Annotated in this window: 52 protein-coding genes and 1 pseudogene (2 of these 53 only partly in view); 13 read left to right on the top strand and 40 right to left on the bottom strand. The window is 61.9% G+C overall.

Annotated elements, in window-relative coordinates:
- The 4 genes in view from dksA to K1X80_RS00750 are tightly spaced (at most 45 nt apart) and all read left to right on the top strand, a layout consistent with a single transcriptional unit that may run on beyond the window.
- A protein-coding gene (gene dksA / locus K1X80_RS00765) for an RNA polymerase-binding protein DksA (protein WP_186625698.1) crosses the window boundary here: on the top strand, positions 1 to 146 show its 3' portion. 259 nt of this gene lie to the left of the window's left edge; only the last 146 of its 405 coding nucleotides appear in the window; its start codon lies off the left edge, out of view; its stop codon occupies positions 144 to 146.
- Between the two features lie 26 nt (positions 147 to 172).
- Positions 173 to 1,381: a zinc metallochaperone GTPase ZigA gene (gene zigA, locus K1X80_RS00760; RefSeq protein WP_186625693.1), complete on the top strand. Its 1,209-nt coding sequence runs from the start codon at positions 173 to 175 to the stop codon at positions 1,379 to 1,381.
- On the top strand, positions 1,381 to 2,025 hold the full coding sequence (locus K1X80_RS00755; RefSeq protein WP_057440577.1) for a DUF1826 domain-containing protein: 645 nt from the start codon (positions 1,381 to 1,383) through the stop codon (positions 2,023 to 2,025). The genes zigA and K1X80_RS00755 overlap by 1 nt, the downstream gene beginning before the upstream one ends.
- Positions 2,026 to 2,070: 45 nt before the next feature.
- Positions 2,071 to 3,033, top strand: coding sequence for a GTP-binding protein (locus K1X80_RS00750; protein WP_186625705.1), 963 nt, complete (start codon positions 2,071 to 2,073; stop codon positions 3,031 to 3,033).
- On the opposite strand, the gene K1X80_RS00745 is transcribed toward K1X80_RS00750, so the two are convergent.
- Positions 3,027 to 3,419 carry a DUF3301 domain-containing protein gene (locus K1X80_RS00745; RefSeq protein ID WP_057440575.1) on the bottom strand — a complete coding sequence of 131 codons (393 nt, stop codon included), beginning with the start codon at positions 3,417 to 3,419 and terminating at the stop codon, positions 3,027 to 3,029. The two genes, K1X80_RS00750 and K1X80_RS00745, sit on opposite strands and share 7 nt — an antisense overlap.
- A 116-nt stretch (positions 3,420 to 3,535) precedes the next feature.
- Between K1X80_RS00745 and pdxY the strand changes: the two genes are divergently transcribed.
- Positions 3,536 to 4,408: a pyridoxal kinase PdxY gene (gene pdxY / locus K1X80_RS00740; RefSeq protein WP_057440574.1), complete on the top strand. Its 873-nt coding sequence runs from the start codon at positions 3,536 to 3,538 to the stop codon at positions 4,406 to 4,408.
- A gap of 56 nt (positions 4,409 to 4,464) precedes the next feature.
- Here pdxY and K1X80_RS00735 read toward each other — a convergent pair whose 3' ends face one another.
- Positions 4,465 to 4,950, bottom strand: coding sequence for an acyl-CoA thioesterase (locus K1X80_RS00735; RefSeq protein WP_057961210.1), 486 nt, complete (start codon positions 4,948 to 4,950; stop codon positions 4,465 to 4,467).
- Positions 4,951 to 5,244: 294 nt separating this feature from the next.
- Between K1X80_RS00735 and K1X80_RS00730 the strand changes: the two genes are divergently transcribed.
- On the top strand, positions 5,245 to 7,008 hold the full coding sequence (locus tag K1X80_RS00730; RefSeq protein WP_057961209.1) for a cation:proton antiporter: 1,764 nt from the start codon (positions 5,245 to 5,247) through the stop codon (positions 7,006 to 7,008).
- 52 nt (positions 7,009 to 7,060) lie between these two features.
- Here K1X80_RS00730 and K1X80_RS00725 read toward each other — a convergent pair whose 3' ends face one another.
- From K1X80_RS00725 to uvrD, 9 genes are all read right to left on the bottom strand, one after another.
- Positions 7,061 to 7,468 carry an SMI1/KNR4 family protein gene (locus K1X80_RS00725; RefSeq protein ID WP_029290059.1) on the bottom strand — a complete coding sequence of 136 codons (408 nt, stop codon included), beginning with the start codon at positions 7,466 to 7,468 and terminating at the stop codon, positions 7,061 to 7,063.
- 99 nt (positions 7,469 to 7,567) lie between these two features.
- Entirely contained in the window at positions 7,568 to 9,067 is a 1,500-nt protein-coding gene (locus K1X80_RS00720) for a surface lipoprotein assembly modifier (protein WP_120734371.1), read from the bottom strand.
- 93 nt (positions 9,068 to 9,160) lie between these two features.
- Positions 9,161 to 9,922: a Slam-dependent surface lipoprotein gene (locus tag K1X80_RS00715; protein WP_233093208.1), complete on the bottom strand. Its 762-nt coding sequence runs from the start codon at positions 9,920 to 9,922 to the stop codon at positions 9,161 to 9,163.
- A 129-nt stretch (positions 9,923 to 10,051) separates the two neighbouring features.
- The gene (locus K1X80_RS28010; protein ID WP_258571537.1) at positions 10,052 to 10,174 is read right to left on the bottom strand and encodes a hypothetical protein; all 123 of its coding nucleotides are present in this window, start codon (positions 10,172 to 10,174) and stop codon (positions 10,052 to 10,054) included.
- Between the two features lie 43 nt (positions 10,175 to 10,217).
- On the bottom strand, positions 10,218 to 13,334 hold the full coding sequence (locus tag K1X80_RS00710; protein ID WP_120734369.1) for a TonB-dependent receptor domain-containing protein: 3,117 nt from the start codon (positions 13,332 to 13,334) through the stop codon (positions 10,218 to 10,220).
- A gap of 135 nt (positions 13,335 to 13,469) precedes the next feature.
- Positions 13,470 to 14,450 (bottom strand): FecR domain-containing protein, encoded by a 981-nt coding sequence (locus K1X80_RS00705; RefSeq protein WP_240435954.1) that lies wholly within the window; start codon positions 14,448 to 14,450, stop codon positions 13,470 to 13,472.
- Positions 14,451 to 14,493: 43 nt separating this feature from the next.
- Positions 14,494 to 14,991 (bottom strand): RNA polymerase sigma factor, encoded by a 498-nt coding sequence (locus K1X80_RS00700; RefSeq protein WP_057440570.1) that lies wholly within the window; start codon positions 14,989 to 14,991, stop codon positions 14,494 to 14,496.
- Positions 14,992 to 15,176: 185 nt separating this feature from the next.
- Positions 15,177 to 16,052 carry a Tim44 domain-containing protein gene (locus tag K1X80_RS00695; protein WP_029290048.1) on the bottom strand — a complete coding sequence of 292 codons (876 nt, stop codon included), beginning with the start codon at positions 16,050 to 16,052 and terminating at the stop codon, positions 15,177 to 15,179.
- A gap of 224 nt (positions 16,053 to 16,276) precedes the next feature.
- Positions 16,277 to 18,460 (bottom strand): DNA helicase II, encoded by a 2,184-nt coding sequence (gene uvrD / locus K1X80_RS00690; RefSeq protein ID WP_057961208.1) that lies wholly within the window; start codon positions 18,458 to 18,460, stop codon positions 16,277 to 16,279.
- A 280-nt stretch (positions 18,461 to 18,740) separates the two neighbouring features.
- Between uvrD and K1X80_RS00685 the strand changes: the two genes are divergently transcribed.
- The 3 genes from K1X80_RS00685 to K1X80_RS28005 all read left to right on the top strand — a co-directional run bounded on the left by K1X80_RS00685 (position 18,741) and on the right by K1X80_RS28005 (position 23,004).
- On the top strand, positions 18,741 to 21,620 hold the full coding sequence (locus K1X80_RS00685; RefSeq protein ID WP_057961207.1) for a GGDEF domain-containing phosphodiesterase: 2,880 nt from the start codon (positions 18,741 to 18,743) through the stop codon (positions 21,618 to 21,620).
- Positions 21,621 to 21,776: 156 nt separating this feature from the next.
- Entirely contained in the window at positions 21,777 to 22,643 is an 867-nt protein-coding gene (gene hexR, locus K1X80_RS00680) for a transcriptional regulator HexR (protein ID WP_029290040.1), read from the top strand.
- 163 nt (positions 22,644 to 22,806) lie between these two features.
- Positions 22,807 to 23,004, top strand: a complete 198-nt coding sequence (locus K1X80_RS28005; RefSeq protein WP_057444237.1) for a PA3496 family putative envelope integrity protein — start codon at positions 22,807 to 22,809, stop codon at positions 23,002 to 23,004.
- On the opposite strand, the gene K1X80_RS00675 is transcribed toward K1X80_RS28005, so the two are convergent.
- Positions 22,934 to 23,908 carry a LysR family transcriptional regulator gene (locus K1X80_RS00675; protein WP_057440568.1) on the bottom strand — a complete coding sequence of 325 codons (975 nt, stop codon included), beginning with the start codon at positions 23,906 to 23,908 and terminating at the stop codon, positions 22,934 to 22,936. The two genes, K1X80_RS28005 and K1X80_RS00675, sit on opposite strands and share 71 nt — an antisense overlap.
- A 195-nt stretch (positions 23,909 to 24,103) precedes the next feature.
- Here K1X80_RS00675 and K1X80_RS00670 point away from each other — a divergent pair, with 195 nt between their 5' ends.
- Entirely contained in the window at positions 24,104 to 25,519 is a 1,416-nt protein-coding gene (locus K1X80_RS00670) for an acetyl-CoA carboxylase biotin carboxylase subunit (protein ID WP_029290035.1), read from the top strand.
- 11 nt (positions 25,520 to 25,530) lie between these two features.
- Entirely contained in the window at positions 25,531 to 27,339 is a 1,809-nt protein-coding gene (gene oadA / locus K1X80_RS00665) for a sodium-extruding oxaloacetate decarboxylase subunit alpha (protein ID WP_115129316.1), read from the top strand.
- Positions 27,340 to 27,417: 78 nt separating this feature from the next.
- On the opposite strand, the gene K1X80_RS00660 is transcribed toward oadA, so the two are convergent.
- Positions 27,418 to 28,674 (bottom strand): autotransporter domain-containing protein, encoded by a 1,257-nt coding sequence (locus K1X80_RS00660; protein ID WP_220172613.1) that lies wholly within the window; start codon positions 28,672 to 28,674, stop codon positions 27,418 to 27,420.
- A gap of 138 nt (positions 28,675 to 28,812) precedes the next feature.
- Here K1X80_RS00660 and K1X80_RS00655 point away from each other — a divergent pair, with 138 nt between their 5' ends.
- Positions 28,813 to 29,091: a helix-turn-helix transcriptional regulator gene (locus K1X80_RS00655; protein WP_169989921.1), complete on the top strand. Its 279-nt coding sequence runs from the start codon at positions 28,813 to 28,815 to the stop codon at positions 29,089 to 29,091.
- 3 nt (positions 29,092 to 29,094) lie between these two features.
- Here the strand turns inward: K1X80_RS00655 and K1X80_RS00650 are convergent, their stop codons facing one another.
- From K1X80_RS00650 to K1X80_RS00640, 3 genes are read right to left on the bottom strand one after another with little or no spacing between them, the layout of a single operon-like run.
- The gene (locus K1X80_RS00650) at positions 29,095 to 29,766 is read right to left on the bottom strand and encodes a GNAT family N-acetyltransferase (RefSeq protein ID WP_057961202.1); all 672 of its coding nucleotides are present in this window, start codon (positions 29,764 to 29,766) and stop codon (positions 29,095 to 29,097) included.
- A 10-nt stretch (positions 29,767 to 29,776) separates the two neighbouring features.
- Positions 29,777 to 30,223 (bottom strand): GNAT family N-acetyltransferase, encoded by a 447-nt coding sequence (locus K1X80_RS00645; RefSeq protein WP_186625689.1) that lies wholly within the window; start codon positions 30,221 to 30,223, stop codon positions 29,777 to 29,779.
- Complete coding sequence (locus tag K1X80_RS00640) at positions 30,220 to 30,855, bottom strand: FMN-binding negative transcriptional regulator (protein ID WP_186625686.1); 636 nt, start codon at positions 30,853 to 30,855, stop codon at positions 30,220 to 30,222. Before K1X80_RS00640 ends, K1X80_RS00645 begins: the two co-directional genes overlap by 4 nt.
- 87 nt (positions 30,856 to 30,942) lie before the next feature.
- Between K1X80_RS00640 and K1X80_RS00635 the strand changes: the two genes are divergently transcribed.
- A complete protein-coding gene (locus K1X80_RS00635) occupies positions 30,943 to 32,484 on the top strand; it encodes a PLP-dependent aminotransferase family protein (protein WP_120734361.1) in 1,542 nt (513 codons plus the stop codon).
- Positions 32,485 to 32,553: 69 nt separating this feature from the next.
- Here the strand turns inward: K1X80_RS00635 and K1X80_RS00630 are convergent, their stop codons facing one another.
- The 24 genes and pseudogenes from K1X80_RS00630 to K1X80_RS00515 form a co-directional block, all read right to left on the bottom strand.
- Positions 32,554 to 33,645, bottom strand: a complete 1,092-nt coding sequence (locus tag K1X80_RS00630) for a polyamine ABC transporter substrate-binding protein (protein WP_057440563.1) — start codon at positions 33,643 to 33,645, stop codon at positions 32,554 to 32,556.
- A complete protein-coding gene (locus K1X80_RS00625) occupies positions 33,642 to 34,676 on the bottom strand; it encodes a histone deacetylase family protein (protein ID WP_220172612.1) in 1,035 nt (344 codons plus the stop codon). Before K1X80_RS00625 ends, K1X80_RS00630 begins: the two co-directional genes overlap by 4 nt.
- 136 nt (positions 34,677 to 34,812) lie before the next feature.
- Positions 34,813 to 35,805 carry an AraC family transcriptional regulator gene (locus K1X80_RS00620; RefSeq protein WP_057440561.1) on the bottom strand — a complete coding sequence of 331 codons (993 nt, stop codon included), beginning with the start codon at positions 35,803 to 35,805 and terminating at the stop codon, positions 34,813 to 34,815.
- A gap of 50 nt (positions 35,806 to 35,855) precedes the next feature.
- A complete protein-coding gene (locus tag K1X80_RS00615) occupies positions 35,856 to 36,833 on the bottom strand; it encodes an asparaginase (protein WP_220172611.1) in 978 nt (325 codons plus the stop codon).
- Positions 36,834 to 36,910: 77 nt separating this feature from the next.
- The gene (locus K1X80_RS00610) at positions 36,911 to 38,362 is read right to left on the bottom strand and encodes a sodium:alanine symporter family protein (protein ID WP_216312011.1); all 1,452 of its coding nucleotides are present in this window, start codon (positions 38,360 to 38,362) and stop codon (positions 36,911 to 36,913) included.
- Between the two features lie 1,196 nt (positions 38,363 to 39,558).
- Positions 39,559 to 40,785, bottom strand: coding sequence for a hypothetical protein (locus tag K1X80_RS00605; RefSeq protein WP_057440559.1), 1,227 nt, complete (start codon positions 40,783 to 40,785; stop codon positions 39,559 to 39,561).
- 447 nt (positions 40,786 to 41,232) lie between these two features.
- On the bottom strand, positions 41,233 to 42,192 hold the full coding sequence (locus tag K1X80_RS00600) for a PDR/VanB family oxidoreductase (RefSeq protein WP_057440558.1): 960 nt from the start codon (positions 42,190 to 42,192) through the stop codon (positions 41,233 to 41,235).
- A complete protein-coding gene (locus tag K1X80_RS00595) occupies positions 42,185 to 42,592 on the bottom strand; it encodes a Rid family hydrolase (RefSeq protein ID WP_057961195.1) in 408 nt (135 codons plus the stop codon). Before K1X80_RS00595 ends, K1X80_RS00600 begins: the two co-directional genes overlap by 8 nt.
- Positions 42,589 to 43,623: an aromatic ring-hydroxylating dioxygenase subunit alpha gene (locus tag K1X80_RS00590; protein WP_057440556.1), complete on the bottom strand. Its 1,035-nt coding sequence runs from the start codon at positions 43,621 to 43,623 to the stop codon at positions 42,589 to 42,591. The genes K1X80_RS00595 and K1X80_RS00590 overlap by 4 nt, the downstream gene beginning before the upstream one ends.
- Positions 43,624 to 43,644: 21 nt before the next feature.
- Positions 43,645 to 43,872, bottom strand: coding sequence for a recombinase-like helix-turn-helix domain-containing protein (locus K1X80_RS00585; protein WP_034116488.1), 228 nt, complete (start codon positions 43,870 to 43,872; stop codon positions 43,645 to 43,647).
- A gap of 1 nt (position 43,873) precedes the next feature.
- The gene (locus tag K1X80_RS00580; RefSeq protein WP_057440555.1) at positions 43,874 to 44,191 is read right to left on the bottom strand and encodes a hypothetical protein; all 318 of its coding nucleotides are present in this window, start codon (positions 44,189 to 44,191) and stop codon (positions 43,874 to 43,876) included.
- 2 nt (positions 44,192 to 44,193) lie between these two features.
- Positions 44,194 to 45,336, bottom strand: a complete 1,143-nt coding sequence (locus K1X80_RS00575) for an FAD-dependent monooxygenase (RefSeq protein WP_057440554.1) — start codon at positions 45,334 to 45,336, stop codon at positions 44,194 to 44,196.
- 13 nt (positions 45,337 to 45,349) lie between these two features.
- Positions 45,350 to 46,315 carry a VOC family protein gene (locus K1X80_RS00570; protein ID WP_057440553.1) on the bottom strand — a complete coding sequence of 322 codons (966 nt, stop codon included), beginning with the start codon at positions 46,313 to 46,315 and terminating at the stop codon, positions 45,350 to 45,352.
- A complete protein-coding gene (locus K1X80_RS00565) occupies positions 46,315 to 47,808 on the bottom strand; it encodes an aldehyde dehydrogenase (RefSeq protein WP_220172610.1) in 1,494 nt (497 codons plus the stop codon). The genes K1X80_RS00570 and K1X80_RS00565 overlap by 1 nt, the downstream gene beginning before the upstream one ends.
- Positions 47,809 to 47,818: 10 nt before the next feature.
- Entirely contained in the window at positions 47,819 to 48,622 is an 804-nt protein-coding gene (locus K1X80_RS00560) for an aspartate dehydrogenase (RefSeq protein WP_057444232.1), read from the bottom strand.
- 10 nt (positions 48,623 to 48,632) lie between these two features.
- Positions 48,633 to 50,315 (bottom strand): thiamine pyrophosphate-binding protein, encoded by a 1,683-nt coding sequence (locus K1X80_RS00555; protein WP_057440551.1) that lies wholly within the window; start codon positions 50,313 to 50,315, stop codon positions 48,633 to 48,635.
- Complete coding sequence (locus K1X80_RS00550) at positions 50,308 to 51,105, bottom strand: SDR family oxidoreductase (protein ID WP_057961192.1); 798 nt, start codon at positions 51,103 to 51,105, stop codon at positions 50,308 to 50,310. Before K1X80_RS00550 ends, K1X80_RS00555 begins: the two co-directional genes overlap by 8 nt.
- Position 51,106: 1 nt before the next feature.
- A complete protein-coding gene (locus K1X80_RS00545; protein WP_057440549.1) occupies positions 51,107 to 51,940 on the bottom strand; it encodes an IclR family transcriptional regulator in 834 nt (277 codons plus the stop codon).
- A pseudogene (locus tag K1X80_RS00540) lies at positions 51,937 to 52,814 on the bottom strand (alpha/beta fold hydrolase). Before K1X80_RS00540 ends, K1X80_RS00545 begins: the two are co-directional and overlap by 4 nt.
- 4 nt (positions 52,815 to 52,818) lie before the next feature.
- A complete protein-coding gene (locus tag K1X80_RS00535) occupies positions 52,819 to 53,358 on the bottom strand; it encodes a cupin domain-containing protein (RefSeq protein ID WP_029289969.1) in 540 nt (179 codons plus the stop codon).
- A 13-nt stretch (positions 53,359 to 53,371) separates the two neighbouring features.
- Positions 53,372 to 54,136 (bottom strand): SDR family oxidoreductase, encoded by a 765-nt coding sequence (locus K1X80_RS00530; protein ID WP_120734475.1) that lies wholly within the window; start codon positions 54,134 to 54,136, stop codon positions 53,372 to 53,374.
- Entirely contained in the window at positions 54,136 to 54,909 is a 774-nt protein-coding gene (locus tag K1X80_RS00525; protein ID WP_057440547.1) for an ABC transporter permease, read from the bottom strand. Before K1X80_RS00525 ends, K1X80_RS00530 begins: the two co-directional genes overlap by 1 nt.
- A 28-nt stretch (positions 54,910 to 54,937) precedes the next feature.
- Positions 54,938 to 55,930, bottom strand: coding sequence for an ABC transporter substrate-binding protein (locus K1X80_RS00520; protein ID WP_057961189.1), 993 nt, complete (start codon positions 55,928 to 55,930; stop codon positions 54,938 to 54,940).
- Positions 55,931 to 55,969: 39 nt separating this feature from the next.
- Positions 55,970 to 56,647, bottom strand: the 3' portion of a protein-coding gene (locus K1X80_RS00515; RefSeq protein ID WP_057440627.1) for an ABC transporter ATP-binding protein. It continues 159 nt past the right edge of the window; the window shows 678 of its 837 coding nt (coding positions 160-837); the start codon falls outside the window, past its right edge; it ends in the stop codon at positions 55,970 to 55,972.

Here is a 56,647-nt window from a genome sequence, read left to right as displayed (position 1 = left end):
ACCTCGCCCGTGGTGAGTACGGCTGGTGCCGTGAGACAGGCGAGCCGATTGGCCTCAAGCGTCTGTTGCTGCGGCCCACGGCCACCCTGTGTATTGAAGCCAAAGAACGTGAAGAGCTGCGCGAACGCCATCAACGGGCGATTTGACCGGCCAACCTGATGAGGAACACCCGATGACCGACCGTCTACCCGTAACCGTGCTGTCCGGCTTTCTCGGCGCCGGTAAAAGCACGCTGCTCAATTACGTCCTGCGCAACCGCGAAAACCTGCGAGTGGCGGTGATCGTCAACGATATGAGCGAAATCAACATTGATGGCGCTGCGGTGCAGCGCGACGTCAGCCTCAATCGCGCCGAAGAAAAACTGGTGGAAATGAGCAACGGCTGCATCTGCTGCACTTTGCGCGAAGACTTGCTCGTTGAGGTCGGAAAGCTCGCCAGGGAGGGTCGGTTCGACTACCTGCTGATCGAATCCACTGGCATTTCCGAACCGCTGCCCGTGGCAGAAACCTTCACCTTTCGCGATGAAAACGGTCAGAGCCTGGCCGACATTGCGCGTCTGGACACCATGGTCACCGTGGTCGACGGCATGAACTTCCTGCTCGACTACCAAGCCGCCGACAGCCTGGCGTCACGGGGCGAAACCCTGGGTGAAGATGATGAGCGTTCCATCACCGACCTGTTGATCGAGCAGATCGAGTTTGCCGACGTCATCCTTATCAGCAAGATCGACCTGATCAGCAGCCACGAACGTGAAGAACTGGTGGCCATCCTTGAACGCCTGAATGCCCAGGCGCGCATCATTCCCATGGTCATGGGCGAAGTGCCGCTGGCCGAGATCCTCAATACCGGGCGTTTTGACTTCGAGCGCGCGGCCCAGGCGCCGGGCTGGCTGCAGGAACTGCGTGGCGAACATGTGCCGGAGACTGAAGAATACGGCATCGCCTCCACGGCCTATCGGGCGCGCCGGCCATTCCATCCCCAGCGTTTTTTCGACTTTATCGACCGCCCGTGGGTCAACGGCAGGCTGCTGCGCTCCAAGGGATTTTTCTGGCTGGCCAGCAAACATCGCGACGCCGGCAGTTGGTCCCAGGCCGGTGGCTTGATGCGCCATGGTTTTGCTGGTCGCTGGTGGCGCTTTGTGCCCAAGAGCCAATGGCCCGAGGACCAGCAAAGCGTCGCGGCGATCATGGAGAACTGGCAACTGAGCACCGGCGATTGCCGCCAGGAACTGGTGTTTATCGGGCAGAACATCGACTTCGTGCGCCTGCGCGCGGAGTTGGACGCGTGCCTGCTGACCGACGATGAAATGGCCCAGGGCGTCGAAGGTTGGCGCCTGCTGGTCGATCCTTTTGGCCCTTGGTATGAGGAGGCAGCCGCCTGATGTTGGCCCCTGTGATTCAACTGCGCCCGGTGATTCGCCAGACCCGTGGTGAAACCCCGTTGGCGCTCGCCGATATCCTCGATAACGGGGTGAACCTGGCGCTGTGGCAGCGTCAGTTGCCGCTGCATATCGCCGAGTTTGGTGCGTTGCTGGTCTCGCTGAACGAGCCGCTGGCAGAATCGCTGGTGGTTGAGTTGGACAGTGAAGATGCTGAGCCCAACTTGCAGGGCTTGGCCGCAGGTTGTCGTGACCTTGAGGGCTACGACGGGTTTATCGCCGATGTGGCATGGCTGGTCAGCGCCTTTGCCTGCCTGCTGGGCGCCAAGCGTATTGGCGTGCGGTTAAGGCTGTTGGACAAGGCCATGTGCCCGCGTTTTCACGTCGATCATGTGCCCGTGCGCTTGATCACCACCTATGCCGGTATCGGCAGCCAATGGTTGCGCGAAGGGGTGATGGACCGACGTCAGTTGAGTCAGGCGGACGCGGAGCCCACCGAGCGCATCGAACAAATCCACTGCGGTGAAGTCGCCCTGCTCAAAGGCGAAAAGTGGCGTGGCAATGAAGGCTACGGCTTGATTCATCGTTCGCCGGCGCTGGCCGCCAATGAACGACGGCTGATTCTGACGCTGGATTGGCTGGCATAACCGGGTAGGATCAATCGTCTCTACACGGCCTGAATAATGTCCACGATGCTGCAGAATATTCCCACGCATGTGATTGCCGGCCCCTTGGGGGCTGGCAAGACCAGCTTGATCAAGCACCTGTTCACCCAGCGCCCGGCCAATGAGCGTTGGGCGGTGTTGATCAATGAGTTCGGGCAGATTGGCCTGGATGCTGCGCTGCTGACCCTGGATGACGACGGTATTGCCATCGGCGAAGTGGCCGGTGGCTGTTTGTGCTGTGTGAATGGTGCGCCATTCCAGATAGGGCTAGGTCGCCTGCTGCGTAAGGCCAAGCCGGACCGCCTGTTTATCGAACCCTCAGGGTTGGGGCACCCGGCGCAATTGCTGGCGCAGTTGCGCCAGGCGCCCTGGCAAACCGTGCTGGCCGTCCAGCCTTGTGTGCTGGTCCTGGATGCCCAGGCACTGGCGGCAGGCAGACCGTTGCCCGACGCGCAACGCGAGGCATTGGCCAGTGCCGGGTTGCTGGTGCTGAACAAGGAAGAAGGGCTGGATGCCGCGCAACGCAGCGTTATCGAAAACACATTACCAGCCTGCGAGGTTTACTGGACTCGACAGGCGCAACTGCCATTGGTCCGCCTGCCAGGGTTCGGCGCACAGGCCGGAGCGCCTGTGGATAACGTTGAAGTGCCCAAGGGGTTGACGCAAATCCCGGCAATCTGGAGCGATCCGTGCGTGCCGATTTGCCTGCACCAGGCGCAGGAAGGCGGCTGGAGCATCGGTTGGCGCTGGCACCCGAGCCAGCAGTTCGATCCCGCGTTGCTGCGGCAATGGTTGCAGGGCCTGGACTGGCGCCGTGCCAAATTGGTTATCCACAGCGCAGATGGTTGGGTTTCGGCCAACGCTGTGGATAACACCATGCTCACTTGGCAGCCCAGCGAATGGCGCCGGGACTCACGCATCGAGCTGATCTTCAGTGAAGAGAAGGACGTGGCAGAACTGCAAAAGGCCCTGGCCGCTTGCCGTCAGTGACGGCTCTTGCCGTGCTCCTGACGCCACTGGCTCAGTTCAATCACTTCGGCGCTGGGCGGCGGGGTCTTTATTTCAAACGGGTAGGGCGCCAGTTCGATCTGCGCACTGTGGGCCCCAAACTGGGTGATGGTGCCAGGGTGGCGGGCCTCACCGGTCACGGTGAACTCAAAGTTGTAGACCCGCGCCAAACGCCGGCGGCCGCTGGCGTCCTTGACGAAGCCGATGCGTTTCAAGGCCACGGCGCCGTCGAGCAATTCGATGTCGAGCTTGGCGCAATGCTGTTTGACCCTCTCCAGCGCACGCTCGCGCAAGCCGTGGTTGTGCCACACCCAGGCGGCAGCCGCCGCCACTAGCATCAGCACAAAGATATTTCCCAGGGTCAGCATGCGATTTGCTCCAACAAAGTAAGGCCAGCTTAACTGTGTCTCCGGTCTGTCGTACAGGATGCTTTTAGTCGCATACTGCGCGGCCAGAATTCAACGGTTTTACGGAAGTTTCCTGCATGAAACGCACACCTCATCTGCTTGCGATCCAGTCCCATGTGGTCTTCGGCCATGCCGGCAACAGCGCCGCCGTATTTCCCATGCAGCGAGTGGGGGTGAATGTCTGGCCGCTCAACACCGTGCAGTTCTCCAACCATACCCAGTATGGCCACTGGGCGGGAGAAGTGTTGGCGCCGCAGCAAATTCCGGCGCTGGTGGAGGGGATTGCGGCGATTGGCGAACTGGGCAACTGCGATGCGGTGCTGTCCGGCTACCTGGGCAGCGCCGCCCAGGGGCGGGCGATCCTGAGCGGTGTGGCGCGGATCAAGGCGATCAACCCCAGGGCCCTGTACCTGTGCGACCCAGTGATGGGCCATCCGGAAAAAGGCTGCATCGTACCCCAGGAAGTCAGTGATTTTTTGCTGGACGAAGCGGTGGCCATGGCCGACTTTCTGTGCCCCAACCAACTGGAGCTGGACAGCTTTTGCGGGCGTAAACCGCAGTCGCTGTTCGATTGCCTGGGTATGGCGCGTGCCCTGCTGGCGCGTGGGCCCAAAGCGGTGCTGGTCAAGCACCTGGACTACCCGGGCAAGCTGGCGGACGGTTTCGAAATGCTGCTGGTGACGGCCGAAGGCAGCTGGCACCTGCGCCGGCCGCTGCTGGCATTTGCGCGCCAGCCGGTGGGGGTGGGCGACCTGACATCGGGCCTGTTCCTGGCGCGGGTGCTGCTGGGCGACAGCCTGCTGGCCGCGTTCGAGTTCACGGCGTCGGCTGTGCATGAAGTGCTGCTGGAAACCCAGGCATGCGCCAGTTACGAGTTGGAATTGGTACGGGCCCAGGACCGCATCGCCCATCCGCGCGTGCGCTTTGAAGCCACGCCGATCAGTCTGTAACACCCAAAATCCCCCTGTAGGAACTGGCAAGCCAGCCCCTACAGGGGGATTGTGTTTTACAGCGCGTCGGCTTTGATTTCCTGGTAGCGCTTCTCCAGCTCCTGGCGAATCTGCCGGCGCTGTTTGCCCTGGATAAACCGGCGCTTGTCTTCACTGTTCTGTGGCTGCAACGCTGGCACGGCGGCCGGTTTACGGGCGTCGTCGACGGCAACCATGGTGAAGAAGCAACTGTTGGTATGGCGCACCGAGCGCTCGCGGATGTTCTCGGTGACCACCTTGATCCCCACTTCCATCGACGTGTTGCCGGTGTAGTTGACCGAAGCCAGAAATGTCACCAGTTCGCCCACATGGATCGGCTCACGAAAAATCACCTGGTCCACCGACAGTGTGACGACATAGCGGCCGGCATAACGGCTGGCGCAGGCGTAGGCCACTTCGTCGAGGTACTTGAGCAGGGTACCGCCGTGGACATTGCCTGAGAAATTGGCCATGTCAGGGGTCATCAATACCGTCATCGACAGCTGGGCGTTTCCGGGTTCCATAGCACACTCACGGTTGTAGGCATTGGTTGGGGGGGGCACCTCTGCGGATGCTCGAATCATTACAGCGCCATCCCTAACGGGACGCCGGGACGGGGCTTGCCGTCACGCCCAGGGCGATCTGTTTCCATATATTGCACCGGCTTTCTGCCGCAAGTCGCGGTGTTACCCTTGAAAAGCCCATTTCAAGGGCATTTCTTACGAATAAGGCAGACTTTTCCTTCCGCATATTGCGCGCCGTTGTGGCGGCTGCCTGGAATTCGGGACAGTGCCAGTACCCTCAAGGAGCCCCTCGCCATGCACGCCATCAGTTTTATCCAGGACTTGGCCGTGATCATGCTCGTGGCAGGGGTGGTGACCATCCTGTTCCATCGCTTCAAGCAGCCGGTCGTCCTGGGGTACATCGTCGCCGGCTTTATCATCGGCCCGCACACCCCGCCTTTCGGCCTGATCCACGACGAAGACACCATCAAGACCCTGGCCGAGCTGGGGGTGATTTTCCTGATGTTCTGCCTGGGCCTGGAGTTCAGCCTACGCAAGCTGTTCAAGGTCGGCGCCACGGCGTTTATCGCGGCCTTCCTGGAAATCATCCTGATGATCTGGATTGGCTATGAAATTGGCCAATGGTTCGACTGGAACACCATGGATTCACTGTTCCTCGGTGCGATCCTGGCGATTTCCTCGACCACCATCATCGTCAAGGCGCTCAACGACCTGAAGATGAAAAACCAGCGCTTTGCCCAACTGATCTTTGGCGTGCTGATCGTCGAGGACATCCTGGGCATCGGCATCATCGCCTTGTTATCGAGCATCGCCGTCAGCGGCACGGTCAGCTCCGGCGAGGTATTTTCCACGGTCGGCAAGCTCTCACTGTTCATGATCGTGGCCCTGGTGATTGGCATTTTGCTGGTGCCACGCCTGCTGGCCTACGTGGCCAAGTTTGAAAGCAACGAGATGCTGCTGATCACCGTCCTGGGCCTGTGTTTTGGCTTCTGCCTGCTGGTGGTCAAGCTGGAGTACAGCATGGTGCTGGGCGCCTTCCTGATCGGTGCGATCATGGCCGAGTCCCGGCAATTGCTGAAAATAGAACGCCTGATCGAGCCGGTTCGCGACATGTTCAGTGCCATCTTCTTCGTTGCCATTGGCTTGATGATCGACCCGCAGATCCTGCTGCAATATGCGTGGCCGATTGCGGTGATTACTGTGGCCGTGGTGCTGGGCAAGATGCTGTCCTGTGGCCTTGGCGCGTTTATCGCCGGTAATGACGGCCGCACCTCGTTGCGGGTGGGCATGGGCCTGTCACAGATCGGCGAATTTTCTTTCATCATTGCGGCGCTGGGGATGACCTTGCAGGTCACCAGCGACTTTCTCTACCCGGTGGCGGTGGCCGTTTCCGCCATCACTACGTTGCTCACGCCATACCTTATTCGTGGCGCCGACCCATTGTCCTTGAAGATCGCGGCTGTGATGCCACAGCGTCTGAGCCGGGTGTTTGGCATGTATGGCGAATGGCTGCGCAGCATTTCGCCCCAGGGCGAAGGCGCGATGCTGGCGTCGATGATCCGCAAGATCATCTTGCAGGTAGGGGTAAACCTGGCGCTGGTGGTGGCGATCTTCTTTACCGGCAGCTTCTTCGCCGCGCGCATTGGAGGGTATCTGGAAGGCTGGATCAGTGATCCGAGCTGGCAGAAGGCATTGATCTGGGGTGGTGCGTTGCTACTGTCGCTGCCGTTTCTGATTGCCGCATATCGCAAGCTCAAGGCGCTGTCGATGCTGCTGGCGGAAATGAGCGTGAAGCCGGAAATGGCTGGGCGCCATACCCAACGTGTACGGCGGGTGATTGCCGAACTGATCCCGATTCTCTCGCTGCTGGTGATCTTCCTGCTATTGGCGGCCTTGTCGGCCAGTATTTTGCCGACCAACAAGTTGCTGGTATTGATTGCGGTGGTGACGGCCGCAGTGGCTGCCGTGCTCTGGCGCTGGTTCATCCGCATCCATACGCGCATGCAAGTGGCCTTGCTGGAAACCCTGGATAATCACAAGGACACGCCGGAGCATTGAGCGTATGTGGCGAGGGGGCTTTGCACACCGCCCCCTTGTCACTGGTTTTGGCTCAGCTTTCCAGCCACACGTCCCGCGCCCAGTGCCACACCGATTCCCATGACTCTTCGGTTACCAGTTCTTCTTCGCCGGACCACAAGACCACCGTGCCGTCTTCTTCGACGCAGTAGTAGTCGTCGCCATCCTGGCAAATCGGGATCAGTTCGCGAGGCACGCCGATATCCCAGGCATTGGCGGCGACTTCCGGCAGGTAAGTGTGGGACTGGGGGTCGGTGATGGTCACCGGTTCCAGGCTGCCATACACCACATCGCTGACGGTCAGCAGGAATTCCTTGAACACAAACGGGATGTTGATAAACAGCTGTTCTTCGACTTCCACCAACTGGTCTTCGTCGGGCAGTTCCAGAGGAACCGGTACCGGTTCGTTGGCTTCACGCAATTGTTCGATAACTTCTTCCACGGCCGGGATCCTCATGCTAAATGGCGCGGTTTATAGGGGCGTTTTATACAGTAGCTCGCTATAAGTGCAACCGCGAAATAGAAAACCCGGGGTTATTGGTTAAAACTGCTTTTCCAGCTTTAGGCTGATGCTGTTTTTATCGTAGGAATAAAGCCAGTCGACATTGCTGACGACCTTGTTGTACTTGACCGTCAGACTGGGCACCACATCCATCACCGCCAGGCGTGGGGCGCGCAGGATAAAGGTGTAGCCCTGTTCATCGTCGTTGCGTCGCTCATCGACAATGGCGCTGTAGGCATCGTATTGGCGCTGGCGGTATGAGGCGAACAGCACAGCGCTGACGCCCACCTCGAAATCCTTGGCGACGCCCAGTCGCACACCTTTTTGCAGGTAAGCCTGGGTGCTGTCCCGGGCGTTGCGCTGGCTCAGGTCCACGCCGCCGAACAACGTCCAGCGCTGGGGCAGGGCCTGCCACAGAGTGGCGTAGAAAGAACTGATGCCGCCGTCGAGGTTGCTATTGATTTCGTGTTTGTAGGCCATGTCCTTGTATTCGCCTTCCAGCTTGAACATCCGCGTGGCTGACAGCGTGTGAATCCATTCGCCGCGCAGCCCCCAGGCGCTGTACATGGCGTTGTCGGCGATGGTGTTGAATTCATAGGATGGCCCGAGGGCGTACTGGTTTTTCGCATCGTGATAGCTGTAGCCGGCGTTGTTGATAATTGTGCTTTCGTTGTACTTGCTCTCCTTTTCATACGCCTGGCCGTACAACAGCGAGCGCATGAACACCCCGTGATGGCCGCTAAGGGCGATGCGCTTGTTGAGCGTTGCCTCGTAATCGGTGCCGTGGGCAGACACTGCCTTGGGCAGCGAGCGTTGGACCAGAATGGTTTCTTCGGCAGTGACATAGCGATACGTCACTGTGCTTTCGGGGGACTGGTTGAGATTTTTGCCCCAGGTCGGGCCGATGGCGAAGGAGCCTTGCCAGTCTTCACGGTGATCCAGGGCCTGCTTGAAACTGTCGACGGTCTTGCCCAGGCCCATGGCCTGCGCGTCGGAGGGGCTGAGGCCACTACTGATCTGCTGGAATACGGCGTTGGACTCGCCATCCTTGCGGTTTTCGAACAGCACCCGCGCCAGCTCCAGGCGGCCCGGCAGGAAGTCGGACTGTATCGCCAGCAATTGGCGGTAATAATCTTCGGCTTGCTCCAGGTCGCCATCGGCGCGGGCCAGGCCACCCTTGGCATAGGCGGTGAGCATCGGGTCGTGGCCGGGCAGGGCGGTGTAGCGTTTGAGGTAGTCCCTGGCTTGGGACCAGTTCTGGCGCGAGATCGACACATACACTGCACGGCCCAACTCATCCAGGGTGTTGCCAACGGTGTAGTCCTGACCGTCGATGTTCAAGAGTGGCGCGGCACCGTCGCTGGGCATTTCATCTTTGAGCAACTCGCGCTCTTGCTGATTGGCGCGGTACTCGATGGTCTGGTTCAGGCGCAGGCTGGTGTCCTGGTCGGCAGCAAATACCGTAGGGGTTATGAACAGCAGTAGGAAAAAGGGCAAAACGTGTAGCGTGAGGGATCGCTTGCAGTAGGGCTGGGGCATTACCGGGCTCTCGGGATCGCTTCAAAACGCCCAAAGCGAGTGCCTGGGGGCAGGCACTTGCTTAGGTGGTGCTACAACAGGTTCAACCGACGATTACTTGGCGACACCACCGAAGGCGGTGTCGTAGTTGCGATCGGAGAACTTAGCGATACCGGCCAGCGACGCGGTGGAGCCTGCGCCGAAGAAGCTGCCTTGGGTGGTGCCGGTTGACAGGCTTGCGTTACTCACGGCGTCACGGGCTCGTGCAGTACCGGCGAAGCTGGCATCGGCAGTGTTGATGTTGGCCGACAACTGGACTTTCAGGGCGCTGTTGCTCAACGAGCCGGTCAGGGTTGGTGCCGCTGTACCGAAGGAAGCGGTCAGGTCGCCGGACAGCACGTTAGCGCCGGAGTAATTGTTAATGCCCTGTACCGCATAGGTCACGTTGGCAGTTGGCAGTACGCGGCCAGTGGTGTCGCCGGAGTAGTACACAACACGGGTTGGGTCATTGTTGGCGCCGGTTTGCGACCACTCGCCGTAGTACACCTGTTGGTTGGCGACTTGTTTGAAGTCAAAGTTGCCCAGTGTGGAGTGGGAAGCCGGCATCATCGCGGTAGTAATGGTGGATACACCATTTGCGTCGTTGGCAGCCATGCCTTTCAAGCCGCTGAAGGCAACTTTTGTACCGTTGTAAAACGCTTTTACGCCAATGGCAGGCTGACCCGCCGAGCCAGGGTGGTTCGTAGAGCCGGTGCCACTGGAACCGTCAACAACGATGGTGCCATCGTAACTTTGACCAGAAGAAGTGGCTGCTTGAGCAACGCCAGCCAGACCCAGAAGTGCCACTGCCAATACTGTGTGTTTGAAAGATTTCATTTCATCATCCATTGAGTGATTTAAATTAAGTCAACACGTCAAGCATTTGCCGATTGCTTCTTTAGCCTCCCATGGCACACCTCGCAAGTTGGAACGTAGTGATAAAACGATTTCAATAGAAACTTATGTTCATTTAACAACCCCGCCGAAAGCGGTGTCGTAATCACGATTCGTAAATTTGGCGATACCGGCCAGCGATGCATTGGTGCCGGCACCGAAGAAGCTCCCCTTGGTGATGTATACGTTGGACATTTAATTCAGGCGTTACTGTCTCTGGTTTGCTGAGCCTTGAAATTTAAAAAGTGGTAGTAAATGCAAGTTTTAATGTGCGGCCGGGTGCGGGCATGGCCGAACGCGTCATCGGGTCGATATAGTAGAGGTTGCTCAAGTTAGTGCCCGTCAGCTCGATGGAGGCATCATCGGTCAACTTGTAGTTTACATAAGCATCATAAGTGACGATTTTGTCCCATGACATGGGCGTGTTGATGTAGTAACTGACCATGGCGCTGTTTGGGTAATTGCTGTTGAACTTGCTCTCGTGCTGACGGTAATAAATCGCGCGGCCACCGATCTCTAGTTTACGGTCGAGGAAACGTGCACCCAATCCAAGGTTGGCTGACCACTCGGGCTGAGACATGCTCACCAAGTAACCGCCCACAAAGCCATCATCCACGCAGTCAGGGGTACTGCCATCGGTGCTGATGGATAGGGCTGAATCTTCATCACAGACTTTATTTTTCAGGACATGGGCGAGGCTGAAATCGGTGAAAAAGCGCCCGCTATCGTAGCGACCTTGAAACTCCACGCCGGAGGTCATCTGTTTTTCCAGGTTACTGAAGCGCAGTTGGGGGCTGCGTTCAATCACGTTCTTCGTGGTGTTGTTGTAATAGGTCAATTTGACGTCGGCGCTCTCACTACCACCCCACCCGGCAAGGTTATGAATGTAAGCGACTTCGTAGTTATAGGCGTGCTCCGGCTCAAGTCCCCAAGGGTTTGTAGACGACGAGAATCCTATGGTGCTTTCAAACATGCTTGGGTAGCGGATGGCTTCACTGTAGCGAAGATAAACTCGACCATTTTCCGAGGTGTAAAAGGTCACTGATAAATTTGGCACCCAGCCGCTGTCTTTCTGATGTTTGGCACTGATATCTTTTTGCTCGGTAATATAATTGTCGTCTGCCGTGCACTGAATAATATTTTCCCCAGCGTTCACACCATTAATACACGGATTGTTATCGCGTGAATAACGACCTTTTCCATCATGTGCCCAGTTAACAAGGTGTTTGGTATCTTGAATACGCTTCGTATCTCGTTTGATCCGTTCTACATCCTCTAAACGCTCTTCATCCGTCATACCGAAGCCATCCCAAAACTGGCTCTCGTACGCTATTTTTTCATCAATCAATACTTTCAATTCGTGGTCTGTCAGCGTTTTTTGAGTGACGTAAGACACTCGCCGACCGGTTGGTACGTCTTGCGTTATTGTCCCTGTCTTGTCTTGGTCGCCTTTGAGATAGTCATCAAATGCCCAATACGATGAATAACGCATCCCGGCGTTGAATCGGGCAAATGTGACGGGTCTCCAATCGAAGTTGAAGTTGTACTCTTTTTCCACCCGGCGTCCGGCGCGGGGATACATGCGCAATGTGTCGCCGATGATGGGGTCTTGATAGTTATCGTTCGAGCCCAGCTTTTCATGTTGGTAGCTGCCGCCGAGGGTCAGGTCGAGGCTGTCGAGCAGCTTGAGTTTGTTGCTTGCAGTCAAACCGACGCGGTCATGCTGGGCATTGGCTACGGCCGTGTTCCGGTACACTCGATCATCTTCGGTGGTCTGATTGGGTACACCGCCGCTGCTGTAAGTATCGCTGCGGGTATTGGTTGCCCAGAGGTTGGAATAGAAGTCCACCCATGGGTTGCCCTCAGGCTTGAGATTGTATTCCAGGTTGTAGGCTTTGCTTTGTACATGACTCAAGGGCCACTGCGGTACGCCGTAAGTGGCTGCGTCATAGAGGTCCTGGGGCCTGAAGAACGAGATGCGCGATGGCATGATTTCGCCATATAGCGCATCCGTATCGCGGTAGCCGAACTCCAGGGATTGGCCTTCATCGATCTTGAGTTTGGCCTTGCCCAGCCAGGACTCCATCTTGCTGGAAGTGTTGGGTACCTCATCGCCCGGCTTGTAGATATTTGCCAGGTTGGGGATGTAGTCAAATTGGCCGTTGATCTGTTTACCGGTGGAGTAAAAGTCGGTCTTGTTCTTGCCTGCGTAGTGGTTGCCCTTTTCCCGGAAGGCGTAGGCCGCCAACAGTTCGAATTTCTCCTGACGTGTGCCCAAGGCTAAACGATAGGCAGAATCATCGCTGGACAGGAGTTTGTTGTTACTGCTCGTGCGCGGATGTTTGTACAGCGAAGGATCGTAGTAAGAGTGGAGGGGAATGTGCTGATAGTCGGGACTGCGCGTCTGCCCGGTCAGCAGCGTCGGCAGCTTGGGCGACACCGAATTGTTGCTGCCTTCGATCTTGAGTTCGCCACCGAACGCCTGGTCTTCCTTGAGTATGTCGTCGACGTTCAGGGTGCTGGCTACCACTGCCCCCCCGACGCCGCTGTAGACGTTACGCTCCAGGTTCGGGCCCTTGAGCACCTTGATGCTGCCGATCAAGTTGGGGTCGATGTAATTACGGTTGTTGGCGCCCATGTAGCCGCGATAAGCGGTGATTGCCTGCTCGGTGCCGTCGATGGTCACCGGCACGCGGCCGGGGCCCTGGATGCCGCGGATGTTTGGGTCCAGTGCGCCGCTGTTGCGCGAGTCGCCGCTGTACACGTTGAGCATGCCCTTGAACATATCGGCGGGGGCCGCGCCTTTGTAGCGTTCGATCTGCTCCTTGCCGGCATACACCGAGGAGATGTCCTGGTCGTAGATATCGTTGTAGCCCTTCTCGTCCCGGGACTGCTTGCCTTCCATGCCCATGATGTACGTCGGATGCAGGTCGCCGGCCTGGATGCCCGCCGAGTTCGGCATCGATTGCACTTGGATGATCGGGCGTTCGGCAGAGCCGGTGAGGCTGTAGCTGACCCCTTGGTTGGCCAGCAGCGTTTGCAGTGCGGCATCCAGGGAGAGGCGACCCTTGACTGGGTTACCGTAGCTTTTGGTGAGGTCGTTACTGCCCAGGTAGAGCTCGACACCGGCTTGACGCGCCAACAGCACCAAGGCTTCGTCCAGCGCCAGGGTGGGTACGTTGAACGTGTATAGGTCAGTGGCCGGGGCGTGGTTTGCACTGGCGGCTGGTGCCGCCAGCACCGCGCTGATGGTCGCGGCATCGGCGACCAGCGCAATGACGGCCAACTGGATCCCCAGGCTCAGCCGGGTACGTTTTGTTCCCTGGCGTTTTTTGTTGTTCTCTTGCGTCTGCAAAACCGGCCTCACTAAAGTAAATAAGATTTATTCACATGTAGTAGAAACGGCCCAGCTGCAAAAACGCGATAGATCGTTATGATCTATGTATGTAGTTTTTTATCCGATTTAGAAACTTACGCTGCCTGAGGTTACTCAGTAGATCAGCGTCAGCCCTGGCAGGTCGACCATGCGCCCGTGGACTTGCGCCACCAGGTGTTCAAGCGCGTCGTCCAGGTTATCCAGGCGCATCACCGCGCTGACCCGGGCGTTGCGCAGCGCCTCGCCCTTGACCAGCACCAGCCCGGGTCGGTAACGGTTGATGCGGGCGGCGACATCGGCAAGGGACTCGCGCTGGAATACCAGCCGGCCTTCCTGCCAACTGGCCAGTTCCTCGGGGTTGGTGTTCAGCGGCACCAGGCCCGTTTTGGGGCTGAAGCGCAGGCTGTTACCCTGCTCCAGCAGCGCGGAGCCGGCGGCCTCATCGCGCCCGTGCGGGGTCAGGTTGACCTCGACCCGGTGTTGCAGCACACCCACCCAGCCTTCGCGATCCTTGCCCACACCGACCAGATAACGCGTGCCTCGCGCGGTGATATCGGCCCCGGGCGCTTGTACGGTGAAGGGCCGCCGCTCCTGTTCATTCATTGGCGCAGGGGTGAAGACCGCCTCGCCCTGGCTCAGGCGCACCCGCCGGGTCTGATCGTCGTAGACCAGGCTCAGGATACTGTGGCTACCCAATTCCACCTGGCTGCCATCGGCCAGGGTGATCTGGCGCACTTCGCCAAAACCGGTGTGATAGTCGCTGTTCAGGGCTTGTAGCCAGAAGGGTGGGGCCAGCAGCATCCAGCAGCCCAACACCAGTGCAGCCACGGCGCTGCCGCCGACCACCGGCATGCGCAACCAGGCAGACCGCGGCGGGCGCTGGGGTTTTACATAACCGGGGCGTTGCTTGAGCTGGGCGGTAGCCTGCCATGCACGATTGGCGCGCTCGGCGGCGGCGGCGTGCAACGGGTCGGCGGCCAGCCAGCGCTGAAAAGCCTCGAGTTCACGTGCCGAAAGCTGTCCTTGGCGATGGCGCATCACCCAGTCGGCAGCTTTGCGCTCTACCGGGTCGATAGTCTGTGGGGAGGCGTTCACGGTTCGGTCTATTTACCTTTTGGCTCTTTGTCGTACACAAGGCTCAGCCCTCTTGGCCCGGCTCAAGCGCCCGGCCAATCCTGGCCAGGGCCATGGCCATGTGTTTTTGTACAGAGCTTGTGGATATCCGTAAATAGCGCGCGGTCTCTTTGTGCGTCATGCCCTCCACCCGGCACAGCATGAACACATCGCGGGTACGCGGTGGCATGCGCTCCAGCAGGCTTTCCAGGTGCTCCAGTTCCAACGCGCCGAGGGCCTGTTCTTCAGGGCAACTGGTTTCGTCGACCAGGGTGGCGAAGAAGGCGCTGGGGTCGTTGTCGTAACGCTTTTCACCATAGCGGCGGTGATGGTCGATCATCAGGTTGTGCGCTACCCGAAACAGATAGGACGGCGCGCACAGCACGCGCTCCAGGCTCTCCAACTGGGCGATGCGCAGGAAAGTGTCCTGCACCAGGTCCGAGGCCAGGCTTGGGGAGCACTTTTTGCGCAACAGATAGCGATGCAACGCGGGTGCATGTTGAGTGAACAGTTTTTCCAGCACGGCGGCACTTTCCTATGCTCGGGCAGAACCGGGGAGGGTGAGTATAATGAGAGTCGTTCTCATTAATCCAGCAAAACCCCATGCCGACTTTTCCACAGGCAAAAAAACACCCCGGCTGTGCAGGCTTCTTAAAGCACTGCACAAGACCGGGGTGTTCGTTACAGCAGGCTGTAGGCCTTTGCGGATCAGCCGTTCTGGCGGATACCGGCTACCAGCCATGGCTGGTTTTCGCCCTGTGGACGTTCCATGTTCCAGCTTTCGCTGAACACTTCGCCCTGGTCGAAGCGCGAGGTCTTCGACACACCGCTGAAGGTCAGGGTGGCGATGGTCTTGTCGGCGCGGTCATCCACACCTTCCAGTTGTACGCGCAGGTCGTCGATATAGGTCGACTGGAAAGCGTCGCCCAACTCGGCACGTTCGCGCTTGAGGAACTCCAGCAGTTGCGGGGTCACGAACTCGGCGATCTTGTCCATTTCGTTGGCGTCCCAGTGTTGCTGCAGGGACTGGAAGTGGTTGCGGGCCGCTTCGACGAAACGCTCTTCGTTGAACCAGGCTGGCGCATTGATCACCGGACGGGCGGCAGCAGCCGGTGCCGCCGAGCCGCCGAAGATCGAACCCATGGCAGGCTTTTGCTCGAACACTTCACGCTGCATCGGCGCGCCGGCTGGAGCCAGGTGCTCCTGCTGCTTGCGGCGACGGGCGGCGATAAAGCGGAAGATCACAAAGGCGATGACGGCCATGATCAGGATGTCGAAGATCTGCATGCCCTGGAAGCCGCCGCCCATGAACATGGAAGCGAGCAGGCCACCGGCAGCGATACCGGCCAGAGGGCCCAACCAGCGCGAAGCACCGCCGGCCTTGGCAGCAGCGCCTGCGGCACCGGCTGCACCTGCGGTGGCAGCCGCTCCGCCCATGCCGCCAGCGGCTGGGGCCATTTGGCTGGTCTGGTGGCTCGGCGCTGCGCCGGAGCTTTTACCGCCACCGAAGCGTTTGGCGTTGGCGTCGAGGCTCATCGTCAGGCCGATGCACAACGCCATGGCGATGCTAAGAAAACGTTTCATAAAGGGAATTCCCATTTGTGGATTGCACGCGCGCCATGTTGCACAGGTGTAGAGGCAGTGGCTAGCGGCATAATGTTTCGGGCTTTTGCGTAAGACCTATTCGGAATGGTCTGTAGGACTAATTACAGATATTGGCCCGTACGTGTGAAAAACAAGGGCAAGGCGACCCATTACACTGAGGTAGAGCGTCCGGTCGTTCCCACGCAGAGCGTGGGAACGCTCAGTCAGACCGCTTCGAGCTTGGCGTAACCCATCATCAACCACTTGCTGCCTTCGGCGAAGTTCACCTGCACTCGGGCCTGGGCCCCGGCGCCTTCGAAGTTGAGGATCACCCCTTCGCCAAAGATCGCATGCCTGACCTGCTGGCCAAGGCTGAACGGGGTCTCGGGAATTTCCGAACCGGCAAACATGCTGCTGGAGTTCTGCTGCTGGCCGCCGCCAAACGGCCGGCTTACGCTATTGGACAAGCGCACTTCCTGAATCAGCCCTTTCGGCACTTCCCGTACGAAACGCGAGACCTTGTTGTAGGTTTCGCTGCCATACAGGCGCCGTGTCTCGGCGTAGGTCATCACCAGGTTCTGCATCGCCCGGGTGATACCCACGTAGGCCAGGCGGCGTTCTTCCTCAAGGCGGCCGGGCTCTTCCAGGCTCATCTTGTGCGGGAACAGGCCTTCTTCCATGCCCACCAGGAACACGTAGGGGAATTCCAGGCCCTTGGCACTGTGCAGGGTCATCAACTGCACGCTGTCTTCGTGCTCGTCGGCCTGGGTATCGCCCGCTTCCAGGGAGGCATGGCCGAGGAACGCCGCCAATGGCGACAGGTCGGCATCTTCCTCACTGTTCTCGAACGCCCGGGCGGCGCTGACCAGTTCCTCAAGGTTTTCTACCCGGGCCTGGCCTTTCTCGCCTTTTTCCGCTTCGTGATAAGCGATCAGGCCGGACTGTTCGATCACGGTCTGGGTCATCAGGTGCAGCGGCATTTCCAGGCACTTGGCGGCGAGGCTGTCGATCAACTCGACAAACCCACCCAAAGCCCCGGCAGCGCGGCCGGTCAGGCCTTTATTGGCGATCAGCAGGCGCATGGCCTCCCACATCGACACATCGCTGTGACGCGCATGCTCGCGGATCGCCTCGACGGTTTTCTCGCCGATGCCCCGTGCCGGTACGTTGATCACCCGCTCCAGCGCTGCATCGTTGCCGCGGCCTTCCAGCAAACGCAGGTAGGCCATGGCGTTCTTGATTTCCGCACGCTCGAAGAAGCGTTGGCCGCCATAGATGCGATACGGGATGCGCTCGCGCAGCAAGGCTTCTTCCAACACCCGCGATTGGGCGTTGGAACGGTACAAAATAGCGATATCGCTGCGGGCCAGCCCGGTTTTCAGGGCGCTTTCAATGGTTTCGACCACATAGCGCGCTTCGTCGTGCTCGTTGAAGGCGGCGTAGAGGTTGATCGCCTCGCCTTCGCCGCCATCGGTCCACAACTCCTTGCCCAGGCGCCCGGTGTTATTGGCGATCAAGGCGTTGGCGGCCTTGAGGATCCCGGCGGTGGAGCGATAGTTCTGCTCCAGGCGAATAGTCTCGGCGTCGGGGAAGTCGTCGGAGTACTGGTAGATGTTCTCGATTTTCGCGCCGCGCCAGCCGTAGATCGACTGGTCGTCGTCGCCCACCACCATCAGGCTGTCGCCGCCCTTGGCCAGCAGGCGCAACCAGGCGTACTGCACGGCGTTGGTGTCCTGGAACTCGTCCACCAGGATGTGCCGGAAGCGCTTCTGGTAGTGCGCGAGCAAACCGGGGTTGTCGCGCCACAGGTCGAGGGCGCGCAGTAGCAGTTCGGAGAAGTCGATGACGCCGGCACGCTGGCAGGCCACTTCATAGGCTTCATAAATGCTGCGCATGGTGGCCAGGAACAGGTCGCCACTGGCCTGGATATGTTGCGGGCGCAGGCCTTCGTCTTTCTGGCCGTTGATAAACCACTGGGCCTGGCGGACCGGCCAGCGTTGTTCATCCAGGCCCAACTCGCGGATTACCCGCTTGACCAGGCGTTGCTGGTCATCGCTGTCGAGAATCTGGAAGGTCTGGGCCAGGCCTGCCTCCTGCCAGTGGGCCCGCAACAGGCGGTGCGCCAGGCCGTGGAAGGTGCCGACCCACATCCCGGCCGGGCTGATGCCCATCAACTGCTCAATGCGGTGGCGCATCTCGGCAGCGGCCTTGTTGGTGAAGGTCACCGACAGGATCGAATGCGGGGATGCGTTCTCGACCTGGATCAACCAGGCGATACGGTGCACCAGCACGCGGGTTTTACCGGAGCCAGCACCGGCCAGGACCAACTGACGGCCAACGGGGGCTGCTACGGCCTGGCGTTGGGCATCGTTGAGGGAGTTCAGCAAAAGGGAGAGATCATCGCGCATCGGCGCATTCTAGGGTGCCGGGGGAAGGGGGGCAAATCCCATTGCCGGGTGGTCGCTACAAAAAAACCGCCGGCGCTGTTCAATCGGTAAATATTCCAGCCACGGTGATGACTGGTAAGTCATCGTCTGTAGCCCGCGCCCTGTCTTGTTCAGCCCCTCTGGGTCCATGGTTTGCGGGGGTTTATTCGCGGATTTTTATGATCCAGAGCAGTTTGGTCTGCCCGTCTGCTTGTGTATGCTCCGTCGACGTTTCGGGCTCACCATTATAAGAACACTGCCTATGACCCTCAGCACTGACTTGCCCGGCCCTTCTGTCGCGCCGGAGCAGGTTATCCGCAAGCACTACGCCATGGAGATGGCGGTCGAGCGCACGCGTCTGTTGTACCAGGGGTCGTTGCTGCCCACGTTATTGATGCTGATTAACGGTCTGGTCTGCGCCTGGTTGCTCTGGAGCCCGCAGCGTTATGTGCTGGTCGGCAGTTGGCTGGTGTGGTTGCTGGCCCTGGTGGCGATGCGCGTGATCCAGGTAGCGGCCTTCGACAGCGCCTTGCCCAGCCGACAGGCTCAGCCGGTCTGGCGGCGGATGTTCATGCTCGGTTCGGCGGCCAGTGGCCTGACCCTGGCGAGTGCGGCCATTGCCCTGGTGCCCTTGGATAGCTTCGTGCAGCAGGCCTGGGTCTTTGGCCTGATTGGCGCGGCCACTTTATCGGCCAGCGTGGCTTACGCCGTGAGTTTGCCGGCGTTTTTGTCGTTTGCCTTGCCCTGCCTGGTGCCCACCATCCTCTATCTATTCTGCAGCGGCGAACCGCAACTGCAGGGTTGGAGTTACCTGGGCCTGATCCTGCTGGCATCCCTGAGCCTGGTGGCATGGCAGGTCAACCGCCTGATCCAGCGCGGTTTGCTGCGGCGCTTCCAGAACCAGGCCCTGATCGAGCACTTGCAACAGGCGCGTCAGCGTAGCGAGCAGTTGAATCAGGACCTGGTGCGCGAGGTCGAGCAGCGCCGCCAGATCGAGCAGGAACTGCGCGAGGCCCAGGTCGGCCTGCAACAGCGCGTCGAACAGCGTGGCCAGCAATTGGACGCCGCCAGCCTGGCCCTGAGCAAAAGCGAGGCGCGCCTGGCCATGGCGTTGCAGGCCAGTGAGCTGGGATTGTGGGACTGGAACCTGCAAACCGATGAAGTCCACCACACCCAACTCAAGGAGTTGTTCGGCCTGGAGCCGGAATACGTCACGGCGATGCTGCGCGACCTCAAGCCACGCCTGCACCCGGACGACTTGCCGCTGCTCAAGTACGCGCTGGTGGAGCACTTGAAAGGGCGCAGCGAGGACTATCAGGTGGAGTACCGCGTGCGCCATGGCGACGGGCGCTGGGTGTGGATCGAGGACCGCGGGCGCGCCGTAGAGCGCACCGCCAGCGGGCGCGTGACGCGCATGCTCGGTACCCGGCGCGATATCAGCGCCGGCAAGGCGGTGGAAGAGCAGTTACGGCTGGCGTCCACGGTGTTCGAGGCGGCCAGCGAAGGCATCGTGATCCTGGACCCGGAGTACGTGTTGATTGCGATCAACCAAGCCTTCAGCCGTGTCACCGGCTTTGATATCGACGACATGCTGGGGCGCAATGTCGTGGAGTTGCCGTGCAGCCGCGACGCTCGCCGGCACTTCCCGGTGATTCGCCAGGCCCTGTTGAACCACGGCAGTTGGCAGGGTGAACTGGTAGAGGCGCGCAAGAACGGCGAGCTGTACCCGCAATGGCTGCAATTGAGCGTGGTGCGCGATGTTCGGGGAAATGTCAGTCATATCGTGGGCTTCTTCGCCGATTTGTCCGCCCGCCGCGAGTCCGAGGAGCGCATGCGCTACCTCACCCATTACGACGAACTGACGGGCCTGGCCAACCGCTCGCTGTTCCGCGAGCGCCTTCGTGAGGCCCATCAACGGGTGCGTCAAGGCGGCCGCAGCCTGGCGTTGCTGCATATCAACCTGGACCGCTTCAAGCTGCTCAATGACAGCCTGGGCCACGAAATTGCCGACCAATTGCTGCAAAAAATGGCCAGGCGCCTGATCAATGCCTTGCCGGAAGCCGACACCATTGCGCGACTGTCTGGCGACGAATTCGCGGTGTTGTTCGACGCCTATGGCAGCCTGTCGAGCCTGGCGCGGGTGGCCACCCGACTCTTGGCCAAACTGCGGGTGCCGGTGGCGGTGGAGGGGCATGAGTTGGTGGTCAGCGCTTCAATCGGTGTCAGCCTGTTACCGGATAACGCGCGGGAAATTTCCGCATTGGTCAGCCAGTCAAACATGGCCATGCAACACGCCAAGCATCTGGGCGGCAATAACTTCCAGTTCTATACCGACAGCTTGCAGGCCAGCACCCTTGAGCGTTTGCAGCTGGAAAACCAGTTGCGCAAAGCCATTGATGAGCGCCAGTTGAAGGTGTTCTACCAACCCAAGCTGTGCCTGGCCACCGGCAAGATGAACGCCGCCGAGGCGCTGGTGCGCTGGGACCATCCGCAGTGGGGCAGCGTGCCGCCGGGTGATTTTATCGGGCTGGCGGAAGAGACCGGGTTGATCGTGCCATTGGGCGAGTTTGTGTTGCGCCAGGCCTGCTGGCAGGCCTGTGAATGGCAGCGCCAGGGCCTGGCGCCGATCCGCGTGTCGGTCAACCTGTCGGTGCACCAGTTGCGCCAGGGCAAGTTGGTCAGCCTGGTACGCCAGGTGCTGGACGAAACCGGGTTGGCCCCGCAGTACCTGGAGTTGGAGCTGACTGAAAGTCAGTTGCTCGACAGTGTCGAGCACATCATCGCCACCTTCCAGCAACTGCGCGATCTGGGGGTGAAGCTGGCCATCGACGACTTTGGCACCGGCTATTCGTCCCTCAGTTATCTCAAGCGCATCCCGGTGGATTACGTGAAGATCGACCAGACCTTTATCCGCGGCCTGGGCCAGGGGCGTGAAGACTTGGCGATTACCCGGGCCATCATCGCCATGGCCCATGGGTTGTCGCTCAAGGTGGTGGCCGAAGGTGTGGAAGATCAGCAGCAGCTGGATTTCCTGCGCGCCGAAAACTGCGATGAGGTGCAGGGCTATTTGATCAGCCGGCCGATCGAGGCCGAAGGACTGGCGGATTTGTTACGGAAAAATGCAGATTTTCCTGACGGCTAGCCAGGCGCCATCGGGTGCTACATCGCATTTGCCCGCTGATTCAGGGGGCAGTAGGGCGATTTAGTGATGCATCGAGCGGGCAAATCAGCAATTCTTGTAGTATAACTACAAGCTTGCTACATCCCTGGCGTCTGCCAATAACAAGAGTCCTGCCCTTTGAACCTGTTGCAACATATCGCCCAGTCGCGCCACCTGTTACGCAAATCGGAACTCAAGGTTGCCGATCACGTGCTGCTTGACCCTGCGGCCGTGATGCACAGTTCCATGGCTGACCTTGCCCACAGCGTGGGGATCAGCGAGCCGACCATCGTGCGCTTCTGCCGCGCCATCGGTTGCTCGGGGTTCCAGGACTTGAAGCTGAAACTGGCCCAGAGCCTGGCGGCCGGTGCCAGCTTCGGGCAGTTCGCGATTCATGAAGACGACTCCGTCGCCGACTACAGCCTGAAAATTTTCGACACCACCCTGCACACCCTGATGGAAGTGCGGGAGAAGCTCGACCCGATCGAGCTGCAAAAAGCCGTGACTGCCATGTCCCAGGCCCAGCGCGTGGAGTTCTATGGCTTTGGTGCGTCGGGTGCGGTGGCGGCGGATGCCCAGCACAAGTTCTTCCGTCTGCTGCTGACGGCGGCGGCCTACAGCGACCCGCATATGCAGGCGATGTCGGCGGTGACGTTGAAACCCACCGATGTGGCGATCTGTATTTCCCAGTCGGGCCGCTCCAAGGACTTGCTGATCACCGCCAACCTGGTGCGTGAAAGCGGCGCCTCACTGATCACCTTGTGCCCGAGCCAGACGCCATTGGCGGAGCTGTCCACGGTCAACCTGGCGATTGATGTGCACGAAGACACCGAGATCTACACCCCGCTGACCTCGCGGATTGCCCACCTGGTGGTGATCGACGTGCTGGCGATGGGCGTGGCCATGGCCCGTGGCCCGAGCCTGGTCAACCACCTCAAGAGCGTCAAGCGCAGCTTGCGCAGCCTGCGGCTGTCGCCCAAGTCCGTCAAAGCCCTCGACGACTGACCCAAGGTGGCACTCGGTCAACTGTGAGAGCAGGCAAGCCAGCTCCCACAGATTTGCTCGGTGTTGCACCGGCAAGATTCATCGTCCTGTAACCCGCGTGCCGCCAAACCGTCATCCCCCGCGCCCATCCTGAACTCCCCGTACTCGCATTGGGAGACTCGAAATGGCCCGGCACTACGAAGACAGCACCAGCACCGTCAAAACCCGTCGTCAGCAGGAAGACCAGCGCCGCATGGCGTTCCGTCGTGCAATTGAAGACCGTTGTGACCAGCGTCAACTGCTGCAGAGCATCAGCGACTATCCGGAGCTGCACTGGCAGGCGCCCGCGGCTGCCCAGCGAAGCGTTCAGCCAGCACGCTGATCTGCACCCGCTCGTTGCGGATAAAGCCCAGGAACGCATGGGCCACCGGTGACAGGCGCTTGGCCTTGGCCTGCACCAGGCACCAGCTGCGGTACAGCGGCAGCTCTTCCACCGGCAACTCCTTGAGCCCGCCGGTGGCCAGCTCCAGGTTCAGGGCGTGGCGCGTCAGCAGCGCCACGCCCAACCCCGCCACGACGCACTCGCGCTGTGCCTCGGCCGAGGCCACTTCCACCGTCTGGGTGAAGTGCACGCGCTTTTCCTTGAAGTACTCCTCGCAGGCCAGGCGCGTCCCGGAGCCCGGCTCGCGCAACAGCAAGGTGTAGGGTTCCAGATCCTGCAGGCGCAATGGGCCTTGCAGGTTCAGTGGGTGGTCCGGCGGGGCCACCGCGACAATCGGGTTGTTGAGAAAGGGCAAAAATTCCAGGCCCATGTCCTGCGGCACCATGGACATGATCACCAGGTCGTCACGGTTGTCCGACAGCCGGCGGATCACCTGGGCGCGGTTGACCACCGTGAGGTGCAACTGCACCTCGGGATGCTGGCGCTTGAAGGCGGCGAACAAGTGCGGCACGAAGTATTTGGCACTGGACTCCACCGCCAGCTTCAATTGCCCCTGCAGCGAGCCCTGCATGTCCGAGAGCTGCATATCAAGGTTTTCCAGGCGCCCGAAGATGTCCCGGCTGGCCCGCTGCAGGGCTTCGGCGGCTTCGGTCATGTAGAGCTTTTTGCCCACATAGTCGAACAACGGCTGGCCGACCAGCTCTTCGAGCTGGCGAATCTGTAGGCTGACGGCGGGTTGTGTAAGGGACATTTCCTCGGCAGCGCGGCTGTAGGAGCGCAAATCGCAGACTTCATTGAAGATCTGCAATTGACGTAATGTCATACGCATCAGTGACTTACGCATAATTCAAAGCTGCTCGCAGGGGGCTGTGGGGTCAACTATAAGTCTTTACTTATACACAACCCAATAATTATTGATTTTTGTTAATCCCTAAGTGCGCATAGTGTGTGTCTGGCGACTGACCTGAAACATTTAGTCACGCGCCGACCTGGTCTAGCAGGTCGAAGAACGCAGCAATCGGCTCAAGGGAATTTCCAAGTGATAACAAAGATCCTGATCGCCAACCGTGGTGAGATTGCCGTCCGCATTGTGCGGGCCTGTGCCGAAATGGGTATTCGTTCGGTGGCGGTGTATTCCGACGCTGACCGGCACGCCTTGCACGTCAAGCGCGCCGATGAGGCCCACAGCATTGGTGCCGAGCCCCTGGCCGGTTACCTGAACCCGCGCAAGCTGGTGAACCTGGCTGTGGAAACCGGCTGCGACGCGTTGCACCCTGGCTACGGCTTCCTCTCGGAAAACGCCGAACTGGCGGACATTTGCGCCGAACGTGGAATCAAATTCATTGGTCCATCGGCCGAAGTCATTCGCCGCATGGGCGACAAGACCGAAGCGCGCCGCAGCATGATCAAGGCCGGCGTGCCGGTGACGCCGGGCACTGAAGGCAACGTCGCCGACATCGCCGAGGCGCTGACCGAAGGTGACCGCATTGGTTACCCGGTGATGCTCAAGGCCACCTCCGGTGGTGGCGGTCGCGGCATTCGTCGCTGCAACAGCCGTGAAGAACTCGAACAAGCCTTCCCCCGCGTCATCTCCGAGGCCACCAAAGCGTTTGGTTCGGCGGAAGTGTTCCTGGAAAAATGCATCGTCAATCCCAAGCACATCGAGGCGCAGATCCTCGGCGACAGCTTTGGCAACGTGGTGCATCTGTTCGAACGTGATTGCTCGATCCAGCGTCGTAACCAGAAACTCATCGAAATCGCCCCCAGCCCCCAACTGACCCCCGAACAGCGTGCCTACATCGGCGACCTGTCGGTGCGTGCGGCCAAGGCCGTGGGCTATGAGAACGCCGGCACCGTGGAGTTCCTGCTCGCCGAGGGCGAGGTGTACTTCATGGAGATGAACACCCGGGTGCAGGTGGAACACACCATCACCGAAGAAATTACCGGCATTGATATCGTTCGCGAGCAGATCCGCATCGCGTCCGGCCTGCCGCTGTCGGTAAAACAGGAAGATATCCAGCACCGTGGCTTTGCGTTGCAGTTCCGTATCAACGCCGAAGACCCGAAGAACAACTTCCTCCCAAGCTTCGGCAAGATCACCCGTTACTACGCCCCCGGCGGCCCCGGCGTGCGTACCGACACGGCAATCTACACCGGCTACACCATCCCACCGTTCTACGACTCCATGTGCCTGAAACTGGTGGTATGGGCGTTGACCTGGGAAGAAGCCATGGACCGCGGCCTGCGTGCCCTGGACGACATGCGCCTGCAAGGCGTGAAGACCACCGCCGCCTACTACCAGGAAATCCTGCGCAACCCGGAATTCCGCAGCGGCCAGTTCAACACCAGTTTTGTGGAAAGCCATCCTGAGCTGACCAACTACTCGATCAAGCGCAAACCCGAAGAGCTGGCCCTGGCCATCGCCGCCGCCATCGCCGCCCACGCAGGCCTGTGAGGAATATAACAATGAGCAAGAAGATCTTCGTTACCGACACCATCCTGCGCGACGCCCACCAATCGTTGCTGGCTACCCGCATGCGCACCGACGACATGCTGCCGATCTGCGACAAGCTCGACAAAGTCGGCTACTGGTCCCTGGAAGTCTGGGGCGGCGCGACCTTCGACGCTTGCGTACGCTTCTTGAAAGAAGACCCGTGGGAACGCCTGCGCAAACTGCGCGCCGCGTTGCCCAACACGCGCCTGCAAATGCTGCTGCGTGGGCAGAACCTGCTGGGCTACCGCCATTACAGCGACGACGTGGTCAAAGCCTTCGTGGCAAAGGCAGCGGTAAATGGCATCGACGTGTTCCGTATCTTCGACGCCATGAACGACGTGCGTAACCTGCGCGTGGCCATCGAAGCGGTAAAGGCGGCCGGCAAACACGCCCAGGGCACCATCGCCTACACCACCAGCCCGGTGCACACCATCGAGGCGTTCGTGGCCCAGGCCAAGCAGTTGGAGTCCATGGGGTGCGACTCCATTGCGATCAAGGACATGGCCGGCCTGCTGACCCCGTATGCCACCGGCGAACTGGTCAAGGCGCTGAAGGCCGAGCAGAGCCTGCCGATCTTTATCCACTCCCATGACACCGCCGGTTTGGCCGCGATGTGCCAACTCAAGGCTATCGAAAACGGTGCCGACCATATCGACACCGCCATCTCCAGCTTCGCCTGGGGCACCAGCCACCCGGGTACCGAGTCGATGGTCGCCGCCCTCAAAGGCAGCGAATTCGACACTGGCCTCGACCTGGAGCTGTTGCAGGAGATCGGTCTGTACTTCTATGCCGTGCGCAAGAAGTACCACCAGTTCGAAAGTGAATTCACCGCCGTCGACACCCGCGTGCAAGTCAACCAGGTGCCGGGCGGGATGATTTCCAACCTGGCCAACCAGCTCAAAGAGCAGGGCGCCCTCAACCGCATGAGCGAAGTGCTGGCGGAGATCCCGCGGGTACGTGAAGACCTCGGCTTCCCGCCGCTGGTCACGCCAACCTCGCAAATCGTCGGCACCCAGGCGTTCTTCAACGTGCTGGCCGGCGAGCGCTACAAGACCATCACCAACGAAGTGAAGCTGTACCTGCAAGGCGGCTACGGCAAGGCGCCGGGCACGGTGAACGAGAAGTTGCGTCGCCAGGCCATCGGCAGCGAAGACGTGATCGACGTGCGCCCAGCCGACCTGCTCAAGCCGGAAATGACCAAGCTGCGTGGCGAAATCGGCGCGTTGGCCAAGTCCGAAGAAGACGTGCTGACCTACGCGATGTTCCCGGACATCGGCCGCAAGTTCCTTGAAGAGCGCGACGCCGGCACCCTGGCCCCAGAAGTATTGCTGCCGATCCCGGAAGCCGGCGGCGTGGCCCGTGCTGGCGGTGAAGGTGTGCCGACCGAGTTCGTGATCGACGTGCACGGCGAAAGCTACCGCGTGGATATCACCGGTGTTGGCGTCAAGGCCGAAGGCAAGCGTCACTTCTACCTGTCCATCGACGGCATGCCGGAAGAAGTGGTGTTCGAACCGCTCAACGAATTCGTCGGCGGCGGCACCAGCAAGCGCAAGCAGGCCAGCGAGCCGGGCCATGTGAGCACGGCGATGCCGGGCAATATCGTGGATGTGCTGGTCAAGGAAGGCGACGTGGTCAAGGCCGGCCAGGCTGTGCTGATCACCGAAGCGATGAAGATGGAGACGGAAGTGCAGGCGGCCATCGCCGGCAAAGTCACCGCCGTTCACGTAGCCAAGGGCGACCGGGTCAACCCGGGTGAAATCCTGATCGAAATCGAAGGCTGATCCCCAGCCTTCGAGACTACCGCTTAATCCTCGGGGGGGCATGTGCCCCCTTTTTTTTCGTCTGCAAACCGTGCGAAATCAGAACGTCAGGGTCCATTGGCCCATCACGGCCTGGTTGCTGCTGCGCGCGCCAAAATCGCCGGTGTAGGTCAGGCCCACGCTCTGGGTGGTTGATACGCCCAGCCCCAGCCCGGCTTGCAGGGCCATGCTATTGCGGTCCAGGGCAGTGCCCTCGATGGTGAAATCGCTGTTGAACACCGACCTGTCCACCCAGGCCGAGGACTGGCGCACGCGGTTGCCGACATCGCCATACAGGTGTTTCCAGCGGGCGCTGAAATGGGGTTTGAGGGGCATCTGGTTGTCCAGGGTATAGAGGCTGGTCATGCGCAGGCCGAAGGTGCTGCTCAGGTTCTGCTGGGTCTGCTCGCCGACACTCAGGGCGCTGAGGCCGCCTTTTTCCTTGAAGCGCTCGCGCTGGTAGCGCTGATAACCGATGCCCGCGAACGGTTCGACGGTAAAACTGCCGTGGTCCGCGCGATAGCCCATTTCGCTGAAAACCGTCTGGCTTTGCGCGGTGTACTTGCCCTTGAGTTGTTCGCGATGGTCGATGAAATCAAAATCCACGCTGCGCTTGTTCAACCCGGCGTGGTTGCTGTGGATCGCCCCCAGGCGCAAGGCCAGCGGCCCATCCTGGCGCACCGCGTAAGCCCCCAGGTGCCAGCTGTCGAGCGCGGCCTTGAAGCGTTTGGCGCTCAGGTCACTGGTCGTCTTGGCCCCCATCACACCCATGCGCCAGGCGGGGTCCACGGCCCAATCGGCGCCCAGCACCACGCCCTGGTTACGCTGTTGCAAATCGCCACCGCCGTGCTGGCCGTCCAGGCTGCCGGCGTTGCCCAGGCCCTGTAGCCAGACACGACCGTTGGCATCGCCGCTCACGTCGCTCATGGCCGCCAGCAAACTGCTCTGCAGTGGCTTCAGGCTGTTCTGGGTGGCGCTGCCTAGGTTGGCGTTCTGGCTGGCAGCCAGTTGCTCCAGCACCGCGCCGATTCTTCCAGGGGCCAGGTTGCCCATATAGCGGGCGTCATCTGCAATCAGATACTTTTCTCGCGCGCTCAGGTCGCCCGACTCCAGCAACGCATCCACCGCACGGTCCAGCACCTGGGCCACAGCCCGGCCATTGCCGGTGGTGGCGTAGTCAATGAAATAAAAAGGACTGGCCGGTTCAGGTTCGCTGGGCGGCGACCCCATATCCCCGCGTGCAGCGGCCAGTTGAATGCTCAACGCACTCAGCGCGAAAGTGATGACAAGGGCGAGTCGTTTGGATGTGCAGGGCATAGGTCCGAACCTCTGAGATGTGAGGCGGGAAATTTAGCGAGGCGCTGGAGGGATAACTGTCAGGGTAAGCGTTTGCGGTTTGCGGGAGAGATCTTCAGTGCCAGGTGAATAAAGGCGTAAGGGTTGTGGCCTGGAGGAATGTGTATTTTATTGGATACACGCGCCTTGTTGATCGAGAGTGTGGAGCAGGGCCTGGCCGAAGGCACCCTGCAGCTCGGCGAAGCCGTGCGCCGGCTGCGCGTGGAGGTCACCGGCCTGCACCAGGGCCAGTTCGCCAGGATGTGCAGGATTTCCCTGCGCACCCTGGTGCATATCGAGCACGGCGAGGGCAATCAGATGCTCAAGTCGTTGAACGCGGTGTTCCGGCCGTTCGGCTTGCAGATGGGCTTGGTCAAGGTTCGGCGTCCGTTGAGCTGAACGTCAGCCCCGGCATTCAGTCAGGGTTTTCGCCTGTCCATCGGCCGTCTGGTTAGCCTCCCCAAGCCAGGCCTCAAACCCGGCGCCGACCTTCGGCCATTCTCCATCGAGGATCGAGTACCACGCCGTGTCGCGGTTCTGCCCCTTGACCACCATATGCTGGCGGAACACCCCTTCAAAACTGAACCCCAGGCGCTCGGCTGCGTATTTGGAGCGGGCGTTACCGTTGTTGCACTTCCATTCCAGGCGCCGGTAGCCCAGCTCAAACGCGTGCCGGGCCAGCAGATACACGGCCTCGGTGCTTTTCGGTGAGCGCTGCATTGGGGCGCCGAAGGTGACGTGGCCGATTTCGATGCGGCCCTGGGCCGGGACGATCGACATCAGGCTAAGGATGCCCTGCACGTCGCCGCTGGCGCGGTCGATCACGCTGAAAAAGTACGGATCGCTATTGGCCGCGTGGTTGTTTAGCCACGCATCAAAAGCGGCGCGCTCGGTAAACGGGCCGTAGGGCAAATAGTCCCACAGCTTGGGGTCGGCACCGGGGCCCTGGAGGGCTTGCCACAGGCTATCGGTGTGGCGGGCCGGGTCGAGTTTTTCCAGGCGGATAAAGCGCCCTTCGATCAGTTGGGCGGTGGGCGCCGGGGCGCCTTTCCAGTCTGCGAGTGAGGTCGACATGCTGTGCTCCTTAAAGGCCTTTGCGAAACTGGATAAAGCCGGGACGTTCGGCGATGCGTTCGTATAACGCAATCGCAGTGGCATTGGTCTCATGGGTCAACCAGTGGACCTTGCAGCACCCCTCGGCCTTGGCGGTGGTGTAGACGAATTCGATCAATTTGCGACCAACTCCGGCACCGCGCTGGGTGGCGTCCACGAACAGGTCTTGCAAGTAACAGGAGCTTTCGATGCTCCAGTTGGAGCGGTGATAGATGAAGTTGACCATACCCACCGCCTTGCCGTCCTGCCAGGCCAGGGCCGAATGGGTCGGCTCGTTGCGGTCGAGCAGGCGTTGCCAGGTGCTGGTGCTGACGGCGTCCGGCAACTGCGTGTCGTAGAAGCGCAGGTAGGCCTGCCACAGTGGCAACCAGGCAGCGTGGTCGGCGGCTTGCACCCGGCGGATGTCGATCTGGCTCATGAAGGCTCCTTGGGAATGAATCGGGCGAGGGTTTGGTCACGCACGTCAAAGCTTGCGGCCAGCCCTTCGCGTACGCCGGCGATATCCGCCGCGCTGCGGTTCTGGCTGAGCTTGCGCTTGCCTTGCAGGCGCTGGATCGGCAGGGCGAACCCGACGATGGCCTTGAGCATGCCGTCGATGTAGTCCGCCGGGGCATCGCTGACTTTCCACGGTTGGGCGCGCCCGTTTTCGTGGCGGTCGGTCAGGGCGCTGACCAGTGTGAGCAGGCGCTCGGCATCGGTGAACACCTCGGCCTGGCCATAGGCGTGGACCGCCAGGTAATTCCAGGTGGGCACCACTTTGCCGTGTTCGGCCTTGGCCGGATAAAACCCTGGGCTGACATAGGCCTCGGCACCGGCAAAAATCACCAGGGCCTCGCTGCCGTTCTGCAGGTCTTGCCACTGGCGATTGGCCTTGGCCAGATGGCCGTAGAGGGTGCCATTGGGTCCTTCATCGGGGTTGAGCAGCAGCGGCAAATGGCTGGCCTGCAGGCCGTGCTCGCCAAAGGTCACCAACTGCGCCAGGCGCGTGTGCCGGATCAGTTGCTGCAGTTCGGGCAAATCGTCGAGGGCAAAGGCGCGAGGCGTGTACATAAATATTTTCCTTGGCGAATGCCTGCATCCTAGGCAGGCTAATGGTCTGTTGTAAGAGCCATCTCAGGCCAATTTCATAGGTCCAATATGTCGCCCATGTCATTCAACCCTGCGGGTATTGAGCTGGATCGCCGTCAGGGCCTGACACGCCAGCTGTACGAGGCCCTGCGCCAGCGGGTGCTGGATGGGCGGCTGGCCAGTGGGACCCGGCTGCCCGCCAGCCGGGATCTGGCGGCGGCGTTGTCGATTTCCCGCAACAGCGTGGTGCGGGCCTACGATCAGTTGTATGCCGAAGGCTTTATCGAAGGACGGGTGGGCGATGGGACCTATGTGGCGCAATTGCCCACCACCGACCCGGGCACAAAAAAATTATCCACAAAAGTGTCCACAGGGTTATCAACAGGCTTATCCCCAGCCTTATCCACAAAACCCGCAAATATAACTGGGAATTTATCCAGTGAAGTTATCCACAGTCCCGCTCTGGGTCGTCTGGAAAACAACCATTTACCGCTGCCACCCAGTGGCCCTCCACGGGCTTTTCGTGTCGGTGTACCGGCCTTCGATCTGTTCCCGTTTGACGTCTGGGCCAAGCTGAATGCGGCTTTTTGGCGCAAGCCTGACCTGCAACAACTGTGTTACGGCAACCCGGCGGGGGATGAGCGATTGCGTGGGCTGATCGCGGCTTACTTGCGCAGCTCGCGAGGCATGCAATGCACCGCTGAGCAAATTGTGATCACCAGCGGCGCGCAACAGGCAATCAGCCTTTGTGCACAGCTACTGGTGGGCCCTGGGGATAGCGTGGCAATTGAAAATCCCGGCTACCGGGCGGCAGGGCATGCGTTTGCCAATGCCGGGGCAAAACTCCAGGGCGTGGAGGTGGACGCAGAGGGCATCGACTGCACGGCATTGAACGCGCTCAACGATTGCCGCCTAGCCTATGTCACGCCTTCCCACCAGTACCCGACGGGGGTGGTCATGAGCCTGGCCCGGCGCCTGGAGTTGCTGGCCTGGGCCGAGCGCACGGGCGGCTGGATCATCGAGGATGACTACGACGGTGAGTACCGTTACAGCGGCGCGCCCCTGGCACCGCTGGCGGCCCTGGATCGCAGTGATCGGGTGCTCTATGTGGGGACTTTCGGCAAAGTCGCATTCCCGGCGTTGCGCCTGGGTTATCTGGTGCTGCCGCCGGGCTTGGTGAGCGCCTTCACCCAGCGGCGCGCCGTGGACGTGCGGCATTCGGAGGTCAGTACCCAGGCGGTGATGGCCGAGTTCATGGCAGCGGGGCACTTCCAGCGGCACATCCGGCGCATGCGCCGCGCCGCCTTGAGTCGTCGCAATGTCTTGCTGGCCGGTTGGCCCGACGACGTGCCTGGCGTGGGTAGCCTGCCCGGTGTCGCGGCAGGCTTGCACCTCACGGTACGGGTGCAAAGCCTGGCCCGTGAGGCGCAGTTAGTCGCCCAGGCCCTGGCAGCGGATGTAGAAATCAACGCCCTGAGCAGCTATTGGCTGCCCGACACCCACTCGGCACCGGCCCAGCGCGCCGGCCTGGTGCTGGGGTTTGCCGCCGTGCCCGAAGCGGCTATCGCCCAGGCCCTGGCGCGGCTGCGCAAGGCCTGGCGGGTGGGATGATCTGGGCGCGCGATCGCTTTCGGTGAGGTGGCGCCGGGGCTGGAGAGGGTGCTCCCCGGCCATGATTGCTCAGGTCCCGGACTTGATCTTGGTCCAGGCGCGGGTCCTGGCGCGTTCGGCGTCACGGGCCAGCGGCTTGAGGGTGTAGAGCGTGGCCATCGCCGCCTCGGTCGGGTACAGGTTAGGGTTGTTGCGGATCGCCGGGTCCACCAGCCCGGTTGCGTCCTTGTTCGGGTTGGGATAGCCGACAAAGTCGCTGATGGGCGCAATGACCTGGGGTTGCAGCAGGTAATTGATAAAGGTGTAGGCGTCCTGCGGGTTTTTCGCGCCCTTGGGAATGGCCAGCATATCGAACCAGATCGGCGCGCCCTCTTTGGGCAGGCGCATGTCGACAATCACCCCGTTCTTGGCTTCCCTGGCGCGGTTGGCCGCCTGGGAGAAACTGCCGGAGTAGCCGACGGCCACGCAAATGTCACCGTTGGCGATATCGGCCATGTACTTGGAGGAGTGGAAGTAGGTGATGGAGGGGCGGATCTTCATCAGCAACGCTTCGGCTTTTACATAGTCCTTGGGGTTGCTGCTGTTGGGGTCCAGGCCCAGGTGCTGCAGGGCCAGGGGCAGGATTTCCGATGGCGAATCCAGCAGCGCGACCCCGCATTGCTTGAGCTTGCTGATGTTCTCGGGCTTGAAGATCAAGTCCCAGCTGTCCACCGGCGCGTCGGCCCCCAGCACGGCCTTGACCTTGTCCGGGTTAAAGCCAATCAGGATGGTGCCGTACATATAGGGCACGGCGAATTTATTGCCCGGGTCGTTGGCTTCAATCAACTGCATCAGCTTGGGATCGAGGTGGTTCCAGTTCGGCAACTGGCTGCGGTCCAGGGGTTGGAACACCCCGGCCTCGACCTGCTTGGCCAGGAACACGTTGGACGGCACTACCACGTCGTAGCCGGAGTTGCCGGTCAGCAGCTTGGCCTCCAGGGCCTCGTTGGTGTCGAAGATGTCGTAGATCAGTTTGATCGCCGGGTTCTGGGCCTTGAAGTCGTCCAGGGCCTTGGGGGTGATGTAGTCGAACCAGTTATAGACCCGCAGGGTTTTTTCTTCGGCGTGGGCGGCGGTGCTCAGCACGGCGGCACAGAGCACAAGCGACTTGAGCATGTTCATTGGGCAGCCCCCTCAAAACCTTCGAGAACGTTGACGGCATTGATGCCGATTTCTTCCACCGCATAGCCGCCTTCCATCACAAACAGCGTCGGCTTGCCCAGGCGAGCGATACGCGCACCCATGGCCAGGTAGTCCGGGCTGTCGAGCTTGAACTGCGAGATGGGGTCGTCCTTGAATGTGTCGACGCCCAGGGACACGACGATGATGTCCGCGCCATAGCCTTCGATGGCCTGGCAGGCCTGGTCCAGTGCGGCGCTCCAGGTGTCCCAGGCGGAACCGGCCGGCAGTGGGTAGTTGAAGTTGAAGCCTTCACCGGCACCGTCGCCCAGCTCATCGGCGTAGCCGAGGAAAAACGGAAACTCTGCCTCCGGATGCCCGTGGATCGAAGTGAACAGCACGTCACTGCGCTCATAGAAAATCGACTGGGTGCCGTTGCCGTGGTGGTAATCGACATCGAGGATCGCGACCTTTTTGTGGCCCTGATCGAGAAAGGCCTGGGCGGCGATGGCGGCGTTATTGAGGTAGCAATAACCGCCCATCAAGTCACTGGCGGCATGATGCCCCGGCGGGCGGCACAGGGCGAAGGCACTGTGGGCACCGTTTTGGATCGCGTGTTGTGCGGTCAGCGCGACCTGCGCTGCGCTGTAGGCGGCTTGCCAGGTGCCGGCGGTGATCGGCGCACCGCCATCGAAGCTGTAATAGCCCAGTTGACCATGCAGGCTGGTGGGCAATACGCGGCGCAGGGTGCGGGCGGGCCAGGTGTAGGGCAGCAGGTCACCGTCCTGGCCGAAGGCCGTCCAGCGTTGCCATGCCCCTTTGAAAAACTCCAGGTAGTCGCGGCTGTGAATACGTTGCAGCGGCGCCAGGCCAAAGTCCTGCGGCGCTTGCACCGGGCCCAGTTCACGGTCCTTGACCCGTTGCAGCACATGGTCGGCGCGCGAAGGCATTTCGAAGCAGGGCATCAACTGGCCGTCCATCAATTCGCAACGGCCATGGTGCAGGTGGTGATCGTCCGAGTAGATCGTCAGCATTTTTATTGTTCTCCGCAGGCAGGTTGGGATGCCTTGCAGTGTTGCGGTGTACGCAGGTTTGGAGAACGGCAGGAGCGGCCAAAAGGGGATAAATATGGCCAAATTGTCTGTCCGAAATTCGCCCCTACATGGGGCGTCATGCTCGAAATTGACTCGGCGCTACACCGCTCCAGCGTACAAAGGCATGCCGGAAGCTCGCGGTCTCACTGAAACCCAACTGCTCGGCGATGCGGTAGATCGGCCACTGGTCTTGCGCCAACAGTTGCTTGGCGCGCTCAAAGCGCAGTTCGTCCAGCAGTTCCTGGTAGCTGCAGCCCAGGTCATGCAGGTGCCGGCGCAGGGTGCGGGGTGAACAGTTCATCTGCTGGGCCAGGCCATCCAGCCCGGGGGCGGCGTGCAGTTGCGCCGCGAGCAACTGGCGCACTCGCCCCAGCCAGGCCTCGCGCCCGGTGAATTCGGTGTTCTGTTTGCGGCAGCGCTCGGCCATCGCCCGATGGGTCACCGTGTCGGCCAGGGGCAACGGTTGGGCGAGCCAGCGTTGGTCAAAGGCGAACGCATTGGCAGTGGCCTGGAATTGCAGCGGGCAGTCGAAACACTCGGCGTAGCGCGCCTGATAATCCGGCGCGGCATGCTCAAAGCGCGCACCCAGCAGCGGCAGCGGGTGGCCGAGCAAGTCGTCGCAGATTACCTTCAGCGATCCCAGGCACAGCTCCACATTGAAGGCGGTCAGTGCCGGGCTTTCGCGGTAATCGCTGGCGGTGAACCAGATACGCTCACCGTCTTGCTCCAGGCTCAGCTCGAACAGTGTTCCCAACAGCGCCGGATAACGTAGGGCCAGGCGCAAAGCGTCACCGAAAGTGGCACTGGTGAGCAGCGCATAGCCGAGCATGCCGTAGGCCGATACGTGCATCCGTCGCCCCACGATCAGCCCGATATCACGCTGCAAGGCCACGGCATTGGCGCACACCTGCATTTCCTGGTGCGTGGCGATGCGTGTGTCGGCGCGGCTCAAGTCCGCCGCACAGATGCCACTGCCGGCCAGCAGCGCTTCGGCGGGCAAGCCTTCGGCCTTGAAGGTGCTGAGCACCAGGGAAACGGCATTGAGGGTGGTGAGGTGGGAGTGCAGCATGGGAACTTCCAGCCAGGGGATGGCTGGAAGTGGAGCAAGTTATATGCCGCTCAGCTCAGTTCACCGCACAGGTCCAGTTCGACCAGACGCCGTACTGCGTCGTTGGGCAGCCCGGCGCCGAGCAGGGCTTGCAGCTTGCCGAACACGGCTTCGCGGGTCATGCCGCCACCGGACAACACGCCGACCCCACGCAAGCGGCTGCCCGCTTCATACACGTCCAGTTCCACGCCACCTTCATGGCATTGGGTGATTGCGACCACCACCACGTCCCGATCCAGCGCGCGCTGCAGGCTGGCGAGGAACGCCGTGTTATCGCTGGGCCCGGTGCCGCTGCCAAAGCATTCGAGCACCAGCGCCTGGATGCCGCTGGCGACCAGGGCGTCCAGTTGCCCGGCATCAATGCCCGGCACCAGCGGCAACACACCGACATTGGCCAGGGCCTTGGGCTGGCGGTAGTCCAGGGCGGCGGGCAGGGCCTGGGCCTTGGCCACGCCACCGTTGCGCTGCAGTGCAGCAAAGGGATGGCGGCCAAAACTGCGGATTTTCGCGCAGCGGGTCGGCGCCATCAGTGCGCCGTGGAAGTACAGGTGCACACCGGGCGCGAGGCCTTCGCCCAACGCTGTCAGGGCGCCGCTGACGTTTTCCCAGGCATCGCTGTCAGGCACGCCGGCCGGCAGCATTGAACCGGTGAACACCACGGGCGCCGGTAGGCCCAGCAGCTGGAAACTCATGGCTGCCGCGCTGTAGGCCAGGGTGTCGGTGCCGTGCAAAATCAGCACGCCATCGCAGCCCTCGTCCACAGCCTCGACCACGGCGCTGCGCAGGCGTTGCCAGTAGGCGGGCGTCATATTGGCGCTGTCGATCAGCGGCGACATTTCCCGAAAGCGCCAGGCTGGCGCAGGCAGGTGGGCAAGCTGTTCGCGCATGCGCGCTTCAAAGCCCGAAGCGGGCGCCAGGCCGTTGGCGCTGGCCTGCATGCCGATGGTGCCGCCGGTGTAGAGCACCATGATGGTGTTAGCTTTGGACATCGAAGAATCTCCTGAACGAAAAACGCCGCCGGGCCCAGAGCATGCCCAAGGCCGGGCGGCGTGTCATCTATCTAGGCTCAGCGTTGCACTTGGGCGTTCAGTTCAGCAGTCGCTTGAACCGTTGGCTCCGGCTGCACCGGGTTGGCCGGCCAGGCCTTGCGGTCCAGGTCCAGGTCAGGGAACTGGCTGGAATCGAACACCGGGGTCTTGACGCCCGCCGCGCGCTGGCTGTCGTAGTCGTTGAGGATGCGCATAGCGATCTTGAACAGGAACGCCAGGGCGAACAGGTTGACGAACGCCAGCATGGTCATGGTGATGTCGGCGAAGGCGAACACGGTGCTCAGGTTCTCGATCGAACCCCAGAAGATCAGCACCAGCACCAGCGCGCGATAACCGATCAGCACCTTGCGGTTGTTGCCCACCAAAAAGCGCAGGTTGCTCTCGCCCAGGTAGTAGTTGTACATGATCGAGGTGAACACGAACAACGCCAGGGCCACCGAGATAAACATCCGGCCCCAGTCACCGACCACCGCCGCCAGGGAGTTCTGGGTCAGGGCAATGCCGTCGCCTTCAAAGCCTGGGGTGTAGAAGCCCGAGAGCAGGATCAGCAGGGCGGTGCAGGTGCAGATGATGAAGGTGTCGAGGAACACGCTGAACGCTTGCACCACACCTTGGGCGACCGGGTGTTCCACCGAGGCCACGGCTGCCACGTTGGGCGCGCTGCCCAGGCCCGCTTCGTTGGCAAACACGCCGCGCTTCACACCCATGATGATCGCGCTGCCCACCAGGCCGCCGAAGGCCTGGTCCAGGCCAAAGGCGCTCTTGACGATGGTCGCGAGCATGGCCGGTACCTGGTCGAATTGCAGCACGATCACGTAGACCGTCACGGCGATATAGACCAGGGTCTTGACCGGTACCAGCAGGTCGGCAATCGAGGCAATGCGCTTGATCCCGCCGATAAACACCAGGCCCAGCAACACCGCCAGCGCCAGGCCGGTGTAGGTGGTGTCGAAGCCAAAGGCGTTGTTCAGCGAGTGGGTCACGGCATGGGCTTGCAGGCCATTGAAGGCGAACCCGAAGGTCACCAGCAGCAGAAACGCCATGACCATCCCCAGCCAGCGTTTTTGCAGGCCGTGCTGGATGTAATAGGCCGGGCCGCCACGGTAGGTGCCTTCGGCGTCGGTACGTTTGTAGAGCTGGCCCAGGGAGCACTCGATAAAGCTCGAAGACATGCCCACCAGCGCGGTGACCCACATCCAGAACACTGCGCCCGGGCCGCCCAGGGTCACGGCAATGCCGACCCCGGCGATGTTACCGGCACCCACCCGCCCGGCCAGGCTGAGCATCAGCGCCTGGAACGAACTGAGTTGGCCGGCACTGCTTTTCAGGCTGTCGCGAAACACCGCGAACATATGAAAGAAGTGACGAAACTGAACGAAACGCGAGCGGATCGTGAAGTAACCACCGAGCCCGACAATGAGCACGATCAGTACTTTTCCTGAGAGGAAGTCGTTGATGACTTCTAGCATGGAGTATTCCTCGCTGTTTTCTGTAAAGGCAAAAGCCGGACGGCTCGACTCCACACCATTTCGCAGACAGCACGATAGGTGGGGCGAGGGCTCGTCCCGGTTCCATGTCGCGGGTTGTTATTAGTTCGGCGTTCGCATGCGGCTGACGATCGTGCATGCGAAGAGGGGCGGCACTATACCTAGGTGTGCGCCAGCCGTCTGCAAGCAGCGCAATTGAGCGAGGAATGGTCGAGCGTCACACTGACCTAATGTGGGAGCTGTTGAGCTTTGGTGAGGCTGCGATGGGCATGAGTCTCTACGCGACTTGCTCTTTTTTGGTTGTTGGGTATGAGTACATATCCGTTGCTGCGGTCATGGCGGCTATTGGTTCCGCTCTTACAGCGGGTCACTTTTGGAAAAGAGCCCCAAAAGTAACCAAAAGGGCTCCTGCCCCACCACTCGGCACCTCGCCTAGGCTCGGTGTGCCCGTCATCCGACATTGATTTGGGGGGCCGCCGCGATGGGCCATCCCTGGCCCAGCGCGGCTAAACCGGCGTCCTGCCGGTTTACCCCCCAAATCAAAATCGGATGACGGCCAGCGTGGTTTAACGGGGCGCCTCAGATCAAAAGCAAAGCGAGACGGCCTGACAGCCGACCTGATCGTCTAGGCGTACGCTTATACCTGTGGGAGCTGGCTTGCCTGCGATGGTGGTGTATCAGTCGATAAATGTATTGGCTGATGTACCGCCATCGCAGGCAAGCCAGCTCCCACAGGGAATGCAGCTTCGCGCTCTGGCTTTGCTGTTGCTGTGGCTCTGCTTTTGATCTGGCTTTTGATCTTGATCTAAGGCGCCCCGTTAAACCACGATGGCCGCAGGCAGGTATTGCGCAGTGGGCACCCCGGCATGGATGCCGGGGTAGCCGCGACACGGCCATGGATGGCCGATCGCGGCGGGCCCACGGAGCAATGCCTGACTGCGGGCATGCCGAGCCTAGGCGAGGCACCGAGTGGTGGGGCAAGAGCCCTTTTGGTTACTTTTGGGGCTCTTTTCCAAAAGTGACCCGCTGTAAGAGCGGAACCAATAGCCGCCGTAACCGCAAAAACGGATATGTACACGAACCCAAGAAGCACCAGAGAAAAGAGTTATGTAAAAACTCATGCCTATCGCAACCTCGCCAAAGCTCAACAGCTCCCACCTTTGATTTTTGTTGCCTGGTTAGAAGTAGTAACCAATATTCACGTTGGTGCGGTAATACCACTCGTTGCTGCCCACCGAGCTGGTATTGGTAAAGCCGCTGCCATTCTCGGCCCCGCCATAGGGGTTGGCGTTGCGCGCCCAGGTAAAGTCGACCCAGGCCATCACCGGCATCGCCAGGAACTGCGCGCCCACGGTGAACATCTGCGAATCATCCCAGGCGCTCTTGTCTTTCATCATCCGGCTGTAGTCGGTGTACAACTTGACCTTCTTCAACTGCCCCAGCGTCGGCGTGTAGACGTCATAGCCGAGGTTGATCGAGGCGAGGGTGGCCTTGGATGCGATCAGGTACGCGGGGGTCAGGCCGTTGCCACCCATCAGCACCGAGTCCTTGCTGACGCCGGTGGGGTTTTCAGGGTCGTATTCGTAGCGGATGGCCTGGCTGGTAACGGTCCACAGCCCCTTGTTGATGATGGCGTGTACACCGGCGGCCCAGTAGTCGCCGTCGTCCCGGGTGGTGGCGTTGTACAGCTGGGCGGTGGCCAGCGAGGCGCCGATCTCGGTTTTCCAGCCATCGCTGTTGAAGGTCCGTGCTACGCGGGCGTTGAGTTGGTTGCGCTTCTCGTTGTCCTGGCGCGATTGGATCGCGGCAATCGCATTGTCCTTCAGGTCGGCGTAACGCCCGACTTCAGGCGAGTAGCGAAGGTCGCTGGGCAACATGCGCGGGAAGAAACCCAGTTGCACGTCCCAGTCCTGGTCCTTGTAGCTGTACTTGAGGCCGGTGCCGGCACTTGAGGCATAGCCCATGAAAAACGGCAGGTGGTAGCTCCAGCCAAATTGCGGATACGGCTCCAGGCCAAACGGCTTGAACGGCGCTCCCAGTTGCACGTTGGAGTTGGCATTGAGCCGATAGCCGACGAAACCACGGTCGATGGAGCGCTTGCCGTCGTCCTGGAACCAGTAGCCGATATCGCTGTAGAGGCTCTTGTAGGTGGCCTGCACGTCCAGGCGGAACGTGTCGAAGAGGAAGCGGCCATTGTTCTCGGTGGTGTCCCAATGCTCGTCGCGATAGTTGGTACGCAGCGCACCACCGATATCCAGGCTGGCGTCGCCGGCCTCACTGCGCCAGGCAATATGCGGGAATGGTTTATTGGCGGCGTTGGCCCGCACCGGTTCGGAAGGGATGGGTTCTGCGGCGAAACTGCTGAAACTGGCAAACATCAATCCTGCACACAAGACACGCTTCATAGAGACCTCTCTACCGGGTAATCGGCAACACTCGTCCGCTTGCCTTTAAAGGCAACTAAGGAGGGAGCGGGTCTTACCGGGTTTAAGTGTTGGTTATTATTGTTTTATCGGCGAAACGCCGTTTAATCAGTGAATGCACAGGGGTAGAGCAGGAAGTGTGCCAGGCGGCGTATTTACTGGGGTTTTATAAAAACCTGCTTGAAAACAATTGTTTATATGGGAAACAAAGCGCTTTGTATAACCCATGAAACAACCTGTAAGTGCGGTAACAAAGTTGCTCGGGATAGGTGCGTCTTTATTGCACGCTGCCAATGAAACGGGCAATTTTGTGTTTTACGGGTGAATAATAAGTTGCCTACTTATTTACTCGATAGATCGTCTGCCTGACATCGTGGCGAGGGGACAAGCCCCCTCGCCACAACAGCCCCACCACCGAGCCTATGCAGACTAAAGGTCCAGCACCAAGCGCCGGCTCTTGCAGCCCGAAACGCACACCATCATCGACGTGTTCGCCGCACGCTCGGCCTTGGTCAGTACCCCGTCGCGGTGGTCGATCTCGCCTTCCACCACCCGCGTTTCACAGGAGCCGCACACCCCCTCGCGGCAGCTGTGGTCAATGTCGCAACCGGCTTCAAGCAGCACATCCAGCAAACTCAAACCGGGCTCCACCGACAGCGTCTTGCCGGACTTTTTCAGCTCCACGCTATAGCGGCTCTGGGCATCTTCGCTGGGCGGCAGTTCGGCGGCGGTAAAGCGCTCGATATGCGCATGGGGATAACCCAGGCGCTCACAGGTGCCCTCGAACGCATCCAGCATCGGCGTCGGCCCGCAGCAGTAGAAGTGCGTATCTGCCGGCTGGCCAGCGAGGTAGGCGGCGAGGTCCGGCGGCACGCCTTTCTCGTCGTTGAAGTGGTACACCACCCGCGCATCCAGGCCGTTCAAGGCTTCCACCAATGCCGCTTCCTGGCGCGAGCGCGCGCAATAGATCAGCTCGGCGGATTTTCCCTGGGCCAGCAACTGGCGGAACATGCAGTAGATCGGGGTAATGCCGATGCCACCGGCCACCAGCACACTGTGGCTGGCGCTCAGGTCCAGCGCGAAGTTGTTGCGCGGCGCCGAGATCGACAGCGGCATGCCGACCCGCAGTTGGCTGTGCACATATTCCGAGCCGCCGCGGCTGTTGCGGTCACGCAGGATGCCCACGGTGTAGCGCCCCTGGTCGCTGGGGGAGTTGAGCAGCGAGTAGCTGCGCACCAGGCCGTTGGCCAGGTGCAGGTCGATGTGCGAGCCGGCCTCGAACGGCGGGAACACGGTATCGCCCAACGGCCGAAACTCCACGCTGATGATGCCTTCGGCTTCATAGCGCAGGGTATGCACGCGGGCATTGAGCAGGGAGGGCTTAGACATCATTCACCTCTGTGACGGTACGCAGGTCGACATCGAGCTGGGCACTGGCCTCGATCTCGACCCGTAGTTCAGGAAACACCAGTGCGTTGACGGCCACCAGGGTGGACGTGGGAAACACGGCCTGCCCGGCGAAAAAATCCCGTCGGGCGCGGCCCACTTGGTCTTTGTCGGCGATATCAGTGAGGTACACCGTCAGCCGGTAGATATTGCCCACGTGCCCGCCGGCCGCCGTCACCAGCGCCTGGATCTTGCCCAGCACCACCAGGGTCTGGGCGTAGCAATCCAGGGGGGCCTCGCGGCTGGCGGGGTGCGCGGTCATCCCCGACATCACCACTTCGCGGCCGATCAGCAGCGCATTCGACCAACTGGCCCCGGCGGGCGCCACCACGACCGCGTTCATGGCAGTTGCTTCGCGTCGATCAGTTCAAGCTGGGCCTTGGCCGCGTTTTTCAGGTAACGGCGCATGCGCACCACGCCCAGGTCGTGCTGGTAGAGGTTTTCGCGCTGGTTGGCGTCCGGCTCCATGAATTCCAGCAGCACCCGATCCTGCTCCAGCACGGCCCAGTGCCGCGCTTCCAGGCGGTTCTTGTAAAGGAAGCGCCAGGTGTCGCGCTGCCAGCCGGTCAGCGGTCGGCAGCGCCAGTGGAACACCGCCGAGAGCGCGCGGCTGCTCGGCGTGTAGCTGCCGATAATGGTGAAGTTGCCGCCCGGGCCGCCGGTTTTCGGGTAGGGGATTTCCAGGCGCAGCCAATGGCAGCCGTTGTCCATGAACTCGGTCCAGTCGAAGTTCACCCCGCGCTGGCCTTCCTTCTCGAAGAAGAACCCGTTGTCGGTGTCGCGGGTGACGAACTTGGCGGTGGCTTCGCCTTCACTCATCGAGTGCGACATCTTGTGCAGGTAGGTGCCGTGCATCGGGTCCATGACGTTGTCGATCACGTAGCGGTAGTCGCCTTTCCACTCGGTGTAGCAGACGAAGCTGCTCCACTCCGGCGAGGTCAGTTGCTCGGGCAGCACCAGTTCCGGCGGGGTCTCTAAATGCGCGTCGGTGGCATTGAACAAAAAGATCGCGCCTGCCGCTTCGCGGGTATGGAACATGCGGGTCGGGCGGCTGCCTTCGAGTTTGCAGCCGGGGCTGCCGGGCACCTTGGTCACGGTGCCGTCACAGCGCACTTCGACGCCGTGATACGGGCATTGCAGGCGATCACCCAGCACCGGGCCCTGGGACAGCGGCGCGCCGCGATGGGGGCAATGGTCTTCGAGGGCGTGTACGCGGCCATCGTTGTCGCGCCACAGGGCGATCTTGTAGCCGAGGCGGCGCACCGACACCGGCTTCTCCCCCAACAGGTCCGAAGGCAACACCGGGAACCAGAGGTCTTTGAGGCCATTGGCCAGATGGTTTTCAACAGGGTCGACGGTCAATTGCATAGTCATTGTTCTATTCCTTCTGCCGGGTCATTCGCCCAGCCGGGCCATCAGGGTTTGATAGGCATCTGCCGTCCACTCGCCGCTGGTCAGCGGGCAGGGCGGGCCGGCCAGGTTGAGGTGGGCGAGCAGCGCCGGCAGCTCGGTCACGCCGTTGCCGAAGGCGCGTTCGATGGAGTCGCCCAGCAGCTCTTCAAACTGGGTATTGGGCCGTTTGCGCGCCTGATGGGGCTCGAGGAAGCGTTCGGTAGTGCTCATGTCATTGACCTCCGTTGCGTACCCGTTCGCGGATGGTTTCGCGCACGGGGATAAAGTCGTATGTCGGGAAAACTTCAGTGCTGAACACGCCCCACGCCGAGCGCTCAAGCTCGACGTTAAGGGCTGGCAGCAGGCTCGGCGGCAAGCGCAGGGTGACGATCTGGCCCAGGCCCATGGCCACGGTCCAGCTCACCAACTCCACGCCCTGCGGTGGAAAACGCTCCCACCAATCCTGCTGCTTCATATGCCGCTGAATGTCTTCCAGGTTCTTCGATTGGTCGTGCTTGAGCAGCACGGTCACCAGCAAGCTGTCGCTCATGTTCAGGCCGCGCTTTGGGTGGGGATGGTCCAGGCGTCGTAGCCATAGACCCAATCGGCGTTGCCGCCGTCCTTGAGCCACTGGTTGCCCCGCGAGCCGATCTGGATCTGGCTGGTGCGTTCCAGGCGCGCCTGCTGATAGCCCTGCAAGGCCGCGGCGACCTGGGACGGGCTGTCGAGGTCTTGCAGGTAACGGGCGAGCACCACCGCATCCTCGATGGCCTGGCCGGCACCCTGGGCCATGAACGGCATCATCGGGTGGCAGGCATCGCCCAGCAGGGTGATCGGGCCCTTGGACCAGAACGGCAGCGGGTCGCGCTCATACAGCGCGGTCTTGAGCACATCGCTGCACGCATCCAGCAGGGCGCGGGCGTCGGGGTGGAACGCCTGATAGTGGCTGCGCAGCTCGTCGGCATCGCCAGCGCTGGTCCACGATTCTTCGTGCCAGCTGTCCTGGGCGGTGGTGGCGAAGATAAAAATATCTTTGCCCTGGTTGAGCGGGAACGTAACGATCTGGCTCTGCGGGTTGGGGCCCCACCACTTGGTAAAGGCCTGGATATTCGGCACATGGGCCACCAACTCGGCCGGCACCACCGCGCGGTACGCCACCACCCCGGTAAAGCGCGGGTGCTCTTCGCCAAACAGCGCGTTGCGCACCACCGAGTGGATGCCGTCGGCGCCGATCAGCACATCGCAGCGGTGCTGGCTGCCGTCCTTGAAGTGCAGGCAGATGCCGTCGTCAGTGTGCTCAACCCGCTCGGCGCGCTTGGCGAATTGCACCTGCTCCAACGGGAACACTTCGGCCAGGGCCGCCAGCAGGTCGGCGCGGTGGATGGTCAGTTGCGGGGCGCCGTACTTCTGCTCGGCGGCGTCGGACATTTCCAGGCGTGAAGTCTCTTCGCCGCTGTCCCACATCCGGCTGATGCGATGGGTCGGCCGGGCGGCCGGGATGCGCACGGCGGCGCCAATCCCCAGGCCATCCAGCGCACGTACCGCGTTGGGGGTGAGGTTGATGTCGGCGCCGACCCGCAAAAAGGCCTTGGACTGTTCAAACACGGTGACCTGGTGACCGGCGCGGTGCAGGGCGATGGCGGCGGTCAGGCCGCCGATACCGGCACCGGCGATAGCAATATTCAGGGAAGGCATGGGCGACTCCTGCTCAGGATTTGGGTTTGTCGGTGAGGAACTTGCCTTGCGGCGCCTCGACGTGTTGTTGGCGCCGGGTATTGCCGTCGATACCGCCGGCAATTGCCCATTCGGCGAACACCGTGGGGCCCGGCTCAAAGGTGCGTGGCTGCCATTCGCCGGTCAGTTGATCTTCGTCGGCGTAGTACTCCACCAGCGCGCCGGCGGGGTTCTTGAAGTACCAGAAAAACGCCGAAGACACCGGGTGACGCCCAGGGCCGATCTCGGTCGGCCAGCCGCTGCGGGACACGTGCATGCCACCGCCAAACACCTCGTGCACATCGCGCACGGTAAAGGCCACATGGTTCAGTCCCGCCCGTGGCGCCGGCAGTTGCAGCATGAACAGGTCGTGGTGGCCACCTTCCTCGGCGGTGCGCAAAAAGGCCCCGCGATCCGGATAGCGGTCCGAGGCCTGGAAGCCGAAACGCTCGTGGTAGAAGGCTTCGCAGGCGTTCACGTCCTTGACGAAAAACACCACGTGACCGACTTCAATCGGCGTGGCGCGCTCGTAGATCGGCGCCGCCTTGTTGATCCGGCCCTTGGTCTGCCAGGTGTTGTGGCCGCTGCACTCGATCTCCAGCTCGCGCTTACGCGTGACTTGCAGGCGGATCGCTAGGCCGTTGGGGTCGGTGCAGCCGATGCGCCCGTTGCCCTCGATAAACCCCGGGTCGTTGGCGATGCGTTCGGCGTACAGCGCAAGGTCCGTCGCGTCGGCCACGCCCCACACCACTTCGCGCACGGTGGAGCCGGCCTCGATGGCGGGCGGCAGGCCGGGTTTGTTCAGGTCGGCGAGCACTACGCGGCAGCCATTGAGGGTCTCGAAGATCACCTCATCGGGTTGCGTGCTGACCTGGGTCAGGCCCCAGTCGCTGAAAAAACGCACGCAGGTGTCGAGGTCCTCGACGCCATAGGTGACTTCATCAATACCTAAAACGCTCATCACGCTACCTCGTGTGGCACACCGGCCCAGGCCAGTGGCTGTTGGTTCATGCCCCAGTAGAGGCTCTTCTGTTCCATGTATTGCAGGATCCCCAGGCGGCCTTTTTCGCGGCCCAGGCCGCTGTCGCGCCAACCGCCGAACGGTGTGGAAATCGAGAACTGTTTGTAGGTGTTGATCCACACCGTGCCGGCCTGCAAGCGCCGGCCCAGGGCCCAGCCGCGCTTGTAGTCGCGGGTCCAGATGCCTGCCGCGAGGGCGTACAGGCTGTCGTTGGCCTGCTCCAGCAATTGCTCTTCGTCGTCGAAGGGCATGGCCACCAGCACCGGGCCGAAGATTTCTTCCTGGCATACCTGTTGTTGGTTGTGCAGGCCCTCAAGAATGGTCGGCGCGTAGAAGTAGCCCTGGTCATACAGACCACCGCTGGGGCGCTGCCCGCCCAGGCGCAGGCGCCCGCCTTCGGCCAGGCCAAGGGCGACGTAACGTTCCACCGATTCACGATGGCCGGCGCTGATCAACGGGCCCATCTGCGTGTTTTCGTCGGCCGGGTCGCCCATGCGCAGGTTCGCGGCGGCGGCCACCAGGCGTTGCATAAAGGGCTCGTACAGGGCGCGCGCGACAAACAGCCGCGAGCCGGCAATACAGGCCTCGCCCGAGGAGCTGAAAATGCCGTAGAGCACGCCCGCCACCGCGTGGTCGAGGTCGGCGTCATCAAGGACGATGGTCGGCGACTTGCCGCCCAGCTCCAAAGACACCGGCATCATCTTGTCGGCGGCGATATGGGCGATGTGCTTGCCAGTGCGGGTGCCGCCGGTGAACGACACGCGCTTGACCAGCGGGTGGCGGGTCAGGGCGTCGCCCAGCAGCGAGCCCTTGCCGGGCAGCACGCTGATCAGGCCCTTGGGCAGGCCGGCCTCTTCGCACAGACTGGCCAGGCGCAGGGCCAGCAGCGGGGTGATTTCCGCCGGTTTGATCACCACCGCATTGCCCGCCGCCAGGGCTGGCGCGACCTTCTGCGCCTCGCTGGCAATCGGTGAGTTCCACGGGGTGATCGCGGCGACCACGCCCATCGGCTCATACACGCTCATGCTGACGAAATCACCGCGCGACGGGGTGATGGTTTCTTCCAGGGTTTCGCAGGCGGCGGCGAAGAACTGGAAAGTGCCGGCCGCACTGGCCACCAGCGCACGGGTTTCATTGATCGGCTTGCCGTTGTCCTGGCGTTGCAGCTGCGCCAGTTCCTCACTGTGCAGGCGGATCAGCTCGGCGATGCGGTACAGCACACCGGCCCGCTCATGGGGTTTGCGCTGGGCCCAGCCGCTGTGCAGGAAGGCCTGGTGCGCGCCCTGGATGGCGTCTTCCACATCCTGCAAATCGGCAGCGTTAAGCCAGGCCACGGCCTCGCCAGTGGCCGGGTAGCGGCTGGCGTAGCGCTCGCCACGGCCCAGGCGCCAGTGGCCGGCGATGCAGATCGGTAAAGTCTGTTCGAGGGTCATCGACGGGCTCCTAAATTGAGATGGCATGGGCGTGGTTGCCCAAGGCACGGACCACGCTGTACACGGTCAGCGCCGAGGTCTTGGGGTTGGCCAAAAGCGGCTTGCCGCGCAGGCTCAACTCGAAACGGCCAAAGGCGCCACGGGCTTCGAAGTGGTGGACGTTTTCGTCGCTGTGGGGGTCGGCGATCAGCGTGACGTGGGTGCGATCCAGGCCCAGCCCGGCCAGGGATAGGGTGGCCGCAACGTTGGCGTTTTTCGGGTACAGCCGCGCGGCCTCACGGGCACTGCCCTGGAAGATCACCGTGGCTTCGCGGATGCTGTCCAGGTCGCAAGCCTGCTCGCCGGGAGTGTTCTTCCAGGCGCGGGCTGGCTTGCGCCCGGTGTAGTTGACCGAGTCCAGGCCGCCGACCTTGGCCGCCGACAACGCATCAATACCGCCAATCGCCCCGGGCAGCAGCTCGATGCGGGTCTTGCCGCGCTCGGCGGCGGCCTCCAGGCGTTCCACCAGGCCCACTTCGGACAAGGCGCCGACCGACACAATCAGGCAGGCAATCCCACGCTCCAGGGCCGGCAGCACATGCTCTTCGATGGCGCGGTGGCCGGCGCACTCCACCAGCAAATCCGGGCGCGTATCGGCCGGCAAGGCGGTCAGCACCTGCGGCGGTTGTTTGAAACTGGCCAGGCGCTGGCGCACCAGGGCTTCGGAGCCCTCGGAAGCGATGACGTAATCCACGCACAACTGCGGATCGTTCTCCAGCAGCTCCAGCACGCCGACGCCAATGGCGCCGCAGCCGATCATGGTGATATGCAACATGCGACGATCCTCAGGCGGTGGCCTTCTGGGCTTTGGTTTCGCTGTTGGGCGGGCCGGCGAACTGGGTGGCGAAGTTGCCCACGCTGAGCATGTCCACTTCCAGCAGGAACGGGCCGGGCTGGCTCAAGGCGCTGTCGACCACCTTGCCGAAATCCTTGAGGTCGGTGACCAGGCCATGGCGCAGGCCCATGGATTCGGCGAGCTTGGTGTAGTCCGGGGTGTGCAGGTCGACATAGCAATGCCGGCTGCCGTAGACCGCGTCCTGGATATTGCGGATCACCCCGTAGCGCTGGTCGTTCATCAGCAGAATCACCAGGTTGGCGCGCTCCTGGACCAGGGTCGCCAGCTCACCCAGGTTGAGGATGAAACCGCCATCGCCCGCCAGGGCAAACACCTTGCGCTCGGGCGCGGTTTCAGCGGCTGCCACCGCGGCACCGATGCCCATCGCCAGGCCCTGGCCAATACCGCCGCCCAAGGCGTGAACCCCGGCGCGTGGGTGGTACAGGTTGAGCAGGCGGTTGCCCCAGATGCTGTTGGACAGGGTCACATCGCGCACCCAGGAGAAGTTGCGCCCGGTGCTGGCCTGCAATTGCTCGACCATCGCCGAGTACGGGCCCAGGTCCGCCACCAGTTGGCTGCGCGACTGTTCACGCACGGCCTTGAGTTCGGCGAGGAACTGCGGGTCGGTGTGCAGGCGGCCTTCCAGGCGGTCAGCCAACCCTTCCAGGGCCAGGGCCGCGTCGCCGCAGATAAACAGTTCGCTGGCATAGCTGCGGCCTTCGATGGCCGGGTTGGCGTCGATGCGCAGCGTGTTCTGCGGCAGCTTGAGCGCGTACTTGAAGGTCTCATTGCTGCGCAGGCGCGACCCGGCGATCAGCAGTGCATCGCAGGTTTGCAGGAACTGCTCGACCCGCTTGTTCTGCGAAAAGGCCCCCAGGCAACGTTCGTCGTCTTCGTTAACCACGCCGCGACCCTGGGTCGAGGTGATCACCCCCACGCCCATCGCCAGCAGGCGCTTGACCTGCGCCCCGGCATGCCGCGCGCCGCCACCGAGCCAGAGCATCGGGCGTTTGGCACTGGCCAGGCGCGCGGCCACCAGGTCGAGGGCTTCCGGTGCCGGCACAGCGACCGGGATCGGCAGTGGCGACAGGTCGGTGGGCATTGGGATAAAGGCCGACTGGATGTCGATCGGGATCTCGACGCTGACCGGGCCGGTGGGCGCGGTGAGGGCGGTCTGCACCGCGAGCTTCAGGGTGCTGATGGCGGTCTCGACGCTGCGCACGCGGAAGGCGGCCTTGGACACGGCCTTGAGCATGTTCAACTGGTCGCGAGCTTCGTGGATATACGCCAGTTCCTGGTCCAGGTACGGCGTCTCGATCTGCCCGGTGATGTGCAGCACCGGGGTGCCGGCAGTCTGCGCTTCAACCATGGCCCCAGCCGCATTGCCGGCGGCAGTGCCGGTGGAGGTCAGGCACACGCCCAGGCCACCGGTGGTGCGGGCATAGGCGTCGGCCATGTTGGCGGCGCCGGCTTCACCCCGGGCCATGACAAAGCGGATATTGCCGCGCACGGCGAAGGCATCGAGGATCGGCATGTTGTGGATCGAGATCACGCCAAACGCGGCCTTGACGTCGCATTGTTCGAGAAAGGCGGTGATGGCAGCGCCCACGGTGACAGTGTTTTCATTACGCATGGCGGGACAGGCCTCCAGAGACATCGATATGGCTGCCTGTGGTGTAAGCCGACAGAGGCGAGGCCAGAAACAGGATCGCGCGGGCCGCTTCAATCGGCAGGCCCAGGCGCCCCAGGGGAATATGTTTTTGTTGGGCCAGGCGGGCGGTCCATTGCGCCCAGTCGAGGTCGCGTTCTTCACGCGCTTCGAAGCGGCGGCGCCATTGCCCGGACTCCACCAGGCCAATCAGGATGCCGTTGACGCGGATGCCTTGCGGGGCGAATTCGGTGGCCATCGAGCGCACCAGGTTCTTGATCCCGGCGCGGGCAGCGGAGGTGGCGACCATGTGCGGTTCCGGCTGGCTGGCCAGCAGTGAGTTGACGCAGACAATCGCGGCGTCGGCCTGGCTTTGCAGCTGCGGCGTGAAGGCGCGGACCGGGTTGATCACCGAAAAAAACTTCAGGTGCAGCTCTTCGGTCCAGGCGCTGTCGGTGGTGTCGGCAAAGGTCGAGACCCGGCCTTGCCCGGCGTTGTTGATCAGCACGCTGGCGGCGCCCAGCGCGGCCAGGCTGGCGCTGGCAAAGGCGTAGACCGATTCGCCATCGAGCACATCGCACACCTGGGCCAGCAGTTGGCCTTGCGGGAAACGTTGGCGCAGGTCGCTTTCGGCACGGCGCAGGCGTTCTGCATCGCGGCCGCAAAACGCAACGCCCGCACCGGCTTCCAGCAGCAGTTCGACGCATGCCAGGCCTATGCCCGAGGAGCCTCCGGTGACGATTGCGGTGCGGCCCTGCAATGAATAAAGGCTCATCTCAATCTCTCATCAAGGCAGTGACGCGGGGCTGCCCGCTGTGGGCGCCGCCGTTGTAGTTGAGCAGGCGCGACAGCTCGTCGGCGCTGCGCCGCACTTGGTTCAGCAGCTCTTCAAAATTCACATGACCGATCTGCGTGGTCGGGATGGTCACGCCGAGGGCGGCCACGATGTCGCCGCTCTGGTCGCGCACGGGCGCGGCCACTGTGGAAATCGCCGATTCAAAGAACCCTTCGCCGCTGACAAAGCCGCGCTGGCGGTCGGCCTGGAGCATGTCGAACAGCTCCATCACGGTTTTCGGGGTGCAGTGGGAGTGCTGTTCCAGGTGCTCCTCGGGGTACAGCTCGCGCAGTTCGGCCAGTGACAGGTCTTCGAGGAGGATGCGCCCCAGCACCGTGGCATGGGCCGGCAGGCGGGTGCCGACGTTGACCGCGTTGGAGAACACCGAAGGCGGCGACACCTTGGCCACGTACACGATGGAACGCCCGTCGCGCACCACCAGGTTGCTCGGGTAGTTAACCCGGTCGCACAAACGCGCCAGCAGTGGCTGGCCGAGTTCGGTCAGCTCCAGCGACGCCAGGTACTCGAAGCCCAGGCGCAGCACCGACATGCCCAGGCGGTACTCGTTGCCGCTGCGGGTGACGAAGCCCATGGTTTCCAGGGTGGTCAGCAAGCGGAAAATCGTCGAGCGCGGCAGCGCCAGGCGCCGCGCCAGTTCCGGCGCGGTCAGGGTCCGGTTGCGCCGGCTGAACTCGCAGAGCAGCAACAAGCCGCGCTCCAGGCCCGGCACGATGTATTTGTCCTGAGCATCCTTCAGCAGATCTGAGTCGTTCATAGGGTTCTACCTGTCAGGGATTGTTTGAGGGCGTAGGCCAGGCGACCGGCAACCACTCGCGGTTGTTCGATGGGGCTGGCATGGCCTGCGTCGGCGATCAGGTTGAAGCTGGCACCCAGGGCCTTGGCCACGCCCAGGCAGGTGTCGGGTGGGGTGATGCTGTCGGCTTCGCCGCAATGCACCTCGCAGGGCATTGCAGGTTGGCCGTGGCGCAGCAAGTCGTCGCCGCACAGCAATTCGATGGCCTGGCGATAGCCCAGCGGGTTCAGGCGGGCCATGTTCCAGTGCACCCAGGCCAACGCTTGGGGCTGGGCACTGGGCGAGAGCATGTGGGCGCTGCGCTGCTTGGCCAGCCCGGCGATGCCCAGGCGTTGCAGGTTGTCCAGGCGTTGCTGGCGCACTTGCTGGCGCTGCGCGTTGCGCTCGGACGCGCCATAGCCACGAGCGGGGCTGATCAGTACCAGGCGGCTCACGCGTCTGGCCTGGGCACTGCGGGCCAAGGCCAGGGCGGTCAGTGCGCCCAGGGAATGGCCGACCAGCACGCACTCGTCCACCTCCAGCGCATCGAGCATCTGCACCAGGCGCGCGGCGTATTGCTCGGCCTTGGGTACTTGCGACTCCAGGGGCTGGAGTCGCCATAGCCGGGCGCGTCCCAGGCGATGACCCGCGCCTGGGCCGCCAGATGTTGTGCCACCTGCAGCCAGGACGCCGCGCCGGAGCCGATGCCGTGCAGCAACACCACTGCCGGTCCCGTGCCGCATACCCGCAGGGCCTGCTGACCACCTGCTGACGCGACCCGTTGCTGGGGGAAGTCGCGCTGCAGTTGGGCTTGCAGGTCGGCCGTCGGCGCGGCGTGCGTGAGTCCTGGCAACATGGGCTTACCCGCGCTTGATCGAGGCCAGAGGGTGCTCTGGCGGATAGGTCGGGGTGATCGGTTTTTTCGCGCCGAGCATCACGCACATCAGCGCGTCTTCATCGCCGATGTTGATTTCTTCGCGGTACACGCCGGGCGGCACGGAAATCACGTCGCGGTCGGTGAGGATGGTCTCGAAGCGCTCGCCGTCCTTTTCCAGCACCACCTTGAGTTTGCCGCGCAGCACGAAAAACACTTCTTCGACGTCAATGTGCAGGTGCGGCGGGCCTTCATGGCCGGCCGGGATGACCATGGTGGAAAAGGTGAAGTGCTCCGACGGGATGGTGTTCATGTCGGTGCTGATGCCAGTGCCGCCCGTGCCGATGTAGCGCATTTGCGCGCGGCGGAACTTGGGGTCGTAGTCAGCCTGGAACTTCAGGGCATCCCAGTCGTACTTGCGCGTCTCGTAACGGGCGATGCGCGTGCTCATCCAGCTTTCCAGGCTGGCGCCGGCAGGGCGGTCCCAGCTTTTCGGGGTGTCGTTTTGGGCAGATAGATCAGTCATGACAGTCTCCAGATCAAGGCATGACGAACCCGCCGTTGACCGGCAGGGTTTGTCCAGTGATAAAACGGGCAAGGTCGGACAGCGCGAACAGCACGGCGCCGCTGACGTCTTCGGGCAATTGTGGGCGTTGCAGGGCCCGTTGGTCGTTGTACAAACGGTGGCGCGCCTCGGGCACGTAGGCGGTGGCTTCCACCAGCACCAGGCCGGGGGCGATGGCGTTGACGGTGATGTTGTCGCTGCCCAGCTCCCGCGCCAGGCTGCGGGTCATGGCGATGATCGCGCCCTTGCTGGCGACATAGGCCAACAGGTTCGGCGCGCCCCACAGCGGAGTGTCCGAGGCCAGGTTGACGATGGCGCCCTGGCCGCTGGCGCGCAGGGCCGGCAGGCAGGCGGTGGTCATCAGCCAGGTGCCGCGCACGTTGACCTGCATCACCTGGTCCCAGGTGTCGATGCTCAATGCTTCGCAGCCCTTGCCGCCGGAGTTGGTGATCGAGGCGTTGTTCACCAAGCCATCGAGGCCGCCCAGCAGGCTGATCGTCGCGTCGACACAGGCCTGGATCGACGCGGGTTGGGCCAGGTCGACGGTGACGGCCTGCACATCCAGGCCCAGCGCCTGCAACTCACCGGCGGCCTGCTGCACACGTTCGTGCAGTACATCGGCAATCACCACTCGGGCACCGGCCTGGCCGATGGCCTGGGCAAAGGCATAGCCCAGGCCACGGGCGCCACCGGTGACCAGCACGCGACGGCCTGCAAGCAAAAGGTCATGGCGGCTCATCATTGGGTGCTCAACATGGCTTTGGGCATGTAGTGCAGGACGCGTTTTTCCGCCCACACCACTGCGCCGTAGGCGATCACCCCAATCAGGGTCAGCGCGACAATGGCGACGAACACCCCGGCTGTGTTGCCCTGGCCCTCGGCGTCCACCAGCAAAAAGCCCAGGCCCTGGTTGCCGCCCACCAGTTCACCGACGGTGACGCCGATCACGGCCAGGGTCGAGGCAATGCGCAGGCCGGAAAACAGTGCGGCCATGGCCGAGGGGAACTCCACCAGGCGGAAGATCTGCCAGCGGTTGGCGTTCATGGTGCGTACCAGGTTGATCATGTCCGGGTCGACGGTGCGGATTGCCGAGAGCACGTTGATCATCACCGGGAAAAACACGATCAGGATCGCGATCAGAATCTTCGGGTAGATGGTGTAGCCCAGCCACATCACGAACAGCGGCGCGAAGGCGACTTTCGGCGCTATCTGCAAGGCCAGGATGTACGGCGACAACATGGCTTCGGCAGCCGGCGACAGGCCCAGCGAGACGCCGATCACCACCCCTAGCAGGGCGCCGAGGGCGAAGCCGACAACGATCTCCAGCGCGGTGATCAGGGTGTGTTGCAGCAGGCCGCCGGTCTGCCACATCACCAGGCCTTCCTGGGCCACGCGGCTGAGTTTGGGCATGACGAACTCGGGCATGCCGAGCAGGCCGGGGCCCCATTGCCAGAGGACCAGGAACAGGATCAGCAGCGCGACGCTACCGAGCACGGAGTTATTGTTTTTCATCGTGTACGTACCTCAATGTCCCGGTGGTTCACTGTGCGGCGACCGGGCTGTCGACGAACTGGTTGGTGAAGAGGTCTTCAAGCGGGGTCGCCTGGGTGACGATGCCTTCGCTGACATAGAACTGCAGGACCTTGTCCAGGTGCTGCGGATCGATGTGCCCGAGCACGGCCTGCTTGGCGTAGACGTGTTCGACGTAGAGCTTGAAGATCTTCTCCAGCGAGTCCTCCTTGCCGGCATACGCCGGTACCGCCTTGGCGAAGGTCACGGCAGCGGCGCGCGGGTCCTGGATGATGTCGCGCATGCCTTGCAGGGTGCCCTGGACCACGCCACGCACGAGCTTGGGCTGGTTCTTGATGGCGTCGTCGGAAGCGAGAATCGCCTGGGCCATGCTTTCGAAGATCTGGTCCTGGGGGATCAACTTGATCTGCACCCCGGCTTCCTCGGCATTGATCACCCAGTCCGGCACCCCGGCCATGGCCTGGGCCTTGTTGGCGGAGAACAACTGCCAGACGCCGGCGGGGCCGGCGGCCTGGATGTTCACGTCGTTCTTGCCCAGCCCGGCTTTGCGCAGCGAAGCAAGCAGGGCGTAGTAGGTGGTGTCGGAGTACGACATCACCGTCATGGTCTTGCCCTTGAGGTCGCTGATGCGGTTGATGTTGTCCTTGGCGTTGGTGGCGATCATCGTCACGCCGCCATCGCCCAGCACCGCCACGGCGCGTACCGGGATGCCATTGGCCCGCACCACGATAGGCGTGTCACCGATGGCCCCGCCGATCAACGCGTTACCGGCGCCGATCTGCTTGGCCACGTCCACGCCACCTTTGGCGGCGATGAACGTCAGGTCCAGGTCCTGGGCCGTGTAGTAGCCCTTTTCCTTGGCGATGATCCACGGTGCGAACGCGGGCGAGTTGGGCGGCGCCGGCAGCAGGTAGGTGACCTTGGTCGGCTGCGCCTGGGCGGCACAGGCCACACCGAGGCCCAGGCTGAGGGCGCAAAGACGTTGAAACAGAGACTTGAGCATGGGGACTCCGGAATCGGTTGGGCGCCGCAAGGGCGGTGATCAGTGCAGTTCGGTGTCGGCACCGACCTGGAGCAACTCCATCAGGCGGCCTACCAGCGGGCCGATTTCCGGCAGCTTGCGGCGCTCCAGGGGGTTGTCGCGAAACGGCAGGTCGATGCTGATTTCTTCGATGATCGTGCCGGGGCGGGCGCTCATGACCAGCAAGCGGTCGGACATGGCGATGCCTTCGATCAGGTCGTGGGTGATGAACAGCGCGGTTTTCTTCTCGTCGAAGAGCATCCGTGCCATGTCCTGTTGCAGGATCATCTTGGTCTGGGCATCGAGGGCCGAGAACGGCTCGTCGAGGAACAGCACCTGCGGGTCGATGGCCAGGGTGCGGGCCAGGGCGGCGCGCTGGCGCATGCCACCGGAGAGCTGGAACGGGTAGTGATCGGCGTAGCCATTGAGGTGGCAGCGGTCGAGCAGGTCCAGGGCCACCTTCTGCCGGGTGGCGGCAGGCACGCCCTGGATTTCCAGGCCCAGTTCGACGTTGCGGCGGATGCTGCGCCAGGGCATCAGCAGGTCCTTCTGCAGCATGAACGCGACCTGCGGCACCGGCCCGGTGACCGGCTCGCCACCGACGAACACTTCACCTTCGCTGGGGCGGTACAGGCCCGAGCCCATGTTCAGGATGGTGCTCTTGCCGCAACCGGAAGGGCCGATGATCGACACCACTTC

Source organism: Pseudomonas sp. So3.2b (assembly GCF_019464415.1).
In the GTDB taxonomy this organism is placed as follows: Bacteria; Pseudomonadota; Gammaproteobacteria; order Pseudomonadales; family Pseudomonadaceae; genus Aquipseudomonas; species Aquipseudomonas shahriarae.
The sequence above is the reverse complement of the archived record's forward strand: the minus strand, read 5'-3'. Positions and strand labels throughout refer to the sequence as shown.

Bases quoted from the DNA above. Each gene is read 5' to 3' on its own strand.
- zigA (WP_186625693.1), top strand. From the start codon at position 173: ATGACCGACCGTCTACCCGTAACCGTGCTGTCCGGCTTTCTCGGCGCC.
- K1X80_RS00755 (WP_057440577.1), top strand. From the start codon at position 1,381: ATGTTGGCCCCTGTGATTCAACTGCGCCCGGTGATTCGCCAGACCCGT.
- K1X80_RS00750 (WP_186625705.1), top strand. From the start codon at position 2,071: ATGCTGCAGAATATTCCCACGCATGTGATTGCCGGCCCCTTGGGGGCT.
- K1X80_RS00745 (WP_057440575.1), bottom strand. From the start codon at position 3,419: ATGCTGACCCTGGGAAATATCTTTGTGCTGATGCTAGTGGCGGCGGCT.
- pdxY (WP_057440574.1), top strand. From the start codon at position 3,536: ATGAAACGCACACCTCATCTGCTTGCGATCCAGTCCCATGTGGTCTTC.
- K1X80_RS00735 (WP_057961210.1), bottom strand. From the start codon at position 4,950: ATGGAACCCGGAAACGCCCAGCTGTCGATGACGGTATTGATGACCCCT.
- K1X80_RS00730 (WP_057961209.1), top strand. From the start codon at position 5,245: ATGCACGCCATCAGTTTTATCCAGGACTTGGCCGTGATCATGCTCGTG.
- K1X80_RS00720 (WP_120734371.1), bottom strand. From the start codon at position 9,067: ATGCCCCAGCCCTACTGCAAGCGATCCCTCACGCTACACGTTTTGCCC.
- K1X80_RS00715 (WP_233093208.1), bottom strand. From the start codon at position 9,922: ATGAAATCTTTCAAACACACAGTATTGGCAGTGGCACTTCTGGGTCTG.
- K1X80_RS28010 (WP_258571537.1), bottom strand. From the start codon at position 10,174: ATGTCCAACGTATACATCACCAAGGGGAGCTTCTTCGGTGCCGGCACC.
- K1X80_RS00695 (WP_029290048.1), bottom strand. From the start codon at position 16,052: ATGAAACGTTTTCTTAGCATCGCCATGGCGTTGTGCATCGGCCTGACG.
- uvrD (WP_057961208.1), bottom strand. From the start codon at position 18,460: ATGCGCGATGATCTCTCCCTTTTGCTGAACTCCCTCAACGATGCCCAA.
- K1X80_RS00685 (WP_057961207.1), top strand. From the start codon at position 18,741: ATGACCCTCAGCACTGACTTGCCCGGCCCTTCTGTCGCGCCGGAGCAG.
- K1X80_RS28005 (WP_057444237.1), top strand. From the start codon at position 22,807: ATGGCCCGGCACTACGAAGACAGCACCAGCACCGTCAAAACCCGTCGT.
- K1X80_RS00675 (WP_057440568.1), bottom strand. From the start codon at position 23,908: ATGCGTAAGTCACTGATGCGTATGACATTACGTCAATTGCAGATCTTC.
- oadA (WP_115129316.1), top strand. From the start codon at position 25,531: ATGAGCAAGAAGATCTTCGTTACCGACACCATCCTGCGCGACGCCCAC.
- K1X80_RS00660 (WP_220172613.1), bottom strand. From the start codon at position 28,674: ATGCCCTGCACATCCAAACGACTCGCCCTTGTCATCACTTTCGCGCTG.
- K1X80_RS00655 (WP_169989921.1), top strand. From the start codon at position 28,813: ATGTGTATTTTATTGGATACACGCGCCTTGTTGATCGAGAGTGTGGAG.
- K1X80_RS00650 (WP_057961202.1), bottom strand. From the start codon at position 29,766: ATGTCGACCTCACTCGCAGACTGGAAAGGCGCCCCGGCGCCCACCGCC.
- K1X80_RS00645 (WP_186625689.1), bottom strand. From the start codon at position 30,223: ATGAGCCAGATCGACATCCGCCGGGTGCAAGCCGCCGACCACGCTGCC.
- K1X80_RS00640 (WP_186625686.1), bottom strand. From the start codon at position 30,855: ATGTACACGCCTCGCGCCTTTGCCCTCGACGATTTGCCCGAACTGCAG.
- K1X80_RS00635 (WP_120734361.1), top strand. From the start codon at position 30,943: ATGTCGCCCATGTCATTCAACCCTGCGGGTATTGAGCTGGATCGCCGT.
- K1X80_RS00630 (WP_057440563.1), bottom strand. From the start codon at position 33,645: ATGAACATGCTCAAGTCGCTTGTGCTCTGTGCCGCCGTGCTGAGCACC.
- K1X80_RS00625 (WP_220172612.1), bottom strand. From the start codon at position 34,676: ATGCTGACGATCTACTCGGACGATCACCACCTGCACCATGGCCGTTGC.
- K1X80_RS00620 (WP_057440561.1), bottom strand. From the start codon at position 35,805: ATGCTGCACTCCCACCTCACCACCCTCAATGCCGTTTCCCTGGTGCTC.
- K1X80_RS00615 (WP_220172611.1), bottom strand. From the start codon at position 36,833: ATGTCCAAAGCTAACACCATCATGGTGCTCTACACCGGCGGCACCATC.
- K1X80_RS00610 (WP_216312011.1), bottom strand. From the start codon at position 38,362: ATGCTAGAAGTCATCAACGACTTCCTCTCAGGAAAAGTACTGATCGTG.
- K1X80_RS00605 (WP_057440559.1), bottom strand. From the start codon at position 40,785: ATGAAGCGTGTCTTGTGTGCAGGATTGATGTTTGCCAGTTTCAGCAGT.
- K1X80_RS00600 (WP_057440558.1), bottom strand. From the start codon at position 42,192: ATGTCTAAGCCCTCCCTGCTCAATGCCCGCGTGCATACCCTGCGCTAT.
- K1X80_RS00595 (WP_057961195.1), bottom strand. From the start codon at position 42,592: ATGAACGCGGTCGTGGTGGCGCCCGCCGGGGCCAGTTGGTCGAATGCG.
- K1X80_RS00590 (WP_057440556.1), bottom strand. From the start codon at position 43,623: ATGACTATGCAATTGACCGTCGACCCTGTTGAAAACCATCTGGCCAAT.
- K1X80_RS00585 (WP_034116488.1), bottom strand. From the start codon at position 43,872: ATGAGCACTACCGAACGCTTCCTCGAGCCCCATCAGGCGCGCAAACGG.
- K1X80_RS00580 (WP_057440555.1), bottom strand. From the start codon at position 44,191: ATGAGCGACAGCTTGCTGGTGACCGTGCTGCTCAAGCACGACCAATCG.
- K1X80_RS00575 (WP_057440554.1), bottom strand. From the start codon at position 45,336: ATGCCTTCCCTGAATATTGCTATCGCCGGTGCCGGTATCGGCGGCCTG.
- K1X80_RS00570 (WP_057440553.1), bottom strand. From the start codon at position 46,315: ATGAGCGTTTTAGGTATTGATGAAGTCACCTATGGCGTCGAGGACCTC.
- K1X80_RS00565 (WP_220172610.1), bottom strand. From the start codon at position 47,808: ATGACCCTCGAACAGACTTTACCGATCTGCATCGCCGGCCACTGGCGC.
- K1X80_RS00560 (WP_057444232.1), bottom strand. From the start codon at position 48,622: ATGTTGCATATCACCATGATCGGCTGCGGCGCCATTGGCGTCGGCGTG.
- K1X80_RS00555 (WP_057440551.1), bottom strand. From the start codon at position 50,315: ATGCGTAATGAAAACACTGTCACCGTGGGCGCTGCCATCACCGCCTTT.
- K1X80_RS00550 (WP_057961192.1), bottom strand. From the start codon at position 51,105: ATGAGCCTTTATTCATTGCAGGGCCGCACCGCAATCGTCACCGGAGGC.
- K1X80_RS00545 (WP_057440549.1), bottom strand. From the start codon at position 51,940: ATGAACGACTCAGATCTGCTGAAGGATGCTCAGGACAAATACATCGTG.
- K1X80_RS00535 (WP_029289969.1), bottom strand. From the start codon at position 53,358: ATGACTGATCTATCTGCCCAAAACGACACCCCGAAAAGCTGGGACCGC.
- K1X80_RS00530 (WP_120734475.1), bottom strand. From the start codon at position 54,136: ATGAGCCGCCATGACCTTTTGCTTGCAGGCCGTCGCGTGCTGGTCACC.
- K1X80_RS00525 (WP_057440547.1), bottom strand. From the start codon at position 54,909: ATGAAAAACAATAACTCCGTGCTCGGTAGCGTCGCGCTGCTGATCCTG.
- K1X80_RS00520 (WP_057961189.1), bottom strand. From the start codon at position 55,930: ATGCTCAAGTCTCTGTTTCAACGTCTTTGCGCCCTCAGCCTGGGCCTC.